We start from the raw sequence: 56,185 nt of genomic DNA, 5'->3' as shown, positions 1-56,185 counted from the left end.
ACCATCTGGCGCAGCGGCACCGACCTGTTCCACGTCCTGGAGTGCGAGGACTACGCCCGGCTCCTCGCCGAACTGGAGAAGCTCCCGGTCAACGTCGCCTGGCAGGCCCGCATGGCCGAGCTGCTGGACGTCGTGCACGACTACTCCGGCGAGGGCGCCGACGCCGGCCTGCCGGTCGTCTGGGAGCTGCCGTCATGACCGCCGTAGACGCCCACCACCATGTGTGGGACCTGTCCGTACGGGACCAGGACTGGATCACCGGCCCCGAACTCGCGCCCCTGCGCCGCGACTTCACCATGAAGGACCTCGAACCCGAGGCGAGAGCGACCGGAGTGGAGCGCACGGTCCTCGTCCAGACGATCACCGTGCCCGAGGAGACCCCGGAGTTCCTGGCCCTGGCCGAGGAGCACGACCTGATCGCGGGCGTCGTCGGCTGGACCGACCTCACCCGTCCCGACGTCGCCGACGAACTCGCCCGGCTGAGGGAACTCCCCGGCGGCAGCCACCTCAAGGGCATCCGCCACCAGGTCCAGGGCGAACCCGACCCGGAATGGCTGCTGCGCCCGGACGTACGCCGGGGACTGGCCGCAGTCGCCGACGCCGGGCTGGTCTACGACCTCGTGGTCCTGCCCCACCAGCTCCCGGCCTGCGCGCGGGCCGCCGCGGACCTGCCCGGGCTCACCTTCGTCCTCGACCACCTGGGCAAACCGCCCATCGCCTCCGGCGACCTCGAACCCTGGGCATCCGGCCTGCGCGCCCTCGCCGCCCTGCCCCACACGGTCGCCAAGCTGTCCGGCCTGGTCACCGAGGCCGACCTCGCCTCCTGGACCGTCGAGGACCTGCGCCCGTATGCCGACGTGGCCCTGGAGGCCTTCGGGCCGGACCGTCTGATGTACGGCTCGGACTGGCCGGTGTGCACGCTCGCCACCTCGTACGGCGGCACGCTCGAGCTCGTGCGCCGCCTGACCTCCGAGCACGATCACGAGCAGATCCTCGCGACCACCGCCACCCGCGTCTACGACCTCTGAGCCGCCTCCGCCAGCCGCGTCGGCGGCAGGTACTCCCGTACGTACGTCCGCTCCCAGCACGCGCCCGTCTCCCGCAGCTCGCGCCAGGTCGTGTAGCGGTAGCGGAACAGGCGGGCGCGCACGTACCGCGGGGGCTGGTCCGGCGGGAACGGCGAGCGGCGCAGCAGCTTCAGCGTGGCCCGGTCGTTCTCCAGCAGCCGCTCCACCAGCGTGCCGAACCAGGATCCGGCGTAGGCGGGGGAGAGCGCCGCGAACCACATCATCCAGTCCAGTCGCAGATGGTACGGAGCGAACTGCCGGGGCCAGCGCCGAGGATCGCCCGGCTTGCCCCTGAACTCGTACTCCCGCCAGTCCGAGTCCGGGCGCGGCACCTCGTCCGCGGTGCCCTCGACCACCACCTCGTAGCGGACCCGGCTCACACTGCCGAACGCCCCGTAGGTGTTGACCAGATGCAGCGGGTCGAAGGAGCGGTTCATCACCTGGCGGCGGGAGATCATGTTGCGGACCGGCTGGTAGCTGAGACCCACGAGCAGCGCGGCCACCGCCAGCACCACGACCACGTACCAGAGCGGGGCCTCGGGCACGTCCGGCGGATCGGCCGGGAACCGTACCGCCGACAGGGCCAGCACGATCGTGATCCAGTTCAGCCAGGAGAAGTTGCCCGACAGCACCAGCCACAGCTGGGTGACGATCATCAGCGCGGCGGCGGCCGTCGCGATGGGATGCGGGGTGAACAGCAGGAACGGCACCACGAGTTGGGTGACATGGTTCGCGGCCACCTCTACCCGGTGCAGGGGTTTGGGCAGATGGTGGAAGAACCAGCTCAGCGGGCCCGGCATCGGCTGGGTCTCGTGATGGTGGTCCAGGCACGTCAGCTTCCGCCAGCACGCGTCGCCGCGCATCTTGATGAGCCCCGCGCCGAACTCCACCCGGAACAGGATCCACCGCAGCAGGAACAGCACGACGACCGGCGGCGCCACCTCGTCGTTGCCGAGGAACACGGCGAGGAAGCCGACCTCCAGCAGCAGCGACTCCCAGCCGAACGAGTACCAGGTCTGCCCGACATTCACGATCGACAGATACAGCACCCACGGCACCAGCCACAGCAGCATGCCGCCCCACAGCGGCAGCAGCGAGTCGAGCCCGGCCAGCAGCGCCGCCGACACCGCGCAGCCCGCCCAGGCGCAGAGCGCGAAGAAGCGGTCCGAGTAGTGCAGATGGAACAGGCTCGGCGCCCGCTTGAACGGCACCCGCTCGACGAACTCCGGCACCGGCAGCATCCCGCGCCGCCCGATCAGCGCGCGGAACTGGAGCGCGGCCGTCAGGAACGCGACCAGATACACGGCGGCCAGCGCCCGCTGGAAGACCAGCCGGCTCAGCCAGTAGTCGGATGCGGTGAACCAGTCCACGGCCGTGCGCTCCTCCCGATGCCGAGCCGGACCCCAGTGTCACGCTCCGTGTGTGGCCGTTCCGGTTGCGTGACCCAAGTGAGTGAAGCAAACAATAGTGACGAATGGCCGGAAACGAGGCAGGAGGACTGGGTGCGGACACACACCGGGACCTTCGTCATGGCCTGTGTGCTCTCGACGGTGCTCCTCCTCTCGGGCTGCGGCACCGACAGCGACGGCGACGGTGGCGACGCGGACGCCGGCGAAGAGCTCTTCCTCCAGCCGGCCGCGGCTCAGGGGCCGAACCCCTTCACGGACTCGACGGCCACCACGACGGCTACCCCGTCCCTCGCCCCGCGAACGCCGGGCAGAGCCGGCCCGGACGGCCCGTCCGGGATCCCCGCCGGCCTCGGCGGACTGCGCTCGCTGTCCGGCGGGACACCCGGCCTGTACGGCGGTATCGAGCGGACCGGCAGCTGCGACATCGCGCGGCAGGTCGGCCACCTCACCCGCGACCGGGCCAGGATCCGCGCCTTCGCCCGGGTCGCGGGCGTCTCCCCGGCGGCCGTCCCGGACCACGTGCGCCGACTGACCCCCCTCCTGCTGCGCGCCGACACCCGCGTCACCAACCACGGCTTCCGGGCCGGCCGGGCGGGCGGCTACCAGTCCGTCCTCCAGACGGGCACCGCCGTCCTGGTCGATGACCGGGGTGTGCCGCGCGTCCGCTGCGCCTGCGGCAACCCGCTGCGTCCGCCGGTGGCGATGCGGGGCACACCGCGCACCCGGGGCACCCCCTGGCCCGGCTACCGGCCCGGCGAGGTGATCGTCGTGACCCCGGCCCCGCAGGTGATCACCGACTTCACGATCATCGACGTCGCCGCCCGCACCTGGATCGAACGGCCGACCGGCCACGACGTACGCCACGACCGGGCCCTGCCGCCACCGCTCTGGGCGGAGCAGCCCCCGGCGTCCCGCGCACCCTCACCCTCCTCCTTGGGTGAATCCGACGTCACCCCGCGCGAGCCCCGCGTGGCTCCGTCCGGGTCCGGCCTCTCCCCGGGCGTGGGCAGTACGGCTCCCCGGGACGTGGGCTCCCCGGACGCGGTGCCACCGCCGATCGGCACGTCCGTACCACCGCCCGACGAGGCCGCCCCGCTTCCCGACGAACCGGCTCCGGCGGACCCCGGCGGCTCCGTCGGGCAGGTCGGCCCCGACACCGTGCCGGACAGCCCCGACCTGCCCGACGGAGCCGGTCTGATCCCCGATGGCGACTGACGGCCGGTCCGGCCCGGCGGCCCGTACGCCCGGCACATCGGTCGAAGAATCGGATGATTCCTGGCAAGGTAGCCCCATGGCTGACCGGGGAGGGAGCTCCCTGTCACTCCCGGACGACTGGCCCGCCCACCCGGACGCGATCCTCGCGCTCAACCGGATGGGCAGTTTCGACTGGGATCTGGACACCGGCCTGATGCAGATGGACGCCCAGGCCCACGACGTCTTCGACGTGCGCCTCGACGAGTACGACGACCGCCCCGAGACGCTCGCCAAGCGGGTCCCGCCCGCCGAGGCCCGGCGCCTGGACACCGCGGTCTCCCAGGCACTGAAGGACGGCAGCGAGAACTACGGCGCCTACTTCCGCATGCGCCGCCGCGACGGCACCCTGCGCTGGACCCACACCCAGGGCTACATCCGGCGCGACGACACCGGACGGCCCCGCCGCATCATCGGCATCGTCCGGGACGCCACCCGGGAACTCGGCGAGAGCGAGGCCCGCCTCGACCAGGCCGCCCGGGACGAGGCCCGCCGGGAGCAGACCAGCGTCGTCGCACTCACCACGGCCGCCCTCGCCCACGCCCGCACCGTCCAGGACGTCATCGACGTCCTGAAGGACACCCACGGCCTCACCCACCTCGGCGCCACCAGCCTGGTCATGGGCCTGGTCGAGGCCGGGCGCATCCGCCTCGTCGCCGAGGGGCCCTCGGACAGCTTCGTGCCCGGCACCCGCGTCACCCGGATCGACGAGCCCTACCCGATGAGCGAGGCCGTGCGGACCCTCGGCCCCTGCTTCATCGAATCGCCGGAGGAGTTCGCCGAGCGCTACCCGATCCTGTGGCCGCACATCACCGACCTGAACATCACGTCGGCCGCCTATCTGCCGCTCATCGTCCAGGCCCAGCCCATCGGCGCGATGGGCCTGCTCTACAGCGACCGGCACGGCTTCACACCCGAGGAGCGCGACATCCTCGTCGCCCTCGGCAGCAGCATCGCGCAGAGCCTGCAGCGGGCCATGTTCTACGAGCAGGAGATGGACCTCGCGCAGGGCCTCCAGCAGGCCATGCTGCCCCGGACCATCCCGAGCGTGCCCGGGGCCGACATCGCCGTGCGCTACCGCGCCGCCAGCGCGGGCGGCTCCGTCGGCCGGGACATCGGCGGCGACTGGTACGACCTCATCCCGCTGCCCGGCGGCCGGGTCGGCGCCGTCATCGGCGACGTCCAGGGCCACGACACGCACGCGGCCGCCGTCATGGGCCAGCTGCGCATCGTGCTGCGCGCCTACGCCGCCGAGGGGCACACCCCGGCCACCGTCATGGCCCGCGCCTCCGTCTTCCTGCACGAACTCGACACCGACCGCTCCGCGACCTGCCTCTACGCCGAGGCCGACCTGTCCACGGGCGTGGTCCAGGTGGTCCGGGCCGGCCACCTCGACCCGCTCGTACGCCACACCGACGGCTCCTGCCGCCGCGTCACCGTCCCGGGCGGTCTGCCGCTCGGCCTGTCCGCCGAGTTCGGCCGCCTCGACTACCCGGTGGGCACCGTGGAGCTCGACCCCGACGACACCCTGCTGCTGTGCACCGACGGCCTGGTGGAGCAGCCCGGCACCGACCTCGACGACGGCATGCGCACCCTCATCGCGCTCGTCGCCACCGGCCCCGACGACGTACGCGACCTCGCCGACCGGCTCATCGACGTGGCCGCCGAGCGCTGCGGCGACGACGACGTGGCGCTGCTCCTGCTGCGCCGGCGCGGCCCCGACGGCCCGCGGTCCGGGCACCGGCTCCAGCGGCACGTGGCCCCCGGCGACCCGGCGGCCCTGGCCGAGGCCCGGCACATGATCCGCACCGCGGTCGGCGTCTGGGGCGCCCGGGACCGCGCCGACGAGATCGAACTGGTCGCCGACGAGCTGATCACCAACGCCCTGATGCACACCGAGGGCTCCGCGATCGTCACCCTGCGGGCCCTCACCGGCTCCGGGCCCCGGCTGCGCGTCGAGGTCGAGGACTCCTCCAGCGCTCTGCCGCGCCGCCGCGAGGCGGGCGAGTCGGGCGTCTCCGGACGGGGCCTGCTCCTGGTGGACCTGCTCACCGACGCGTGGGGCGTGGAGGCACGCGGCGGCGGCAAGGCCGTGTGGTGCGAGTTCCAGGTGCCCGACCGGGACTGACCCCGCATGGCACTCTGGACTCATGCCGGAACTCCCCGAGGTCGAGGCGCTCAAGGACTTCCTGGCCGAGTACCTCGTCGGCCACGAGATCGTCCGGGTGCTGCCCGTCGCGATCAGCGTGCTGAAGACGTACGACCCGCCCCTGTCCGCGCTGGAGGGACACGAGGTCGCCGCCGTACGCCGGTACGGCAAGTTCCTCGACGTCGCGACCGCGGACGGCCCGCACTTCGTGACGCACCTGGCCCGCGCGGGCTGGCTGCACTGGAAGGACCGCCTGCCCGACGGCCCGCCCCGCCCCGGCAAGGGACCCCTCGCGCTGCGCGTGGCCCTGGAGACCGGCTCCGGCTTCGACCTGACCGAGGCCGGTACCCAGAAGCGGCTCGCCGTGTACGTCGTGGGGGACCCGCGGGAGGTCCCGGGCGTCGCCCGGCTCGGCCCGGACCCCCTCGCCGACGACTTCGACGAGCGGCGCTTCGCGGAACTCCTGGCCGGTGAACGGCGGCAGCTCAAGGGCGCGTTGCGCGACCAGAGCCTGCTAGCGGGCGTGGGCAACGCCTACAGCGACGAGATCCTGCACGCGGCGAGGATGTCGCCCTTCAAACTGGCAGCGTCCCTGAGCGCGGAGGAGACCCATCGGCTGTACGAGGCCCTGCGCGACACGCTCACCGGGGCGGTCGAACGCTCCCGGGGCGTGGCGGCCGGGCGGCTGAAGGCCGAGAAGAAGAGCGGCCTGCGCGTCCACGGCCGTACCGGCGAGCCCTGCCCGGTGTGCGGTGACACCGTGCGGGAGGTGTCCTTCAGCGACTCCTCGCTGCAGTACTGCCCGACCTGCCAGACGGGCGGCAAACCGCTGGCGGACCGCAGGATGTCCCGGCTGCTGAAGTGAGGCACGGTCACCGGGACGGGGGCGACCACTCGAACATGAGGATGGTCGCGTCGTCCCGCAGCCGGCTGCCGGACGAGTCGAGGATGGAGTGGATGAGCCGCCGCAGCGTCTCGGGCGCCAGCTCTCCCGCGGCCGTCGCCCGGATGATGTAGTCGGCGAACTGCTCGAGACCGAACTCCGCGCCGTCGACGGCCCGGGCCTCGGTGACCCCGTCGCTGTACATCAGGACCCGGTCGCCGGGCTTCAGAGCGATCTCGTGCGTCCGCCGCCTCAGCCCGGCCAGCCGGGACGGCAGACCCATCGGCGGTTCCGGCTCGCGCCGCATGGCGTCGACGTCCGGCCGTCTGTCCCGGATGAGCAGCGGGGTGGGATGTCCGCAGTTGCACCACCGCAGCACCCCGGAGGCCAGGTCCAGCTGGGCCACGACCCCCGTGCAGAACTGGTCGGGGAGCCACTGCGCCAGCGCGTCGTCCACGCTCCGCACCAGATCGGGCAGGTCCGCCCCGGCCCGCCGGGCATTGCGGCTCGCGGCCAGGGACACGGCCGTGGTGAGCCCGGAGGCCAGATCGTGTCCCATGGCGTCGAGGACCGTGGCGTGCAGGGCCGTCTCGGTGAGGGAGTGATCGAAGGCGTCGCCGCCGAGCTCGTAGGCCGGCTCCAGCACGGCCGTGGACACGACGTGCGCGGTGCCGATCGTGCGCGGCGGCAGGAAGGCCCGCAACATCTCGGCGGGCAGACGCATCGGTTTGGTGCGCGTACGCCGGACGAAGGAGTCCTGGTACGCCCGGGCGGACGTGATCATCATGGCGAGGAGCGTGGCGAGGGCCTTGCCGCGGCGCAGCACGGCCGGGGTCAGCGCGGCGGAGTGCACGGCGAGGACGCCGAGACGTTCCGCGCCGTCCACGAGGGGGACCCAGGCCGTCATGCCGCCCGACTCGGACTCCTCCACGCGCAGGGACTGGGTGCGGTAGGTCCACCCGGCGAGCGAGTCGTCGACGGGCAGGGGCGAGGCCGCGTCGGTGAGCGGCAGGAGCCGGCGCTGCTGGATGTCGGCGAGGTACACCGCGGAGTGCTGGAGCCCCAGGGCCTCGGTGCAGCGGGCCACAGCGGTGGTCAGGTCCAGCGCCCTGTTCGCCGGATCGGCGAGGTACTCCTCCAGGCGGCCGTCGCCGTCCTCTGCCGCCGCCACCTCGTCTCCCCTCGCCGGGACCCCGGGCACCCGGCTGCCTCCCGGGTGCGCCAACCAGCAGTCTCACACCGGGCCACGCGGGATGCCCGGCGACAGAGGCGGACGGACGACAGCCGCTAGCGCGGCTGGAGCTTCACGAGGACCTCCCCGGACGCCGAGCGGACCTCGTAGCGGGCGGTCTCGTCCGGGTGCTTGGACGAGCTGGCCATCATCGTGTTGGGGTGGGTGTCGTGCCCGGGGCCGTGCCAGCTGGTCGCGGTCTCCTCGGTGCCGTCGCGGCCGACGATGACCAGGTGGCAGGAGCGGGGACCGGCCGCGTCCTTGACCTTCAGCTCGACCTGGCTGCCCGAGGCCTTGTCCTCGACCGTGACCTGCGCCCAGACGCCCGAGCGCGCGTCGGTCGCCGCGACCGTCACGGGCCCCGCCTCCTCGCCGCTGCCCTCGGCCATCATCGCGACGGCGGGTACCGACACCGCGAACACCACCGAGGCGGCCAGGGCGAACAGCAGGCGTCTGCGTCCGGCCCGGCGCTTCGTCGCCACCTCGGCCAGCAGCCGGTCCAGCATGCGCGGCCCGGGCTGCGCCATCGGGTGCACGAACCGTGGTGTCGCCCGCCGGTACAGCATCAACTGCCGTGTGGTCACGCCGAATTCCGTCACCTCTGCAGCGCACCGAGGGCACTCCATGAGGTGGTCCTCGAAGCGGAATGCTTCCGCCTCGTCCAGCACGCCGAGCGCGTAGGCGCCGACGTCGCGATGCCTTTCCAGGGACCTCATGCCGAATCCTCGTGCCGTTGGGTGCGGGTGGGGTTACTCCTTGCTCCCACCGGTACGGACCAGGCGGCGGAATCACTCAAGCCGGTGACACAATCGCAACCTACGGATTCGGAGCCCTCCGCCCGGCGGATTGGTCCGAGGACGCAGAAATCTAAAAAAGATGGATCGCGAGGTGTCCCAGCGGCAGTCCGAGCTGCCACGCGGGCGTCCAGACCTTCGGCCCCTCGTCCTCCCCGACCACCGGAGCACCGCCCGGCACCGCGTTCAGATCGGGCGCGAGCAGCTCCGTCTCCTGCAGCCAGCGCCAGGCCTCGTCCGCCAGGTCCAGGTCCGGCGCTGGCCGCCCCGACTCCGCGGCCACGACGGCCAGCTCGGCCAGCCGCCCGCGCACCCACTCCTGCCACGGCTGGTCGTACGCGGTCAGTGACAGCCACGTCTCCAGCTGGGTGACGACCCGGATGCCGGACAGCTCCCCGTCGGTGTCCGAGAGGAAGATGGTCAGCGCCAGGGCGTCCCGCCCCGCCCGGAACTCGAAGGACGTCGGCGGCATCAGGTCGCCGGTCCGCAGCAGCTCGTCGGCGATGTACTCGGCGTACAACCACGCCATGGGGACGGTCAGTTCACCGTCGGCACCGTCCGTGCTCTCTTCACCTCTGTGCAGCATCCCTTCCCGCCTTCCTCCGGTACGCGCGCGTCGCCCGACACCGGGCCCCGGGGGCGCTGTCGGCCCTCTCCGGAACACGGATGAGAACAGCCGATTACTCAACCGGGGTGTTCAGCAAGGCGCTTTACGGAGGCTTGACCCGGCCATTGGTTTCAGCGCAGGTCGGCGGCGTATCCGGGAAGCACCCGGCGCAGGGCGCGCAGCGCGTAGTACGCGCGGGACTTCACGGTACCGGGCGGGATCCCGAGGGTCGCCGCGGCTTCCGCCACACTCGCCCCCTGGAAGTACACGAGCACCAGGACTTCACGGTGCTCCGGAGTGAGTGTCTTCACAGCCTGGCGGACGTCGAGCATCGCCGCGGCCCGCTCGGCGTGGTCGGAGATGACCCGCGCGTTCTCCAGCACCGCGTCGCCGACCTCGGCCGGACGCGCCTGCCGGGCCCGCCGGGCGTCGATCGCGAGCCGTCGCCCGACGGTCATCAGCCAGGGCCGTACGGACTCGAAGTCGTCGGCACGCAGGGCCTCGGGGTGCTGCCAGGCGCGTACGAGCGTCTCCTGCACCAGGTCCTCCGCGCGCTGCCGGTCGCCGTCGCAGAGCCGGAGCAGGAGCGCGAAGAGGGGCCGGCCGTGCTCCCGCTGCAGTGCGGCGAGCTCGTGCTCGGCGGTCGTCCCGTTCGTGAGAGTGGATCCGGCCGTCATGGCCGTATGCCACAGCAGGGCGCGGCCGGGGGGACAGGGCACGTACCCGCCCGTGCGGCGGACGGTCGATCGCGTCGACGAACGGTTCGACGAACGGTCACCGCGCCCGGACCGGTGTGTTCCGGACGGGCTAATGAGCGTGTCGGAGCCGCGTGGGGCGGTATGAGCCTTCTTTCCTGATGGTGCGTAAATACGACCACAACGCCCACAGTGGGGTGAATGGCATGATCGCACGCAGTCGGCAGATGGCCCTGGCCCTGACCGTCGTCCTCGCCGCGGGAGCGGCCTGCCAGGCCCGCGGCAGCCACGAACCGCGCGGCCAGGGACGCCCGGCACAGTCCGCCGCCGTGCCCCGCGGCTTCACACTGGTCGCCTCCGGCGACGTCCTCCCGCACAGCTCGATCATCGACCGGGCCCGCTTCGACGCCGGCGGCACCGGCTACGACTTCCGGCCGATGCTCGCGGGGATCCGCTCCGTGGTCTCCCGCGCGGATGTGGCCCTGTGCCACATGGAGACCGTCTACGGCGAGAACGGCGCCTACACCGGCTACCCCACCTTCAAGTCCCCGCCCGAGGTGGCCCAGGCCCTCGCCGCCACCGGCTACGACGGCTGCTCCACCGCCTCCAACCACACCCTGGACGACGGCGCCGACGGCATCCGCCGCACCCTCGACGCCCTCGACCGCGCGGGCGTACGGCACGCCGGCTCGGCACGCGCCGAGGAGGAGGCGCGTACGGTGACCGTCCTCCAGGCGGGCTCGGCGAAGATCGCCCACCTCGCCTACACCTACGACACCAACGGCATCCCGCTGCCGGCCGGACAGCCCTGGGCCGTGAACCTCATCGACGAGGGCACGGTCCTCGCGGACGCCCGGGCCGCGCGCCGGGCGGGCGCCGACGTGGTCGTCGTCTCCCTGCACTGGGGCACCGAGTGGCAGGACGCGCCCGACGAGCAGCAGCTGACCCTGTCCCGGAACCTCACCGCCGCGCGCAGGGGCGGACGCCCCGACATCGACCTGATCCTCGGTACCCACGCGCACGTCCCGCAGGCGTACGAGAAGGTCAACGGCACCTGGGTGATCTACGGCATGGGCGACCAGATCGCCGGCGAGATGACCAACCACCAGGGCGCCAAGGACCCGCGCGGCAACCAGTCCACCCTCGGCCGCTTCACCTTCGCCCCGCCCGCACGGCCGGGCGGCCGCTGGGAGGTGACGAAGGCCGAGTTCGTCCCGCAACTGTTCGACGTCGACGCCGGCCGGGTCGTGAACCTCAACCGCGCCATCGCCCAGGGCGCCGACGGCCAGGCCGTCCGCGACCGCATCCGGAACATCGTCCTCGGCAGGGGCGCGGCGAAGGACGGACTGGAGATGGGGGAGTAGACCGCGAACACCGCGCCCCGGCAGGTCCCGCTACGGCACCACCGTCACCGGCCACCGCCCGGCCTTCACCAGCCGCACCGCCACCGAGCCGACGATCCGGTGGCCCGCCTGCTCGGACGCGCCCACGACCACGGCGTCCGCCCTCAGTTCGTCGGCCGCCTGCACCAGGCCGTTGTACGGATCGCCGGGGAACGTGTGGAACTCCCAGCGGACCTCGAATATCCCCTTGAGCCGTTCGGCCGCGTCCCGGATCTGTGCGACCAGGTCCTCGGCTATCTCGTCGGTCGTCTCTGCCACCGGCGCCCCGAGCGCCGCCCCCGCCGCCAGCACCGGCTGCACGTACACCACGGCGAGCAGCGCGTGCTGCCGCCGGGCCAGGCCAGAGGCGTAGGCCGCGGCCCGCAGGGAGGAGTCGGAGCCGTCCACTCCGACGAGGATCACCTTCGGCCCGTCCGTGCCCCGCTCGAACTGATGGGCGTGCTGTTCCGTCACGCCGCGAGGCTATCGGAGCCCCCCACGGCGGCCATCGGCCGGGAGCGCTCGACGGGCGAGAAGAGGCGGGTGTTCCTAGAGTCGGAAGCATGAGTGCCATCGCGGACGCCGGGACGGCCGAGAAGGACACCGGGGGCCCGATACGCCGGCCCCGCGGCCGGGGCCACGGCCTCCTGGGCCGGGTACCCGAGGGCTTCGCGGTCTTCTTCGGCGTCCTCGGCCTGCTCTGCGCCCTGCTGGCGCTCATCCCGCCGCTGCGCACCGGACTGCGCCCGCTCGTCCGCTTCCTGGACCTGCTGCTCGTCCCCGTCAGCGCCAACCTCGCCTACGCGGTCTTCCTGTTCCTGCTAGCCGCCGCGACCGGCGCCCGCAAGAAGATCGCCTGGTGGCTGGTAGTCGTCTACCTGGGCCTGCTGGTCCTGTCCGACATCGTCGGCATGGCCGTCGGCGAGTTCGCCGAATCCGTCCCGTCCTTCGTGGTGTGCGGCCTCGCCCTGGCCCTGCTGATCGTCGCCCGCGGGGAGTTCTACGCCGCCTCCCGCCGCGCCGCCGTACGCCGCGCTCTCGCCGTCCTGGTGGCCGGGCTGGTCGTGGCGATCCTGGCCGGCTGGGCCCTGGTGGCGGCCTTCCCCGGCACACTGCCCGGCAACCAGCGCCTGGCCTGGGCCGCGAACCGGGTCCTGGGCGGCCTGGTGCCCGCGGGCAGCTTCGACGGCCGCCCGCCGCACGCCCTGTACTTCCTGCTCGGCCTGTTCGGCGCGCTCGCCTTGCTGAACGCCGCCGCCACCCTCTTCCGCTCCCAGCGCCTGGAAGCCGCCCTGCACGACGACGAGGAGGCCCGCATCCGCGCCCTCCTCGGCCGCTACGGCGACCAGGACTCCCTCGGCTACTTCGCCACCCGCCGCGACAAGGCCGTCGTCTTCTCACCCAGCGGCAAGGCCGCCGTCACCTACCGCGTCGAGGCCGGGGTGTGCCTGGCCAGCGGCGACCCGGTCGGCGACCGGGAGGCCTGGCCGCACGCGATCGCCGTCTGGCAGGAGGTGGCCCGCCGCTACGCCTGGATTCCGGCCGTGATGGGCGCCTCCGAAGAGGGCGCCAGGGCTTTCGTGCGCGCCGGACTCGGCGCGCTCCAGCTCGGCGACGAGGCGATCCTGCACGTCCTCGACTTCGACCTTGACGGCCGCGACATGCGCGTCACCCGCCAGGCCGTGAACCGTGTCCGCCGCACCGGCGCCGGCTGCCGCGTCCGCCGCCACTCCACCCTGAGCGAGGAGGAGATGCGGCAGATCGTCGAACGGGCCGACGCCTGGCGCGACACCGAGACCGAACGCGGCTTCTCCATGGCCCTGGACCGGCTCGGCGACCCGGCCGACGGCGACTGCCTCCTCGTCGAGGCCCACGACAAGGACGGCCGGCTCCTCGCGATCCAGTCCTTCGTGCCCTGGGGCAAGGACGGCGTCTCCCTCGACCTGATGCGCCGTGACCGCACCGCCCCCAACGGCGTCATGGAGTTCATGGTCGCCGAACTGTGCCACGCCGCCCCGAAACTCGGCGTGCGCAAGGTCTCGCTGAACTTCGCCGTGTTCCGCTCCGTGTTCGAGGAGGGCGCCCGCATCGGCGCCGGACCGGTCCTCCGCCTCTGGCGCCGCCTGCTGCTGTTCTTCTCCAAGTGGTGGCAACTGGAGGCCCTGTACCGGTCCAACGCCAAGTACCGCCCCGAGTGGTACCCCCGCTTCCTCTGCTACGCCGAGGCCGCCTCCCTCGCCAAGGTCGGTCTCGCCTCCGGTATCGCCGAGGGCTTCGTCTCCGTGCCGTCGATGCGCAAGTTGTGGGGAAGAGGGCACCCGAAGGGCGGACAGCGGCCCGTCACCACGGAGGGGCTGCCGTCTTTGGCGGAGCTCGGCCTCGCCGGAGGGGACGGGACCGAGCCCGCCGACCCTCTCTCCGGCCTGTCCGACCAGGTCCGGTTCCGGCACCGCAAGCTCGACCGGCTGCGCGCCGCCGGCACCGACCCCTACCCGGTGGGTATCCCGGCCCGCACCCACACCCTCGCCGAGGTGGCGAAGGGCGAACAGGTCACCGTCGCCGGCCGGATCATGCTGGTCCGCGACTTCGGCGGCATCGTCTTCGTCGTACTGCGCGACTGGTCGGGCGACCACCAGCTCGCCCTCACCCGCGACCGCTCCGGCGACGCCCTCGACCGCTTCACCGCCGACACCGACATCGGCGACCACATCACCGCCACCGGCCGGGCGGGCGTCAGCGACCGGGGCGAGCCGACCGTGTTCGTCACCGAGTGGCAGCTCACCGGCAAGTGCCTGCGCCCCCTGCCCGACAAACGCCGGGGCCTCGCCGACCCCGAGGCCAAGGTCCGCCGCCGCTATCTCGACCTGGTCGCCAGCCCCGACGCCCGCGAGGTGATCCGCGCCCGCTCCACCGCCGTCCAGGCCCTGCGCCAGGGCCTCCTGGAACGCGGCTACCTCGAGGTCGAGACGCCGATGCTCCAGCAGATCCACGGCGGCGCCAACGCCCGCCCCTTCACCACCCACATCAACGCCTACGACCTCGACCTGTACCTGCGCATCGCCCCCGAGCTGTACCTCAAGCGGCTCTGCGTCGGCGGCTTGGAGAAGGTCTTCGAACTGGGCCGCACCTTCCGCAACGAGGGCGTCTCCTACAAGCACAACCCCGAGTTCACGATGCTGGAGGCCTACCAGGCCTTCGCCGACTACGACGTGATGCTCGACCTTGTCCGCGAACTCGTCCAGGGCGCCGCGACCGCCGCCTTCGGCGCCCCCGTGGCCCACAAGGACGGCAAGGAGTACGACATCTCCGGGCAGTGGCCCGTCAAGACCGTCCACGGCGCCATCAGCGAGGCCCTCGGAGAGGAGATCCACCCCGGTACCGACCTGCCCGAGCTGCTCCGGCTGTGCGACCGCGTGGGCGTGCCGTACACCGCCGACGACGGCCCCGGCGACGTCGTCCTGGAGATGTACGAGCGGCTCGTCGAGGAGCGGACCCAGCTGCCCACCTTCTACAAGGACTTCCCGACCGACGTCTCCCCGCTCACCCGGCAGCACCGCACCGACCCGCGCCTCGCCGAACGCTGGGACCTCGTCGCCTTCGGCACCGAACTGGGCACCGCCTACTCCGAGCTGACCGACCCCGTCGAGCAGCGCCGCCGCCTCACCGCCCAGTCCCTGCTCGCCGCCGGCGGCGACCCCGAGGCGATGGAACTCGACGAGGACTTCCTCGACGCCCTCGAATACGCCATGCCGCCCACCGGCGGCCTCGGCATCGGCGTCGACCGGCTGGTCATGTTCCTCACCGGCCTGACGATCCGGGAGACCCTGCCGTTCCCCCTGGTGCGCCGCCGCTGACCCGTCTGCGTGAGCCGTCCGGGTGAAACCGCGCCGCCGCACCGGTGTTGCTCAGGTGCGCCGGTCTCCCGCCGGGCGACTCATGAGTCATGAAGAAGGATCAGTTGCTCACCCGTCGCCGGGTGTTGCTCGCCGGCATCGGCGCCGCGGGCGCCGCCGCCACGGCAGGTGTGTTCGCGGGGATCACCGGGGGCGACCCCGCCGGGACCGTCCCGGCCGCCGGGCCCCAGGCTCGCCGCCCGCTCAGCTCCTCCGCGTACCGGCTCCAGCCCCTGACCGGATACGGCCCGCCGCACGCCGCGCCCCGCCGGACCCTGGTCCGCCGCGCACCGCTGCTGCGCTTCTCCGGACGCGGCCGCCACATGGTGCTGACCTTCGACGACGGCCCCGACCCCCGCTACACCCCGGCGGTCCTTGACACCCTCGCCAAGTACGACGTGCGCGCGATGTTCTTCGTGTGCGGCGGCATGGTCGCCGACAACAGGGAACTGCTGGCGCGAATGGCCGAAGAGGGCCATGTCGTCGGGAACCACACCTGGTCCCACCCGCTGCTCACCCGCCTCACCCGCGGGGGGATCCGCTCCGAGATGGAACGCACCTGCGACGTCATCGAGGATGCCTACGGGGAGCGCCCCGAGTGGTTCCGCGCCCCCTACGGCGCCTGGAACCGCACCACGTTCCGGCTCGGCGCCCAACTCGGCATGGAACCCCTCGCCTGGACGGTCGACACCCTCGACTGGACCACCCCCGGCACCCGGTCCATCATCCGCCGGGTGGAGAACGGCGCCGCCCCCGGCGTCGTGGTGCTCTCCCACGACGCCGGGGGCGACCGCTCGCAGAGCGTGCGGGCCCTGCGGCGCTATCTGCCCGAACTGCTGGACGCCGGCTACCAGATCTCCGTCCCCCGGCGGCATTACGCGTGAAAGGCACCGTCAGGCTTTCGCCCGCCCGGCCGGGAACGCTCAGCGCACCTCGACCGCGCGGGCGAAGGCCACGACATTGCCCGCGTAGCCGTTCTGCTGGGAGAAACCGCCGCCGCAGGTGATGACCCGCAGTTCCGCCGCGCCCTTGGACGCGTACACACGGTCGCCCGGGAAGTTGTTCTTCTCGAACACCTCGATGCCGTAGATCTCGAACACGACGGTCTTTCCGTCCTGCCGGGCGATCTCGACACGGTTTCCCTTCTTCAGGGCGCCGAGCGCGTAGAACACGGCAGGGCCCAGCTGGTTGTCGACATGGCCGACGACGACCGCTGTGCCCTTCTCGCCGGGGGTGACCGCCCCGGTGAACCAGCCCGCCAGGTTCGGGTCCTCCGGAGGGGGCGCGCCGACCCAGCCGTCCGCGTCCAGGCCCACGGGAATGATCGGTGTGTCGACCTGGATCGCCGGGATCCTGACCCGGTCCGGGAGGGAGTAGGGCAGGGGCTGCACGGTCCCGGCGAAGGTGGCGCCGGGCACCCTGCTGTCCGTCGCGGCCGCCGTGGCCGGTTGCGGCGGACCCTCGTCGAACTCCCCCGAACCATTCCGGATGAGGGCGAGGCCGGTCAGCAGAACCAGCGCTATCACGCCCCACGGGGCGCGCTTCTTCGGCCGCGCCTCCTCTTCCGCCTGGGCCAGCTCGGACGCAGACATTCGACATCCCCTCTCGACGCGGCCGTCGCCGTGTCTTTCGCGCATACCAGAACGCTAAGTGCCGCGCACGAAACCGGCGACGGGGGCGGGGGCGAACGGGTGGCCCTGGCCTGTAACGGGTGGCCCGGCCCTTTCAGGTGCGCCATCCGAGTTGCCGCCGCGAGGAAATTTCTGACGGTCCGTGACCTGCGGCGATATCCGATTGCGTGGATTTCCCGCGGTATCCGCTCTCACCAGGACGGACCATTCCCGAAATGCGACTCCGGGCAAGGCAACTGACTGTCTTTCTGGGAGGCGCTTTCTCGCCGATCGACCGGGGACGGGTCCCGGGGCGTCTTCCGCGGAGGTTCACATGCGTAACACTCGTGCCCTGGCGGTCGCCGGCGCGGCGGTCGCAGCCCTCGGGCTCTCCGCCCCCGCGGCCGTCGCGTGGGACAGACCGAGCAACATCGTCGCCCTGCCCAGCGTGATCGCCCGCGGCGGTCAGCTGACCATCACGGTCGACGGCTGCCGCAACGGCGGCATCGCGACCTCCAGCGCGTTCTCGCCGACCAGGCTCTCGCCCATCCGCGGCGCCAACGAGACGGCGAGGGGCACCGCCACGATCAACAACAACGCCCGCCCGGGTCCGTACGACATCACGGTCAGGTGCGACGGCAGGACCCTGACCAAGCCGCAGGCCTTCACCGTCATCGGCGGTGTCCGCGGCGGCATCGGCGGCAGCAGCACCACCGGTGCGACGCCGACCGACATGGCCATCGGCGGCGGCCTCGTGACGGCGGCGGCCGTCGGCGGCGGCGTGTTCTGGATGCGCCGCCGGGCCGAGCGGCGCGTCTGACCTCTTCGCCCCGGATCCCTTGAGGGCCCGGGGCGAAGTCAGGACCCGCGGGCGGCATCCGCGTCGGGCCGGTCAGCCGGTCTCCTCGTCGGTGCGGCGGCGTGCGAGGTGGTACGTCGTCCCCAGCGCGCCGGCGATCAGCGCGGCGCCGAGGCCGATCTCCTTGAGGTCGAAGCCCGCGAGGGTGCCGCCCTCTCCGGCGTGCGCGCCCTTCGACGGGTGGCGGTGGTGCTCCCCCGGGTGGTGCGGGGAGTGGTGCGTCGGCTGGTGTGTGGGGTGATGGGTCGGACGGCCGCCGGCGATGGTCAGACGCGCGGTGCCGCTCGACTCGTCACAGATGAACTCCACGTCGTACACGGCGCCGGGCTTGGCGTCCCAGTCGACCACGGCCCGCGCCGACGACTCCCTGGGCGGGATGGCCACCAGGTCGAAGACCGGTGAGGAGACCACCGCCTCTCCCCGGCACGCCGCGTTGCGGACCACCCGCAGCGTGACCCTTTCGCCCGCCGCGACGGTGGAGGGCTCGACAGCGAAGCCGAAATCGGTCCGCACCGCCGCGTAGGCGGTCGGCATGCAGGAGGCGAGGGCGCCGGCGCCCAGCAGTACGGCCGAAGCGACGCGTATCGCGCGCATGGTGACCTCCGGGTCCCCGAGGAGCAGCCGCGGACCTGTTCCGCTCACGTCAGACATGCACCTCGATGCCCGAAACGCTAGGAAGGGGTGCGCCGTAGCGCGATCGCAGTAGCGCGAATGGGGCATGCGTGTGGGCCGCCCGGGGGAACCCCGCTACGGCGGCCGGGGGACGGCGACGGCGTGTCGCGTGCCCCCCCCCGGCCCTGATCCGTGGTGCGGGCGCCGTCAGTCCCCGGCGCCCGGGAAGAGGTTGAGGAACGGGTCCGCCGACGCGGTCACACCTCTGCTGTACGGCGAGTCGAAGTCCCAGATCAGGAACAGCAGGAAGGCGATCAGCGCCGAGAACAGCCCGGCGAGGACCATTTCACGTGTCGTTCTGCGGATCTGCAGGGCGAAGATCATCCCGATGGTGACGACGGCTCCGGCGATCAGCCCGAACCACACCACGCCCGGCATGGTCTCCCCGGTCGACTCCGCCCGGGCGATCCGGGCCTGGTTGGCCGCGGTCACCTGGTCGAGGAGCGGCTGGTAGGCCTGGGCCTGGAAGTCCGTCTGCGGCTCGTAGTCGGTGACGTCCTGGCGGACGCGCTCGAAGAGCCGGTGGCCGCGCTCGGTGACACGGCCCTCGTCGGCCATGGTGTCCCACTCGGTGGTGACGACGTGTCCCACGTAGGCCTCGATGTCGTCCCGGATCCGGTCGCGTGCGTCGGGCGGGTAGACCCGGACCCGCTCCGAGATCTCGTGCAGCGCCGTGGCCTCGGCCTGGACGTGGTCCTGGGCGGCGCTGCGCCCCTCCCAGACACCGGCGATCGCCAGGCCCAGGACGATGGCGTACACCACGCCGATCCACATCGTCATGTACTCGATGACGTCCGGGGTCTCACTGGGGTCCTCGTCGTCGGACGCCGTGCGGTGGCGTACGAGGGTGATGATGACCACCACGGCGCAGGCGGCCAGCATCGCGAGGGTGAGAACAAGCCATTCCGGCAAGAGGTACCTCCAGGGCTTCAGGGATCAGCGCGCGCGCAGCGCGGCGACGGCGACCACCGCGGGCACCGTGACGAGCAGGACGAAGGTGAGCGGCGACATCGCGTTGCCCGTCCGCCGTGGCCGCGGCGGCGCGGCGCGATACCGCGGGTAGTGCACGGGGGAAGCGGACGGACGCGGTGTGGGTGTGGCCGACGGTTTCGGTGCCGGAGCCGGGGGAGGGGGCGGCGGTGGCTCGGGTCTGCGGGTCGGCTCGGGCGGGGGCGCCGCCGGGCGTGGAGCGGGCGGCGGCGCGGGCGGCGGCTCGGGTCTGGCCGTGGGCGTCGGCTTCGGCGGCGGAGGCGTCGGGTCCGGAGACGGACTCGGAGTCGGCGTCGGCGTCGGCTTCGGCGGTGGGGGTGTCGGTGTGGGTGTGGGAGTGGGCGTGGGCGTCGGTGTGGGTGTCGGGCACGGCGGCTTGGTCGGCCAGGTCTTGCTCCCGGCGTACGCCACCGCCTTCGTGCCGTCCGGCCCCGTCGAGGCGTACGCGCAGGCGGTGGCCCCGGCCACTGAACCCGGTGCACCGACGAGCGCCCAGGTCAGCGCCGCCACCGCCAAGGCCCGTACGGCGACGGCGGGTTGAATCGAGAGGGGTCCATACACGACGAAGATCATGAGCCTTGTTCCGCCGGGACGTGCCGGAGCGCAAGGGGATTGCCCCGAAAGAGGGATTTCCGGGTGCCGTCGGTTTGGATTGCGGTCGCCCGCAGGGTGCTCGACACGCACCTGCGTGCGACGGCGGGCGGCGCTCGTCGCGGGTTGCGGGACGCACTCCTCACAGGTTCCGGAAAGAAATTTGGCCGGTCGTTGAACACAAACGCCGCCCCCGTGCGTACTCATGGCCGTGCGGCGGCGCAGCAGGGCGCTGCAACACCCTTGCGATTATGGGGAGTTGACGATGAAGACCTCCTGGCGGAGCGCCTCACTCGTGGCGAGCGCCGCGGCGGTCCTGGCGCTGACGACGGCGTGCGGTCAGGACAGCCCACCGGCGGCCAGCCAGAACGTGGGTGCCACAGCGGCACCCGGGGATTACGGAAACATCGGCTCCGGGACCGCCGGTGTGGGCGGCACCGCGAGCAGCAGCCCGGCCGCGCCGAGCGCTTCCAGCCCGTCCAACCCCGCGGGCAAGCTGTCCGTCTCCACCGCCGACGAGATCGGCAAGGTGGTGACCGACAGCCTCGGTCTCACCCTCTACCGGTTCGATCAGGACACCGAGCAGCCGCCCAAGTCGAACTGCGACGGCGACTGCGCCAAGACCTGGCCGCCGGTCCCCGCGGACGACGCCGAGGCCGGCGAGGGCATCGACAAGGCGCTGCTCGGCTCGGTCACCCGGGCCGACGGCACCAAGCAGTTGACCGTGGGCGGCTGGCCGGCCTACCGCTACGCCAAGGACGTCAACGCCGGTGACGTCAAGGGCCAGGGTGTGGGCGGCAAGTGGTACGCGCTGGCCCCCGACGGCAAGAAGGCGCAGGAGGGCGGTGCGGGCGCCGCCGGCGGCGGCGGAGCCGAGGTGGAGGCCGGCCTGTCCACCCGTGAGGACCCCAAGCTCGGCGAGATCGTCGTCGACAAGAACGGCATGACCGTCTACCGGTTCAAGAAGGACAAGGCCTGGCCCAAGCCGGTCTCCAACTGCACCGGCGAGTGCCTGAAGAAGTGGCCGCTCGTGGAGCCCGTCGACTTCGCCGACACCAAGGGCATCCAGGAGAAGGGCTACATGATCTTCGACCGGACCGACGGCAAGGGCAAGCAGCAGACGATCAACTGCTCGCCGATCTACACCTTCGCGGGCGACAAGGCTCCGGGCGACACCAACGGCCAGGGTGTCGGCGGCACTTGGTACGCCGTGCGGCCCGACGGAAAGCTGGTCGGCGCGTCGGAATAGCAGAGAAGCCTCCCCAGGGTTGACCCTCGCGTCACCCGACGGAGCCGACCCGGTCCGCCCCTCCGTGACTCACGGAGGGGCGGACCGTTTTGCCGTGCTTCACCTGAAGTCATCGAATTCTCAGCACTCTTCCCCTTCCGGACCGGAACTCTCCGGAATGCCTCGAACACTGTTCGTCATATGTTCGAAGGGCATGCGGACGGGTATCAATTCGGCACGTGCCGCAGGCAGTGACCGGGAACGGATGGTCAATTTCCGTTTCGGGTCGCTCCATTGGCGGGCGATCAGTAGCCTCTGCTCGAACACCGGATCGCCTACGCCTTGGAGAGATAGATGGAGCGTCCCGCCTGGGCCCCACGGAGCATCGACATCTCGGTGCCCAGCGTTTCCCGGATGTACGACTTCTATCTGGGCGGATCGCACAACTTCGAGGTCGACCGGGAAGCGGCCCGCAGGGCCATGGAGTTCCTGCCGGGACTCCCCAAGATCATGCAGGCGAACCGCGCGTTCATGCGCCGCGCCGTGCGCTACGCGGCCGACCAGGGCATCACCCAGTTCCTGGACATCGGCTCCGGCATCCCCACCTTCGGCAATGTGCACGAGGTGGCCCAGGCCGCCCGCCCCGGCGCGCGCGTGGTGTACGTCGACCACGACCCGGTGGCCGTGGCACACAGCCAGGCGGTCCTGCGGGGCAACGACGACGCGGGCGTCGTCGCCGCGGATCTCCGCAAGCCCCAGGACATCCTGAGCAGCCCCGAGGTGGAGCGGCTGATCGACCTGAATCAGCCAGTGGCCCTGCTCCTCGTTGCCATACTTCACTTCGTGGAAGACGAGGACGAGCCGTACGGGGCGGTGGCCGAGCTGCGGGAGGCGCTCGCGCCCGGCAGCCTGCTCGTGCTCACCCACGCCTCCTACGAGGGGATCCCGCTGGCGCCGGAGCGGGCCGGGGGTGCGGTGGACGTGTACGAGGAGATCCGCAACCCGCTGATCATGCGCTCGCGCGAGGAGATCGCGCGGTTCTTCGAGGGGTACGACATGGTGGAACCCGGACTGGTGGCGATGCCACGCTGGCGGCCCGACACCGCACCGGAGGACGAGGATCCGTATGCGTTCTCCGGTTTCGCGGGCGTGGGGCGTACGGCGTGATCGCGGAACCGGACGGGCCGGAGGACAGACTGCGCAGATTCGCGACGATCTGGAGCCGGGCGGTCTTCCCGGTGACCTCGACGTCGTCGACCCGCCAGGAGTTCGAGGAGCAACTGCTGCCGCTGGCCAGACGGCTGAGCCAGGCGCTGCTGGCCCGGGCCTTCGACGCCGACGAGGGCAAGGCCGTGGGCGCCGCACTCGTGGACGCGCACTGCACCGACCCCGAGGCGCTCAGCCACACGCTGGACTGCGTGGACGCCTACCTGGTCCTGTACTGCGGGGGCGACGGCGACCAGGAGGACCTGCGGGCGCGCTGCGCGCGACTGCAGCACGCGATGTCCGCCGGCTTCGCCCGGGCGCTGCGCGAGCGGACGCTGGCCGAGCAGGAGGCCATCGCCGAGGCCGCCCTCCAGGCGCAGGGCGTGGTGGCGCAGGCCCTGCACGCGAGCGAGGCCCGGTTCCGGGCGGTCTTCGAAGGCGCGGCCATAGGCATCGGCATGGCCGACCTCGAGGGCAACATCCTGCAGGTCAACGGCGCGCTGCTGCGCATGTTCGGGATCTCCGAGCACACCTTGCGCAGCCGCAACGTCAGGGAGTGGACCCACCCCGACGACGCTCCCCAGACGTGGCGGCTCTACGACGAGCTCGTACGCGGCGAGCGTGAGCACTACCACCTGGAGAAGGCGTTCTACCGCCCCGACGGAACGGTCCTGTGGACCAATCTGACGGTCTCCCTGCTGCGCGACGCCGACGGCGAACCGCAGTACCAGCTCGCCCTCATGGAAGACACCACCGAGCGGCGGCTGCTCAACCTGAGGCTGCGCTACGAGGCCACGCACGACGCGCTGACCGGACTGCCGAACCGCACCTTCTTCTTCGAGCGCCTGGAGAAGGCACTGGGCGCCGGGGAAGGCCAGCGGTTCGGGCTCTGCTACCTCGACCTCGACGGCTTCAAGACCATCAACGACAGCCTCGGCCACGCGGCCGGCGACCGGCTGCTGGTGGAGATCGCCGACCGGCTGCAGTCCTGCGCCACCGCGCCCGGCGAGATGGTCGCGCGGCTCGGCGGCGACGAGTTCGTGGCACTGACCACCGGCGCCGACACCGAGCACGAGGTCGACGAGCTCGCCGGCCGCATCATGAACGCGCTGCTCGCGCCGGTCAGCGTCGACGGCCGGGAGCTGACCGTGCGCGGCAGCATCGGCATCGTCGAGGGCCCGGCGGGGGAGCGCAGCCCGGCGGAGGTGCTGCGCAGCGCCGACATCACCATGTACCGGGCCAAGTCGGCGGGCGGCAACCGCTACGAACTCGCCGACCCCGAGGCCGACGCCCGCGCCATCACCCGGCACGGACTGACCACGGCCCTGCCGACCGCGCTGGAGCGGGGCGAGTTCTTCATCGAGTACCAGCCGCTGGTCCACCTCGGCGACGGCAGCGTCCGGGGGGCCGAGGCCCTGGTGCGCTGGCTGCACCCGCAGCACGGCGTGCTCGGCCCGGACCGCTTCATCCCGCTCGCCGAGCACACCGGGCTGATCGTGCCGCTGGGCCGCTGGGTCCTGGAACAGTCCGTACGGCAGGCCCGCGAGTGGCGGGAACTGCAGGGCGGCGCGGAGGCCGTGGGCCCGCTGCGGATCAACGTCAACCTCTCGCCCTGCCAGCTGACCCACCCCGGCCTGGTCCAGGACACCGTCGACATCCTGGAACGCACCGGCATCGAACCGGACGCGCTCTGCCTGGAGGTCACCGAGTCGGCGCTGATCGGCGCGGACGACGACCTGCTGAAGCCGTTGCGCCGGCTGGCGGAGATGGGCGTCGACATCGCCCTGGACGACTTCGGCACGGGCTACTCCAACCTCGCCAACCTGCGCCGGCTCCCGGTCAGCATCCTGAAACTGGACCGCTCCTTCACCCAGAGCATGCAACAGTTCCCGGCCGACCCCGTCGACCTCAAGATCGTCGAGGGAATCGTCTCCCTGGCCCACAGCCTGGACCTCGCGGTCACGGTCGAGGGCGTGGAAACAGGCGCCCAGGCCGAACAGTTGCGCATGATGGGCTGCGACACGGCCCAGGGCTGGTACTACGCCAGGCCGGGCCCCCCGGAGCGCCTGCACGAACTGGCCCTGGTCGACGCAACGGGCTAGGGGGTCATGCCTTAAGGGGCGCGGGGCTGTATTCGATGTGCGGCTCCGCCGCGTGGGCACGACCAGCCACACACAACCCGCACCCTCGAACGGCGCCCCTGAACCGCCTCACCGCTCAAGCAACATCCGCTGCAACTCCCGAGCAGCCCGAGGCGGAGCCACATCACTGCGGTGTGCGAGTGCAATCGTGCGGTGGAGGCCGGGTCTGGCCAGCGGCGTAACCCGCAGACCACGACCCGACCTAGCCGCGACCATCCGCGGCACCACCGCAACACCCAACCCCGCCCGCACAAACCCCAGCACCGCGTCCATCTCCCCACCCTCCACCGCGAAGTCAGGCTCGAACCCCTCGGCACGACACGCGGCCACGGTCAGCTCCCGCAGGTCGTACCCGTGCCGGAACATCACCAGCCGCTCCCCCTCCAGGTCGGCGACCCGCACGGTACGCCGACCCCCGCCGGGTCTCGCCGCGTCGGGTGAGGAGACCACCACAAGATCCTCCCGCAGCAGCTCCACCGTGGTCAGCGCCGGCGACGGCGTCGGCAGGGGCAGCACGACCAGCGCCAGATCCAGCGCGCCACGCGCCAGCTCCCGCACCAGATCATGAGAGCCGCCCTCCTCGATCAGCAGCCGGATCCCCGGGTAGCGATCATGGAACGCGCGCAGCACATCCGGCAGCAGACCCGTGCACACACTCGGCGTCGCCCCCAGCCGCACCCGCCCCCGCCGCAGCTGCGCCAGCTCCTGCACCTCGTGCCGGGCCGTGTCCGCGTCGGCCAGGATCCGCCGGGCCAGGGGCAGCAGCGCCTCCCCGGCGTCCGTGAGCGTGATGTTGCCGCGGGCGCGCCGGAACAGATCCGCTCCCAGCTCCCGTTCCAGCGCCTTGATCTGCTGCGACAACGACGGCTGCGCGACATGGACCAGATCGGCGGCCCGGGTGAAGTGCCGGGTCTCGGCGACGGCCACGAAGTACTGAAGCTGCTGGAACTGCATACTCGTACGATAGCCCCGGCCTATGGAATCAAGCCGGACCATGTCTTGGACCGATCGGTTGCGCGTCCGTAGCGTGCTGGCTATGGCTCTGGCAACGCGGACGGACAAACGGCCGTCCATGGCACGCACCGTGTGGGACTCCACCCTCGGCAAGAAGACCGTGATGGCGGTCAGCGGGCTGATCATGCTGCTGTACCTGGTCGTCCACATGATCGGAAACCTGAAGATCTTCTTCGGGGCCGGCGAGTTCAACGAGTACGCGCACTGGCTGCGGGTCGTCGGCGAACCGTTCATGCACTACGAGTGGACGCTCTGGCTCGTCCGGATCGTGCTGGTCGTCGCCGTCGTCGCCCACGCCACCTCGGCGTACCAGCTCAGCCGCCGCGACATCAGGGCGCGCCCGAGCAAGTACGTGCACAAGAAGCCGCGGGCCTCCTACGCCACGCGCACCATGCGCTGGGGCGGCGTCATCCTCGGGCTGTTCATCGTCTGGCACATCCTGGACCTGACGACCGGCACCGTGCACCCCGGCGGCTTCCAGGAGGGCCGTCCGTACCAGAACGTCGTGGACACGTTCTCCACCTGGTACGGCAACGTCGTGTACATCGTCGCGATGCTCGCGCTCGGCCTGCACATCCGGCACGGCTTCTGGAGCGCCGCCCAGACCCTCGGCGTCGGCAGCCGCAGCCGCGACCGCGCCCTGAAGACCGTCGCCAACGTTCTCGCGCTGCTGCTCACGGCCGGTTTCATCGCCGTACCCGTGGGCGTCATGACCGGAGTGGTGAGCTGAAGATGACTTCCTACGCCGACTACGCGACCGGTGAGCCGGTCGTCGACACCAAGGCCCCGTCCGGGCCGGTCGACGAGCGCTGGGACAAGCGCCGCTTCGAGGCCAAACTCGTCAACCCCGCCAACCGGCGCAAACACACCGTCATCGTCGTCGGCACCGGCCTCGCCGGCGGCTCCGCCGGGGCCACCCTCGCCGAACAGGGCTACCACGTCGTCCAGTTCTGCTACCAGGACTCCCCGCGCCGCGCCCACTCCATCGCCGCGCAGGGCGGCATCAACGCCGCCAAGAACTACCGCAACGACGGCGACTCCATCCACCGGCTGTTCTACGACACCGTCAAGGGCGGCGACTTCCGGGCCCGCGAGTCCAACGTCCACCGGCTCGCACAGATCTCCGTCGAGATCATCGACCAGTGCGTGGCCCAGGGAGTGCCGTTCGCCCGTGAGTACGGCGGGCTGCTCGACACCCGGTCCTTCGGCGGGGTGCAGGTCTCCCGCACGTTCTACGCCCGCGGCCAGACCGGCCAGCAGCTCCTCCTCGGCGCCTACCAGGCCCTCAGCCGGCAGATCGCCGCCGGGAACATCGAGATGCATCCGCGGACCGAGATGCTCGACCTGATCGTGGTCGACGGGCGGGCGCGCGGGATCGTGGCCCGCGACCTGATCACGGGCAAGATCGACACGTACTTCGCCGATGCCGTCGTGCTCGCCTCCGGCGGTTACGGCAACGTCTTCTACCTGTCGACGAACGCCATGAACTCCAACGCCACCGCCATCTGGCGGGCCCACCGGCGCGGCGCCCTGTTCGCCAACCCCTGCTTCACCCAGATCCACCCCACCTGCATCCCGCGCACCGGCGACCACCAGTCCAAGCTGACGCTGATGAGCGAGTCGCTGCGCAACGACGGGCGCATCTGGGTGCCGAAGGCGAAGGGCGACCAGCGGCCCCCGGCCGAGATCCCCGAGGACGAGCGCGACTACTACCTGGAGCGCATCTATCCGTCCTTCGGCAACCTCGTGCCGCGTGACATCGCCTCCCGTGCCGCCAAGAACGTGTGCGACGAGGGCAGGGGAGTCGGTCCCGGCGGCCAGGGCGTCTACCTGGACTTCGCCGACGCGATCGCGCGGATGGGCCGCAAGGCCGTCGAGGCCAGGTACGGCAACCTCTTCGACATGTACCAGCGGATCACCGACGAGGATCCGTACCGGGTGCCGATGCGGATCTACCCCGCCGTGCACTACACGATGGGCGGCCTGTGGGTCGACTACGACCTCCAGACCACCGTCCCCGGGCTGTTCGCGATCGGCGAGGCCAACTTCTCCGACCACGGGGCCAACCGGCTCGGCGCCTCCGCGCTGATGCAGGGCCTGGCCGACGGCTACTTCGTCCTCCCGGCGACCATCAACGACTACCTGGCCCGCAACCCGCACCACGACGCGGTGGGCCACGAACACCCTGTCGTCCAGGAGGTGCTGGCCGAGACCCAGGACCGGCTCAACCTGCTGCTGTCCGTCGACGGCGACCGCACCCCCGACTCCTTCCACCGCGAGGTCGGCGAACTCATGTGGGAGTTCTGCGGCATGGCCCGCACCGACGCGGGACTGCGCAAGGCACTGGAGCGCATCCCGCAGATCCGCGAGGAGTTCTGGAGGCGCGTCAAGGTGCCCGGCACCGGCGAGGAGTTCAACCAGTCGCTGGAGAAGGCCAACCGCGTCGTCGACTACCTGGAGCTGGCCGAGCTGATGTGCCTCGACGCGCTGCACCGCGACGAGTCCTGCGGCGGCCACTTCCGCGAGGAGTCCCAGACGCCCGACGGCGAGGCCGCCCGCAAGGACGAGGAGTTCACCTACGCGGCCGCCTGGGAGTTCACCGGCACCGGCGAGGCTCCGACCCTGCACAGGGAAGACCTGGCCTTCGAGTACGTCCACCCCACTCAGCGGAGCTACGCATGAAGCTCACCCTGCGCGTCTGGCGGCAGCAGAACGCCGACGCCGACGGCACGATGTCCACGTACGAGGTGGACGACATCTCGCCCGACATGTCCTTCCTGGAGATGCTCGACACGCTCAACGAGGAGCTCATCCTGCGGGGTGAGGACCCCGTGGCCTTCGACCACGACTGCCGCGAGGGCATCTGCGGTGCCTGTTCGCTCGTGATCAACGGGGACGCGCACGGGCCGGAACGCACCACGACCTGCCAGTTGCACATGCGGTCCTTCGAGGACGGCGACACGATCGACATCGAGCCGTGGCGGGCCTCCGCCTTCCCGGTCATCAAGGACCTGGTCGTGGACCGGTCCGCCTTCGACCGGATCATCCAGGCCGGCGGCTACATCACCGCGCCGACGGGTGCGGCTCCGGAAGCGCATGCCACGCCGGTGCCGAAGCCGGACGCCGACCTCGCGTTCGAGCACGCGGAGTGCATCGGCTGCGGGGCATGTGTGGCGGCCTGTCCCAACGGGGCGGCGATGCTGTTCACGTCCGCCAAGGTCAACCATCTGAATGTGCTGCCGCAGGGGGCGCCCGAACGGGAGACGCGGGTGCTGGACATGGTGGAGCAGATGGACGACGAGGGCTTCGGCGGCTGCACCCTCACCGGGGAGTGCGCCACCGCCTGTCCCAAGGGAATTCCCCTCATGTCCATCACCAGCATGAACAAGGAGTGGCTGCGGGCCACGCGCAGGGTCGCCAAGCAGTAGTTCAACAGGCGCACACCCGCGCTCCTGGCACTCGTCACGCGCAGGACAGGCGGCATGGGCACAACAGTGGGCGGCGGCATCGCTCGCCGCCTCCGGCCCGTGACCAGGAGAGAGCCATGACCGGCGTACTGACCGTCGACCGCCCCGCGCAGCCCACGGCCCCCACCCGCTACACCGTCGCCCTCGCCCGGAACGAGGAGGACGTGCGTGCCGCGCAGCGGCTGCGGCACGACGTCTTCGCCGGGGAACTGGGCGCCCTGCTGGCCGGCCCGCAGCCGGGCCTCGACGTCGACCCGTTCGACGCGTACTGCGACCACCTGCTCGTCCGTGAGGAGACGTCCGGCCAGGTCGTCGGCACCTACCGGCTGCTGCCGCCGGAGCGCGCGGCGGTCGCCGGGCGGCTGTACTCCGAGAGTGAGTTCGATCTGACCTCCCTCGGCGGGATCCGGCCTGAACTCGTCGAGGTCGGCCGCTCCTGCGTGCACCCCGACCACCGCGACGGCGCGGTCATCAGCCTCATCTGGGCCGGTATCGCCGGCTACATGGTCGACCGCGGCCACGAGTGGCTCGCCGGCTGCTGCTCCATCCCGCTGGCCGACGGCGGCGCTCTCGCCTCCGCCACCTGGGACCGGGTGAGCGCCAAGCACCTGTCGCCGCGGGAGTACCGCGTCCAGCCGCTGCTGCCGTGGACCCCGGGCCCCGCACCCGCCGCCCGCCTCGAACTGCCCGCCCTGCTCCGCGGCTATCTGCGCCTCGGCGCCTGGGTGTGCGGCGAACCGGCCCACGACCCGGACTTCGGCGTCGCCGACCTGTACGTGCTGCTGCCGATGAGCCGGGTCAACTCGCGCTACCTGCGGCACTTCCTCTCCCTCGTGCCGGCGTGATGAGCGCCTGGCTGCCCCTCGCGCCCTGTACGCCCCGGACCTGTGTCGAGCCGGTGGCGAGGGCCGTGCCGTGGGCCGTGCTGCGGCTCACCGCGGTTGTCCTGCTCCTCCTCGCCGGGATCGCGCTGACGCCGTTCGGCTGGGGGTCCCCCCGCTTGCGGGGGAGGATGCCGGCGTCCCTGGTCCGGCGGTGGTGCCGGTGGATCGTGCGGGCCGCAGGGGTCCAGGTCCGCATCACCGGCGCCGCCGCCCCCACCGGCCCCCTGCTGCTGGTCGCCAACCACATCTCCTGGCTGGACATCCCGCTGCTCGCCGCCGTACGCCCCGCCCGGATGCTGGCCAAGACCGAGGTGCGGCGGTGGCCCGTCGCCGGGCCGCTGGCCGCGCGCGGCGGCGTCCTGTTCATCGACCGGGACCGGCTGCGGGCCCTGCCGGACACCGTCGCCCGGATCGCCGAGGCACTGCGCGAGGGCCGGGCCGTCGGGGTCTTCCCCGAGGGCAGCACCTGGTGCGGCCGCTCCCAGGGAGTCTTCCGCCGGGCCGTCTTCCAGGCCGCGCTGGACGCGGGGGCCGCCGTCCAGCCGGTGCACCTGCGGTACCGGGTCGCCGCAGGGACGACAAGCACCGTGCCCGCCTTCGTCGGCGATGATTCGCTGCCGGCCTCGGTCTGGCGTGTGGTGTCGGCACGCGGGCTGGTGGCCGACGTGGACGTCCAGGACGTCATACCCCCGGGCGCCCACCCCGACCGGCGCTCGCTCGCCCGGGCCGCCCAGCCGACGCGGCCCGCAGAGCCGGCCTGGACCCACGCCGCACTGGTGACCCGGCCGTACGGCGGCACGAAAAATCCCGCGACGGTCCCCGCGCCCGCTGTTACCGTCGGATCCATGGAGGTCATCAAGCGCACCGACGCCGCAGCCGCGCGAGCGACCAGCTCACCGGCTGCCGACGCCTGACCTCGTCACCTCTTCCCGGCGGCCGGAAACGGACCGCCAGGACCCCCGTACTTCCGTACTCTCCGGCTTCCCTCGCGCGGTTCGTTCCGGTCCCCCTGACCTCAAGGAGACCGCAATGGACACGGACCGGACCGTACGGACGTTCAACGACTTCTTCTGTGAGCGCGGGCACCGGCTGATCACCGGCAGCACGCTGCTGCCCCCGCCCTCGGACCCGGTGCTGTTCACCACGGCCGGCATGCAGCCCCTCACGCCGTATCTGATGGGCCGCCCGCATCCTCAGGGGCGGCGGCTGGTCAACCTCCAGCGCTGTCTGCGCACCACCGACCTGGACGAGATCGGCGACACCACGCATCTGACGGTGTTCGAGATGCTCGGCTCCTGGTCACTGGGCGACTACGACCACGCCCAGTCCCTTCGCTGGGGGTACGAACTGCTGCGCGACGGATTCGGCATCCCGCGAGAGCGCCTGCACGTCACGGTCTTCGGCGGATCCGACCAGGTCGGCCCCGACACCGAATCACTGCGCGTCTGGGAGGACTTGGGGCTGCCGGTGGAGCGGGCCGGGGACGAGAACTGGTGGTCCAACGGCCCGGCCGGCCCGTGCGGCCCCGACTCGGAGATCTTCGTCTGGACCGGCGAGCCCGGCACCCCGCCCCAGGGCAGCCCCGGCACCGACGCCCGCTGGACGGAACTCTGGAACCACGTCCACATGCGCTACGAGCGCCACGCCGACGGCACTCTCGTCCCCCTGCGGCAGCCCGGAGTCGACACGGGCATGGGACTGGAACGCCTGGTCGCCGTCCTGCAAGGGCGCCGGTCGGTCTACGACACGGACGTCTTCGAACCGTGGATGCGGACCGTGCCCTCGCTGTGGGACCTGGACGGCCCGTCGACCCGCCTGGTCAGCGACCACCTGCGCGCCGGCATCGTCGTGCTCGGCGACGGCGTACGGCCGTCGAACACCGGTCGCGGCTACGTCCTGCGCCGGCTGATCCGCCGTCTCCTCACCACGCTCGGGCGCGGCGATGCCTCCCGCACCCTCGCCGACCTGCCCCCGGAGCTGATCGAGCACACCCTCGACCACTTCCGCCAGTCCGCCGGCCCGGACCTGGTCCGGGAGGTCCTCCTCGACGAGGAACAGCGGTTCGGCAGGCTCCTCGAACGGGGAAGCCGTCTGCTGTCCCGGCCCGAGTACCGGAAACCGCTCAGCGAGGAGGACTTCGACTACCTCCACGACACCCACGGACTGCCCCGGGACCTCGTCGCCGGACTGCTCGCCGCCCGCTGACGGGCTACGGCCGCTCCCGGCCGAGCGCCCGGCCCAGATACCGTGCCGTGGCGCTCGGCTCCGCCCGGGCCACCTCCGCGGGCGGACCGGCCGCCACGATCCGGCCGCCCGCGTCGCCGCCGCCCGGGCCGAGGTCGATCACCCAGTCCGCGCGCGCGACGACGGACATGTCGTGCTCGACGACGATCACGGTGTGCCCGGCGTCGACCAGGCCGTGCAACTGGCGCATCAGGACGTCGACGTCGGCCGGGTGGAGGCCGGTCGTCGGCTCGTCGAGGAGGTAGAGCGTGTGGCCGCGCCGGCCGCGCTGCAGCTCGCTCGCCAGCTTGATGCGCTGCGCCTCGCCGCCGGACAGTTCGGTCGCGGGCTGGCCGAGACGCAGATAGCCGAGGCCCACGTCCAGCAAGGTGCCGAGGCTGCGGGCCACGGCCGGGGTGTCCGCGAAGAACTCCGCCGCGCTCTCCACCGTCAGGTCCAGCACCTGCGCTATGTCCCGCCCCCGGTACGTCACTTCCCGCGTCTCGGGGTTGTACCTGGCCCCGCCGCAGTCCGGGCAGGGCGCGTACGTGCTCGGCAGGAACAGCAGCTCCACGCTGACGAACCCCTCGCCCTGGCAGGTCTCACAGCGCCCGCCCGCCACGTTGAAGGAGAACCTGCCGACACCGAAGCCCCGTTCGCGCGCCCCGTCGGTGGCCGCGAACACCTTGCGCACCACGTCGAAGAGGCCGGTGTAGGTCGCGAGGTTCGAGCGCGGGGTGCGCCCGATCGGCTTCTGGTCGACCGAGACCAGCCGGCCCACCCCCGCTGTGCCCGCCGCGTCCTCGGTGATCTCGCCGATGAGCGTGGACTTGCCGGAGCCGGACACCCCGGTGACCGCCGTGAACACGCCGAGCGGGAAATCGGCGGTCACACCGCGCAGGTTGTGCCGGGTGACCGGGCCGGTCTTCAGCCACCCGCCCGGTTCGCGGACCTCCCGGGCCGGGGCGGGGGAGCGGTCGAACAGGTAGCGGGCCGTCGCCGACCCCTCGACGGCGGCCAGCTCCGCCACCGGGCCGCTGTGCAGCACCCGCCCGCCGTGCTCGCCCGCCTCCGGGCCCACGTCCACCAGCCAGTCGGCGCCGCGTACGACATCGAGGTGGTGCTCCACCACGAACACCGAGTTCCCGGCCGCCTTCAGCCGCTCCAGCACGGCGAGCAGCGCCTCGGTGTCCGCCGGGTGCAGCCCGGCCGACGGCTCGTCGAGGACGTAGACGACGCCGAACAGGCCGGAGCGCAGTTGGGTGGCGAGGCGCAGGCGTTGCAGTTCGCCGGCGGAGAGGGTGGGGGTGGGCCGGTCGAGGCTGAGGTAGCCGAGGCCCAGCTCGACGACCGGTGCGATCCGGGACGTCAGGTCGGCGGTGAGGACCCGGGCGGTCTCCGACGTCGCGTCGAGACCGGCGGCCAGCTCCACCAGCGGCAGCGCCGCCAGCTCGGCGATGGTCCGGCCGCCGAACGTCACGGCGAGTGCCTCGGGGCGCAGCCGGCTCCCGCCGCAGGCCGCGCAGGGCGCACTGGCCAGGAACCGTTCGGCCTTCGTCCGCAGGGTCGGGCTCTTGGAGTCCGAGAAGGTCTTCATCACGTACCGCCGGGCGCTCATGTACGTGCCCTGGTACGGCCGCTGGATGCGGTCCGCGTCCCGCACCGGGTGCACGGTGACCACCGGCTGCTCGTCCGTGAACAGGATCCACTCCCGGGCCGCGGCGGGCAGCTCCCGCCACGGTCGGTCCACGTCGTGGCCGAGCGCGTCGAGGATGTCCCGCAGGTTCTTGCCCTGCCAGGCGCCCGGCCACGCGGCGATGGCGCCCTCGCGGATCGACAGCGACGGGTCGGGGACCAGCAACTCCTCGCTCGTACGGTGCACTTGCCCGAGCCCGTGGCACTCCGGGCAGGCCCCGGCCGCCGTGTTGGGCGAGAACGCGTCAGAGTCGAGGCGCCCGGCGCCGGGCGGGTAGGTGCCGGCCCGGGAGAACAGCATGCGCAGGGAGTTCGAGAGGTTGGTGACGGTGCCGACGGAGGAGCGCGAGGTGGGGGCGGCGCGGCGCTGCTGGAGCGAGACGGCCGGCGGCAGACCGGTGATCTCCCCGACCTTCGGCGCGCCGACCTGGTGGATCAGCCGACGCGCGTACGGGGCGACCGACTCGAAGTAGCGCCGCTGGGCCTCCGCGTAGATCGTGCCGAACGCCAGGGACGACTTCCCCGAGCCGGACACGCCGGTGAACACGGCCAGCACGTCCCGGGGGATGTCGACGTCGATGCCCTGGAGGTTGTGCTCGCGGGCGCCGCGGACACGGACGTAAGGGTCGTGGGAGGTGTGGGGGTCGTGCATGGGCAGGACTCTAACCGGAGGTGATCGCGGCCAGCCGCCGGTAGGAGTCCAGCAGGGCCTCGCGGTCGTACGTGCTGGTGGTGACCAGGACCTCCTGCGCCCCGGTCTCCTTCAGTACCGTCTCCAGCTCGTCGGCGACCTGCTCCTCGGTGCCGGCGACATGGCCGGTGAGCCCGGAGGCGTAGAAGCCGCGCTCCTTGGCCGTCATGGTGAGCGCCTCGACGCGCTCGGCGGGCGGCAGGGGAGGGAAGGTGCCGTGGGTACGGGAGTACGCCATCGCCCAGGCCTCCGGGACGAGCAGCCGCCGGGCCTCCTCGGGGGTGGCGGCCACGGCGATCGTGCCCGAGATGACGACGTACGGCTCCGGCGCCCAGGCGGAGGGGCGGAAGTGGTCGCGGTAGTGGTCGATGCCGCGCCGCATCTTCTCCCGGTTCCGGAGATCGCCGATGACCATGGGCAGCCCCGTGCGGGCGGCGATGCCGGCGCCCTCGCCCATGGCCAGGACGAACGGCGGGACGGTCAGCCCCTCGGCGGGGCGGGCATGGACCCCGGTGGGGGAGGTGCCCCGGAACCAGCCGAGCAGCTCCCGCAGCTGGGCCTCGAAGTCCTCGGCGTCGTCCTTGTCACGGCCCAGGGCCCTGCGCACCCCGTCCGTGAAGCCGACGGACCGGCCCAGGCCCATGTCGATCCGCCCGGGGAACAGCGACTCCAGCACCCCGAACTGCTCGGCCACGACCAGCGGCCGGTGATTGGGCAGCATCACCCCGCCGGTGCCGACCCGGATCGTCCGGGTCGCGGCGGCGACGGCTGCGGCCAGCACGGTCGGCGCGGACCCGGCGACCCCGGGAACACCGTGATGCTCCGACACCCACACCCGGTGGTACCCGAGCCCCTCCAGCTCCCCGGCCAGCCGCACGGTGTCCCGCAGCGCCTCGGGGTGGGTGTGGCCCTCGCGGGTGCGGGAGCGGTCGAGGACGGAGAAGCGGGTGGAGGCGATCACTGAACTCACACCAGGTTCAACACCCGGGGAGCGCAGGGATTCCCCGCCGGCCTGCCGATTCCCCGGAGCAGTGCGCCCCGACGGAGACACCGACCCTGGTCGTCTCCCTGTCCACCTTCCGGCAAGGCGGGCGGCTACCTGCGCGGCGCCGCGACCGCGAAGGCCGTGCTGCCGTATCTCGAACCGCCCGTCTGAGGACCCCCGGCACCGGCCCCCCGACACCCCGGTCCTGTTGTTCAGCAGTCGCTGCCGCAGGGAGAGTTCCGTGCCCGGGGCGGGTATGCAGCAAGGCATGGTGGGGATCGGGGGGCGACGGGAACGAGAGCGGCGCCGGGTAGGGGCCGTGCTCGGTGTGGTGCTGCTCGTGGCGAGTGCCGGTTACGCGGTGTCCCAGCTGCTGCGCGGCGGGCTCGAGCCGGCCGACACCGCCGGGCTGCTCGGGCTGCCGCTCGGGGTCGCGGGGCTGGTGGCCGCGGTGGCGGCGCTGCGGCGCCCGGTGCAGGGGACGGACGCCGAGTTGGTGCGGCAGTGGGCCGCGACGCTGGCCGTTCAAGTCCAGCAGAGCGAAGGCAAGCTGCGTCACCAGCTGCTCGGCCGCGACACCCGGCGCATCGACCTGAGCTACACGCTGCGGGCGGTGCCGGGGCCCGCGGCCGACGCCCCGGGGGCGGGACGGACCTTTCGCGACTCCGACGGCGCCGGCGCGGACCCGGACATAGCGGGGTTCTTCCGGGCCACCCGGCCCCGGCGGCTCGTCATCGCCGGCGCCCCCGGCTCCGGCAAGACGGTTCTGGCCCTGGAGCTCGTCCTGGCCCTGGCCGCCGACCGCGCCGACACCGACCCGGTGCCCGTGCGCATCCCCATGGCCCAGTGGGACACCGCCCACACCCTGCCCGGACTGCTGGCCGACCACCTCACGCAGGCCCTGGACTGGCCCCGGGAGATGGCGGAGCGGCTGGTGGACCACGGCATGGTGCTGCCCGTCCTGGACGGCCTGGACGAGATGGATCCCCCACGCGACGACGGCTCGCCGGACCCGGACGCACCGCGTGCGCGGGCCGCCGTACAGCACCTGAACGCCTACCAGCGGGGCCTGGAGGCGGGCCCCCTCGTGCTCACCAGCCGGATCGCGAACTACGACGCGCTGCTGGCGCACGAACCCCTGGTCGACGCCGCGCTGGTGGTCATCGCGCCCGTGGCGTCCGAGCCCGCGCTGACCTACCTGCGCGACCGTTGCCGTGACCAGGACCGCTGGCAGTGCCTGCTGGACCACCTCGACGCACAGCCGTCCTGCGTGCACGCCCAGATCCTGTCGACCCCCTGGCGGCTCGGCCTGACCGCCACCGTCTACCGCTACCACGGGGACCCGGCGGAGCTGCTCACGCTGCGCGACACCGACGCACTCGACCGGCATCTGCTGGCCCGCTACATCCAGGCAGCCGTCGAACCCGCGGCCGGCGACCCGGCCCCCGCTCGCTACCCGCCGACGCAGGTCCACCGCTGGCTGCATCACCTGACCGGGCATCTGACCGGAACCGGCGCGACGGCCTATCCGACCACCGACATCACCGTGCACGGCCTGTGGCCGCTGGCCGGCCCCCGCAGGGTGCGGGTGGCGGACGCGCTGCTCACGTTCTGCACGATCAGCGCGGTCCTGCCCGCCGCCTGGCTGACCCCCGAGCCGGGTGAGGCCGCGGCGGGTGTGCTGGCCCTGGCCGTGGCGTGCGGACTGGCTGCCGCGCTCGCCCTCAGCCCCAGCAGGCTGGACTGGCAGAAGCGGCACATGCCCGGCCTCCGGGGGCCGTTCGTGCTGGGGCTCGTCGTCAATCCCGTCCTCGCCACCTTCGTCGGCGTCGCCGCCGGGCTCGCGGTCGGCGCGGCGATCGCGGCGGCGGGCCACCCCTCGGCCGCGCTCGCCGTCGGGACGGTCACCAGCTGGGTCTCCGGGCTGGGCGCCGGTTTCCGGTTCAGTGTGGCGGCCGGGCTGCGCGGGGCGGCGCCCACGACGGCGGTCAGCCCTCCGGTCGCGCTGCGCGACGACACCGTCTACGGACTCGTCTACGCCGTCTCCACCGGGCTGTTCGGCGGACTGGCCGTCGGCGGCACGGTGGCGCTGTCGCTGGAGCCGAGCACCGGTCTCGTCGTCGGAGCGGCGACCGCGATCGCCTCCGGCCAGGCGTCGGGTCTCAGTGCCGCGCGGCGCTACCTGGTCTTCCTGCTGTGCGCGCGCCGGCGGCTGCCCTTCCGGCTGGGCCGCTTCCTGGACTGGGCCTGCGCGGCAGGCCTCATGCGCTACTCCGGTCCGGCCTACCAGTTCCGCCACGCCGAACTGCAGCACTGGCTCGCCGCGCACCCGGACCCCGTGGTCACGCCGTGACCCCTCCTAGCTCTCGGGGCGCAGCAGCCCGCGCTCGTAGGCCTTGACCAGGTTCTGCGGTACGAGGTGGCGGACGCCGTCGACGGTGACCGGGACCAGCGTCGGGGTGGCCGCCTTCCACTGGGCGCGGCGGTGACGGGTGTTGCTGCGGGACATCTTCCGCTTCGGGACAGCCATGGGACTCCTCCTCGGTGGACGGGCACCGAGGACGCTACATGAAAATGGATCCCATTAACAATATGTGTCCGCGGTGTCCGGCCGCCGATGCCCCTGGTGCGCGTCAGTCGTCGGCGCCCACCAGCATGCGCACCTCGAACTCCTCGTGCGTGGTGCTCTCCTCGGCCGGGCCCTTGTCCAGCACCGTGCCGAGCCACCCCAGCAGGAAGCCCGCGGGGATGGAGACGATGCCCGGGTTCTGGAGCGGGAACCAGGCGAAGTCGACGTCGGGGTAGAAGGAGGCCGGGGCGGAGGAGACGACGGGGGAGAACACGGCGAGCAGGACGGAGGTGGCCAGGCCGCCGTAGAGGCTGAGCAGCGCCCCCTTCGCCGTGAAGCGCCGCCAGAAGAGGGTGTAGATGATCGTCGGCAGGATCGCGGACGCCGCGATGGCGAAGGCGAGGAAGGCGAGCGTCGCGGTGTTCGCCCCCCAGGCGACGAGGGCCAGCAGGATGCCGAGGATGCCGATGACCGCACCGGACAGCCGGGCCACGGTCAGTTCCTCCGTCTCACTGGCCTGGCCCTTGCGGATCACCTCGCTGTACAGGTCGTGCGCGAGGGACGAGGCCGCGGCCAGGGTGAGGCCCACCGCAACGGCGAGCAGAGTCAGATAGGCCAGGCAGGTCAGCAGCGCGGTGAGCACGCTGCCGCCCAGCTCGTGGGCGAGCAGCAGGACGGAGGCGTTGCCGGTGCGGTCCGTGTTCTCGATGGTGTCCCGGCCGAGGAGCGCGGTGGCGCCGAGGCCGAGGATGCCGGCCCCGAAACAGACCGCGCCGACCAGGCCGACGGCCCACAGGAGGGAGGAGCGCAGCACGCCGCTCTTGCGCGGGGCGAGCAGCCGCATCAGCACGTGCGGGAGGGCGGCGAGGCCGAGGACGATGGCCAGTTCGAGGCTGAAGAAGTCCAGCTTGTTGCTGACGCTCCCGCCGTAGCGCTGCCCGGGTTCGAGGAGCTGCAGGCCGGTGCCGCTGCGTTCGGCCGCCCTCTCGAGCAGCGCGTTGGGGTTCCAGTCGAAGTGGTACAGCACCCAGCCCGCGGTGAACAGCACGCCCACCACCAGCATCACGGCCTTGATGATCTGGATGACCGTGGCACCGGGCATGCCGCCGAGGGAGGCGTACAGGATCACGAACGTACCGATCACGGCCACGCACAGCGTACGCGTGGTGGCGCTCGGGGCTCCGGTGAACTGCGTCAACAGCGCCACGCTGCCGACGAGTTGGGCCACCAGGTAGAGCGTCGCGATGGCCAGGATGCAGACCGCGAGGGCGACCCGTACCGGCCGCTGCTGCCGGGGCAGGCGCAGCGCCACCGTGTCGCCCAGTGTGAACTTGCCCGTGCGGTGCAGGGGTTCGGCGATCAGCAACAGCACCATCATCCAGGCGACGGTGGTGCCGCCGAGGTACATCAGTCCGTCGTAGCCGGTCAGGGCGACCAGTCCGGTACTGCCCAGCAGGGTGGCGGCGGACAGGTAGTCGCCGCACATGGCCAGGCCGTTGCGCAACGGCGACATGGTGCGGTTGCCGAGGTAGAACTCGCTGATCTCGTCGCGTTGAGGGGCCGTCAGCAGTGCCGTGAACAGGGTGATCACGACCACGGTCAGGAACAGGACGAACGTCAGCTGCAGGCTGCTGTCGTCGATGGCGGCGGCGGTCGTCACCACGTGCGGAACCCCCTCGTGCCGTGCTGGAGGGGCTGCCCGGCCCCCTGCGGCGCCGAGGCCGAACGGGCGTGGCGGTTGTCGTTCTCGTACTGACGGGACCTGAGACCGCGGGCGAGCGGATCGACGCGGCTGCGCATGTGCCGGACATAGCACCAGGCGGTCACGCCCATGATGACGAACTGCCCGAGTCCGAGGGTGAGTCCGATCGTGAGGTGGCCGAACAGCGGCTGGTTCATCACCGCGGGAACAAAACTCGACAGGAGTACATACAGCAGGAATCCGCCGGCGGACAGGATCGTCGCCCGGGTGCCGAACCGGCGCTGCGCGCGACGCAGTGAGTGGAATTCGGGATGGTCGGATATGCGAGACGGCGGTGTGTGTTCGATGTGCGGAAGCGGGAATGTGGGAGTGTCTTCCCGCCGGGGTGGGAATTCGGGCACAGGCGCACCTTCTTCGCTGCTTCGTGCCCCGCACTCGACCCCTTCGGGGGCAGTGTGGCGTCCGGCTTTCGAGCAGGGTGGAGGGATGCCGGACGTGGTGAGGGGGTGCGGGCTCTGTGGGGGGCTCGTGAAATCGAAAAACTCGCTGTTCGGAATCACGCGGACGGCCTCGGGGCTCTGTGTGGAGATCCCCGACCAGCCCCGGCCACGGGTGGTGGCGAGGCTGAGTGCGGAGTATGTCAGTGCTGTGCTTGAGCCATCAACTGTGATGGTCAATTGACTTGTGGTCATGGCTCGTTCACGTACCCGGTGAAGGGTTGACGGTACTGCGACGGCCTGCGCGAAAGGAGTTTCCGGCGAATAGTCCGGACCATTTATCCGGCCAGGCTGTCTCAAATGAGCCGGATCAGAAACGGGCGCCGACGGCGGCGTTGGACCGTGGGACGAGGAACGCCGGCGCCTTCGGCAGCGAGCCGTCCGCCGCCCGGGGGCCGGTGAGCGGACCCGGGTCGGTGCTCAGCACCGAGGAGGCGTTCCATGTGCCGCCGATGTTCCAGGAGTTGCCGCTGGCGACCGTCTTCGCCCCCACGGCTGCCGCGCGCTGGTCCGCGATGGAGAGGTTGCCGGTGAGCCGGGCGGTCCCGCCCGAGACGTCGGCGTCGAAACCCGTACCGGCGTTGCCGTACGTGGAGTTGCGGCTCAGGGCGAGGGAGCCGGGGTTGCCGTTGTCGGTGAAGCCGTGTTTCGCGTTCTTGAAGGAGACGCTGTCGCGCACGGTGTGGGCCACTGCCGGGGCCGGGCTGCCGCCGCCGAGCTTGAAGCCGTTGCCGTCACCCGCGAAGTCGGGGAAGTTCCAGCGGTTGAACCCGTTGCCGTACGCCACCGTGTTCTCGATCGTCACCGGGGAGGCGAACTCCCAGGCGTCGAAGCCGTCGTCGACGTTGTTCCAGAGCCGGGCGCCGCGTACCACGTTGCCCGTGCCGCTGCCCTCCTTGATGGCCAGGCCGTCGGCGCTCTCCCCGTTCTTGCGCGGGTCGCGGTTGCCGTAACTGTCCAGGTTCAGGATCTGGTTGCCGCTGGAGGCGCCCTGGAGCTGGAAGCCGGACTCGTAGTTGTCGTGCGTGCTCAGGCGCGAGAAGACGTTGCCGTCGCAGCCGTCGCAGTAGACCCCGTACGGGCCGTTGACGATCTCCAGATCCGAGATCCGCCAGTGCGACGCCTCCATGTGGATCGCCCCGCGCTCGGCACGCGGGATGCTGCCGCCGGCCGGGGTGTGGCTCGCGGGCAGTCTCTCGCCGTCGACGACCACGCGCTCGCCCGGGTGGGCGGCGAGGGTGATGGGCTGGGACGCGGTCCCCGAGGTGGTGACCGTGATGTTGTCCGTGAGGGCGTACGTCCCGCCGCGCACGCTGACGGTGTCGCCGGGCTTCGCCAGGTCCACCGCCCGCTGGATGGTCTTCAGCGGCCGGGCGAGCGTGCCGGGGGCGGAGTCGTCCCCGTTCGGCGCCACGACCAGGGTCGTGCCCGCGGCGACCGCCGGCCCCGCCGGACCGCCCAGCGCCATGGCCAGCGCCGCCCCCGTCACCGCCGCCGACCAGATCCTTGTGTTGCGCATACGGCCTCCCGCCTCTGCCTGCTCGATGTCGCAGAACAGTGGCCGCCCGGGGGGTGAAGGTTGCCGGGCGACGACGGGAAGTGCCGGGCGGACACGGCCTGGTGCCGCGGCACTAGGGTGGGCTGTGTGAGTGATGAGCACAGCAGGACCCCGCTGGCCGTGTTCGACCTGGACAACACCCTTGCCGACACCGCGCACCGGCAGCGGTTCCTGGAGCGCAGGCCGCGTGACTGGGACGGGTTCTTCGCGGCGGCCCCGCAGGACCCGCCGCTCCCCGAGGGCATCGCGATGGTCCGGCAGAGCGCGCGGGAGTGCGAGATCGTCTACCTCACCGGCCGGCCCGAGCGCTGCCGGCGCGACACGCTCGACTGGCTGGCCGCGCAAGGGCTGCCCGAAGGGCGCGTCCACATGCGGTCTAACGCCGACCGCAGGCCCGCCCGGGTCACCAAACTGGAGATCCTGCGACGGCTCGCCCGCACGCGTGAGATCCGCGTCCTCGTGGACGACGACGAACTGGTCTGCGAGGACGCCCGGCGCGCGGGCTTCACCGTCGTCCGGGCCGACTGGGCCGCCCGGTCCGCCGAGCTGAAGGCGGCTCAGGAGCGGGAAGGCCGGACCTGAGAGCGCACGCTCTTGGCTACTCGCCCTCCTCCAGCCGGAAGCCCACCTTGAGCCCCACCTGCCAGTGCGCGATCTGCCCGTCCTCGAGCTGGCCGCGCACCTGGGTCACCTCGAACCAGTCCAGGTTGCGCAGGGTCTGCGAGGCTCGGCCGATGCCGTTGCGGATGGCCGCGTCGACGCCCTCGGGCGAGGTCCCGACGATCTCCGTGACCCGGTAGGTGTGGTTCGACATGCCGCTGCTCCTCTTCTGCTGAATTTCCGTGACGTGCAGTGACGTGCGGTGACGTCCTGGGGCGGATGTGCCACGCGTCACTCCACCGTGCCCCACACGGCGGCGAAGCGCGAGACATCGCTCGCCGGGTGTCAGCGCGCCATGCTCAGCGACAGCGCGAACCGGCCCGCATCGTCCGTCCACCAGTGCGCCAGGTCCAGCCCCGCCGCCGACAGTTCGGTCCGCACACCCTCCTGCCGGAACTTCGCCGACACCTCGGTCCGCAGCTCCTCGCCCGCCGCGAAGTCGACGGCGAGGCCGAGCGCCGGCACCTTGACCGTCTGCGCCGTACGGGAGCGCAGCCGCATCTCGATCCACTCGTGCTCGGCGTCCCACCGCGCCACGTGGTCGAACGCGGCGGGCTCGAAATCGGCGCCGAGCTCACGGTTGATCACCGTGAGCACGTTCTTGTTGAACGCGGCCGTCACCCCGGCCGCGTCGTCGTACGCCCGGACCAGCACCTCCTCGTCCTTGACCAGGTCCGTGCCCATCAGCAGGGCGTCGCCCGGGGCGAGCATGCCCCGCACGACCGCCAGGAACGCGGCACGCTCGGCGGGCAGCAGATTGCCGATCGTGCCGCCGAGGAACGCCACCAGCCGGGGCCCCGGCGTGTCCGGCAGCGTCAGTTCCGCGGTGAAGTCGGCGATCAGCGCGTGCACGTCGAGCCCCGGCCGCTCGGCGACGAGCGCCTGCCCGGCCTGGGTGAGGGCGCTCTCGCTGACGTCGACGGGGACGTAGGTGCGCAGGTCCGTGAGGGCGTCGAGCAGATGCCGCGTCTTCTCGGAGGACCCGGAGCCGAGTTCGACCAGGGTGCGGGCCCGGGTCGCCGCGGCGATGTCGCCGGAGCGCGCGAGCAGGATCTCCCGCTCGGCGCGCGTCGGGTAGTACTCGGGCAGTTCCGTGATCTTCTCGAACAGGTCGCTGCCGTGCGCGTCGTAGAACCACTTCGGCGGCAGCGTCTTGGGGGTGCCGGTGAGACCCCGGTGGACGTCGGCGCGCAGCGCGGCGTCCGTGGCGTCCTCGGGCAGGGTGCGGGTGAGGCGGAACGGGCTCACGTACGGGGCTCCTTCAACGGTTCGGGGACGAGGGCGTCGGCCGGCTCCTTCAGCGGCGTGAGCAGCACGTCCGTGCGGCTCGCCGCGAGAAGGGTGCGGTCGGGGACCTCCTGCCAGTGCGGATCGTCGTCGTAGGGCTCGGAGGCCACGACCGTGCCGCCGCCCGGCCGGGTGAGGTACCAGAGGGTGTCGCCCCAGGCGGTCGCGGTGATGGTGTCGCCGTTGGTGAGCAGGAGGTTCAGCCGGGAGCCGGGGGCCGCGGCGGCGACCTCCAGGACGGTGTCGGCCATGGCCTGGCCCTCCTCGTCACCGCCGCGCAGCCGGGCCAGCACCAGGGCCCACACGAGCGCCGAGTCGTTGCGGGCCTCCAGCGACAGCAGGTCCTCGGGCGGCAGGCTCCGGGACACCGGGGCGAGCGAGCCGGGCCAGCCCTTGACCGCGCCGTTGTGGCTGAACAGCCAGGTCCCCGCGGCGAACGGCGCCGCCGCGGCCTCCGCGTCCGCGCCCGACAGGGTCGCGTCCCGCACCGCCGCGAGCAGCGCGTTCGTCCGTACGACCCGCGCGAGATCGGCGAACGACAGGTCCGCCCAGATCGGCCCGGCCCGGCGGTAGCGCGCCGGCACCGGGTCACCCTCGGCGTACCAGCCGACGCCGAAACCGTCGGCGTTGACCGTCCCGTACCGCTGCCGCCGGGGCGCCCACGACTGCCGGTACACGCCGTGCGGGGGCTCCACCAGGAGCCGCCCGAGCGGCTCCTCCGGCCCCACGTACGCCACATGACGGCACATCAGACCTCCTCCGAGCGGGCCGTGCGGAACCCGGAGAAGATCTGCCGCCGGATGGGATGGTCCCAGTTGCGGAACGTGCCCCGGCAGGCCACCGCGTCCACGGCGAACGCACCGCCGCGCAGCACCTTGTAGTCGGGCCCGAAGAAGACTTCCGAGTACTCCTTGTACGGGAACGCCCGGAACCCGGGGTACGGCAGGAAGTCGCTCGCCGTCCACTCCCACACGTCGCCGATCAGCTGCCGTACGCCGAGCGGGGACTCGCCGGCCGGATAGCTCCCGGCCGGTGCCGGACGCAGGTGCCGCTGGCCGAGGTTGGCGTGCTCAGGCCCCGGGTCGGCGTCGCCCCACGGATAGCGCATGGAACGGTCACCGGCCGGGTCGTACCGGGCCGCCTTCTCCCACTCGGCCTCGGTGGGCAGCCGGCGTCCGGCCCAGCGGGCGTAGGCGTCGGCCTCGTACCAGCACACGTGCAGCACCGGCTCGTCGGGCGGCACGACCTCGGTGAGGCCGAAGCGCCGGCGCAGCCACTGCCTGCCGTCCCGCCGCCAGTACAGCGGGTGGGCGATGGAGTTCCGGCGGATGTGGGCCCAGCCGTCCGTGGTCCACCAGCGCGGGTCGTCGTAACCGCCGTCCTCGATGAACGCCTGGTACGCGCCGTTCGTCACCGGCGTGGTGTCGATGTGGAACGGCGCGACCTCGCGCCGGTGCGCGGGGCGCTCGTTGTCCAGGGCCCACGGCTCGCCGGAGGTGCCCATCGTGAACGGGCCGCCCGGGACCAGGACCTCGGACGGGCCGGTGAACAGCGGCGCCGGTTCCGGGTCGGGCGCGGTCAGGGCCTGCGGGCCCCTGCGCAGCTGATGCGTGATCAGCATGGTCTCGTCGTGCTGCTGTTCGTGCTGCGCGATCATCCCGAAGGCGAACCCGGCCTCCGTCAGCCGCGTCCCGTGGAACGCGGCCCGCTCCAGCACGTCCAGGGCCCGGCCGCGGACGTCGGCCGCGTAGGTGCGTGCCTCCCCGGGCGACAGCAGGGGCAGCTTCGGCCGCTCGGCCCGCGGGTGCTCGAAGGCGTCATAGAGGCTGTCGATCTCGGGCCGTATCGCCTCGTGCCCGGCGACTGCCCGCAGCAGCCACTGTTCCTCCTGGTTGCCGATGTGCGCCAGGTCCCACACCAGCGGCGACATCAGCGGCGAGTGCTGCGCGGTCAGGTCGGGCTCCTCGACACAGCTCGTCAGCAGGGTGGTGCGGTCGCGGGCGACGACCAGCGAGGCGACGGCGCGCTCGCGCAGAATCTCGGGGTCGACGGCATCAACGTCGACGGCGGGATCGGTGTCGGTCATGGGCGGATGTCCTTCCCGTGGGCGCGGCCGTCCGTGCCGCGCTGTCGGTCGAGCAGGTCGTCGGCGGGGCAGCGGCCCCGGACGACATAGCGGTCCAGATGGGCCGAGACGGCTTCCATGACCTCGGGCTCGGCGCCGAGCCGGGGCAGGGCTTCCAGCGCGGTCGTGAAGCACGTGACGGCCACCTCGCGCAGTTCGGCGTCGGCCAGCCCGCCGCGGGCCGCGTCGAGCCACAGCGGGTTGTGCGGCGCGGGCAGCCCCAGCGTCCGCTCGGCCAGCGGCTTCACGGCCCGGTAGGCGGTCTCGGCGGCCTCCGGGTCGTCGAACAGCGCCGCCGTCACGGCCAGCGGCACGATCCAGCCGTCGTCCCCGGGCTGCGCGTCGATCATGCGCAGTTCCAGGTGGCCGCGGGGCCTGACCGGCGGGAACAGCGTCGTGACGTGGTAGTCGAGGTCTTCCCTCGTGGGCGGTCTCGGCACCCCCGTCCGGATCCACTCCCGGAAGGTGAGCCCCTTGGGGACGTCCCAGGGCGCGCCGTCCCGCCGTACGCACATCACGGGGGAGTCCAGCACGTGCCGGGCCCAGGCGCCGCGCGGGTCGGTGTCCAGCGGCGGTCCGCCCGCCCGGCCGGCGCCGATCCGTGTCCACAGCAGCTGCCGGGTGGACATCCATCCGGTCGGCCGGTGCCCGGCGAGCGGGGAGCTGGCGAACGCGGCCACCAGGACCGGGCCCAGATGATGGGCCAGCCACCAGCGCCGCACCAGGCCCAGGGGCCCGGGCTCCTCGTGGCCGGCGTCCAGGCACACCTGCACGGAGGCGGAGGTGCACATCATGGCGCGGCCGGAGGGGCCTGTGCGGTCCAGGCAGCGCTCCATGGCGTCGTAGCGCGGTTCGCGCAGGAACCGGCGGGGTTCGTGCCAGGGATCGTGGCCGAGGCCGACGAGCGCGAGGTCCTTCTCGCGCAGGACCGTGCGGACGGCGTCGAGGTCGGCGGAGACGGTGGCGATGCACTCCGTCAGCGAGGCGGCGGGGGGCGAGCTCAGCTCCAGCTGGCCGCCGGGCTCCACGGTGAGCGCCGACCTCAGGGACAGGTTCCGTACTGCGGCGTAGGCCGCTTCGAGTCGTTCGGGTGTGACGGGGAGCTGCGGTGCGCGCAGCTCGTGGACGAGCCATTCCACCTCGACCCCGAGGCGGCGTGGCGGGCCGGTTTTGAAGCAGATGCCGCGGACCAGGGCCTCGACGTCTGCGGCGGACAGTGCGGTGGGTGGCTCGGTACAGCCACTAACCGAATCGGACATGTCGGGATCCTCCTGAGATTCCACCATGCCACCGGTCCGGGCTCTTGGCGGCCCGGGCCGGGATCACTCGTTCCACCCAAGACCTTCACGCCGCTCGGCACAAGGGGGCGAACCGGCGCGTTCCGGGCCGGTCATCGAGGCCGGCCGGACGTTTCCCGGGACTTTCCCCGGCGTTCCCCGACGACGGAAACTCCGTTGCGCCGCGGCTCCGGCATCACCCACGATGCCTGCGTGAGCACGACAAAGAAGACCGCGGGGCGCGCGGTCACGGCGCGTACGGGGGTGGCGCCGTGAGCGCGCGCCTGCGCGGTATCGCGCGGCAGACCGAGGAGATCGTGGCGGCGGGGGCCTACCGGGCGCCGAACGGCCGCGAGGTGTCGATCGCCGGGGAACTGCGGGCGGCGCGCGAGGGCACGCGCCTGTACGGGCCGGAACCGGTACCGGTGCGCTCCGTTCGGGTGACGCAGACGCAGACGCAGACGCAGACGCAGATCGAGGTCACGGGCGAGAGCAGCCTGGAGGCCGCCCGCCGGCTCGGCGGGGACGTGGCCGTGCTGAACTTCGCCTCGGCCCGCAATCCCGGCGGCGGCTACCTGAACGGCGCCCAGGCCCAGGAGGAGGCCCTGTGCCGGGCCTCCGCGCTGTACACCTGCCTGCTCCAGGCCCGCGCGTACTACGACCACCACCGCGCCCACCGCGACCCGTTCTACACGGACCGTGTCATCCACTCGCCCGCCGTGCCCGTCTTCCGTGACGACCGGGGCGGGCTGCTGGACGAGCCGTACACCGCAGGCTTCCTGACCTCGCCCGCGCCCAACGCGGGCGTGGTGCTGCGCACGGCACCCGAAAGGGCCTCCGAGCTGCCGCGTGCCCTGGCCGTCCGGGCCGAACGGGTCCTGGAGACGGCCGCTGCCCACGGTTACCGCCGACTTGTGCTGGGCGCTTGGGGCTGCGGGGTGTTCCGCAACGACCCGGCCCAGGTGGCGGGGGCGTTCCGGGCGCTGCTGGAGCCCGGCGGGCGGTTCGCGGAGACCTTCGAGCACGTGGTGTTCGGGATCCTGGACCGGACCCGGGAGCGCGCGGTACTGGGCGCCTTCGAGAAGACCTTTCAGGTCCAGCCGTAGCGCTCCTGCAGCCGTCGCCTGACCAGGTTGAACCGCATACGGTCCAGCGCGCAGGCCTCCCGGCGCATACCGTCCTCGTGCAGGCGCAGCACCCGGTCCGCGTCGACCCACGACTCCCGGCCGGAACGGTCCCACGGCCCGCTGCCGATCGGCACCCACTCCCGCTGGCCGTCGTGCCGCTTGCTGGACAACTGCACGGCCAGGAAGGTCCCCGAAGGCTCGCGGGCGACCACGAGCACCGGGCGGTCCTTGCCGCGCCCGTCGTTCTCCTCGAAGGGCACCCAGGTCCAGACGATCTCGCCCGGGTCGGGGTCGCCGTCGTAGGCGGGTGAGTACTCGGTGCGTACTCTGCCGACCGCGCGAGGGTCGGCTTCGGTGGTGGCGGTGGGGCCGTCGCGGCCCGGGGCGTTTCCGTCGGTAAACGTTCTCACGGGGGCACCTTAGAGGCTGCCCCCGTGACCGCGCCCGACGGGTCACTTGTCGTCCATCGCCACCTTCTGGGCCAGCCCGTTGAGCGGCGGGGTCTCCTTCGGTGCCTGCCCGTTCTGGTTCATCGACGCGAGCAGCTGGCGGGCTAGGCCCAGTCCCGTGCCGCCCATGGTGAGCGCCTTGGCGAACATGTCCGCCATGACAGACAGCGTACGGTCGCTCAGACGGCAGCGGAACGTGCCGTGACCGGCGGCGACGGCCACTTCTCGTACCAGCGCAGCTCCGCCTCCAGCTGGGCCGCCACCTGCACCAGAAGCGGCTCGCTGTCGGCCGGCCCCAGCAGCTGCGCCCCGACGGGCAGGCCGTCCGCCGTGAATCCGGCGGGCACATTGACGCCCGGCCAGCCCAGCACGTTCCACGGCCAGGCGTACGGACAGGCGGCGATCATCGCGCGGTCGGTGGCGAAACCGCTGAGTTCGAGCAGGGCGCCGATCCGGGGCGGCGGAGCGGCGGTCGTGGGCGCGAGGACGACGTCGTACGAGGTGAAGAACCCTCCGATACGGCGGTGCAGGACGGCCTCCGCCCGCCGGGCCGCCCGCAGTGGGGCCCCGCCGAGCAGCCGGCCCAGCCGGGCCGCGTCCCGGGTGCGCCGGTCCAGCAGCGCCGGGAAGGGCGCCTCGCCCACCCGCTCGGCGATCCCGGCCGTGGCCCGCGGCACGAAGGTCAGCCCGATCTGCCCGTACGGCGGATCCGCCTCCTCGACCGTGTGCCCCAACGCGGCCAGCCGCTCGGCGAGTTCGACGATCCGGGTCCGGACTTCGGGAAGCAGCCGGGCGGGCACCGCCGTGAAGGGCGGCTTGAGGGAGAGCGCGATCCGCAGCCGCCCGGGATCGCGGCCGACGGCCGCCGACGCGTCGACGGCCGGGGGCCGGTGCGGGTCCTGCGCGTGGTTGCCGCTCGCCGCGTCCAGCAGCAGGGCCGCGTCGGCGACCGTACGGGCCAGGGTGCCGTTGACGGTGATGCCCTGGAAGGACTCGCCGCGCGGCCAGGTGGAGACCCGGCCGCGCTGCGGTTTGATGCCGACCAGATGGGTCCACGCGGCCGGGATCCGCACCGAGCCGGCCCCGTCCGAGCCGAGCGCGGCGGGTACGAGCCCGGCGGCGACCGCGGCGGCCGAGCCGCCGGACGACCCGCCGGGCGTGTGCTCCGTGCTCCACGGGTTGCGGGTCGCGCCGAAGGCGGGCCCCTCGGTGAAGGGCCACTGCCCGAACTCGCACGTGTTGGTCTTGCCGATGATCACGGCCCCGGCCGCGCGCAGCCGCCGTACCGCCTCGCCGTCCTCGGCGACCGGCGGGAACTCCCCGCGGCAGCCGAAGGCGGTCGGCTCGCCGGCCACGTCCATGTCGTCCTTCACCGCCACGGGGACGCCGAGCAGCGGCTTGCGGGTGCCTATGGCCAGTTCCCGGTCAGCCGCGTCGGCCTCGGCGAGCGCCGCCTCGGCCCGGACGATCCGGAAGGCGTTGAGGCTGCCCTGCGTCGCCTCGATCCGCGCCAGCGTGAGCTCCACCAGGGCGCGGGACGTCACCTCCCCGGCGGTCAGCGCACGGGCGGTCTCCGTCAGGCCTGCGGCGCGGTCGAGCGTCATGCGGACACCTCCGGAAGCGTGTGGTCTACCGAACGGTAACGTCCGGTGGCCGGTGGCGGAACGGCGGCGACGGAGTGGATGTTCACCGATCCCTTCGGGACTCTGCGGCTCTCGTACAAAACCATTGACGCACTTCTGCCTCAGCTCTACCTTCTGACCGACTTTCCGAACCTTGTTCGGTATTTCGACACCTTGAGTCGAGAGCGAGCCGCACATGACCCCCCGACCCGCCAGCCCGTCCCGCCGTACCCTGCTGCGCGCCGTGGCCGCCCTGCCCGCCTCGGCGCTGCTGCTCGGCGAAGCCCCCGGGATGCTCGGCAGCGCCCTGGCCGCCGCGCCCCCGAACGGCTCGGCCACCCGCTACACGATCGTGCCGTTCCTCAACAGCGATGACGGCACGGTCAACGTCTACCAGTCGGACGACGCCACCGACTTCCGGCTGCTGCGCTCCTCCGCGTACACACCACCGGCGGGCCGGATCCGCGACGCGAGCGTTCTCAGACACACCGACGGTTTCTACTACGTCACCTACACCACGCACACCTGGCAGGACACCAGCACGACCATCGGCTTCGCCCGCAGCTCCGACCGCGCCAACTGGTCGTTCCTGTACGACTACACCGTCCCCATCGCGAACCTCTCCCGCGCCTGGGCGCCCGAATGGTTCGTCGACAGCGACGGCAGCGTCAACGTCATCGTGTCCTGCTCCACCACGAACGACGAGTGGATCTTCACGCCGTACCGGCTGAGGGCCACGAACTCCGCTCTCACGGCATGGAGTTCACCAGTCGCCCTCTCCGGCATCGGCGCCAACCACATCGACACGTTCATCGTGAAGGTCGGCTCGACGTACCACGCCTTCCCGAAGAACGAGACGACGAAGTACATCGAGTACGCCACCGCCTCGAACCTCACCGGCCCGTACACGATCCGCAGGACCGGCGACTGGGCGGGCTGGGGCAGCTACCGCGAGGGCCCCGCGCTGGTCCAGCTGGACAACGGCGGCTGGCGGATCTTCTTCGACGGCTACGGCGACGGCAACTACTACTACAGCGACAGCCACGACACCTTCGCCACCTGGTCGGCACCGGCCGCACTGCCCGCGATCTCCGGCACGGCACGGCACTTCACCGTGGTGAAGGAGACGGTCTCGGGCGGCCCGAGCCTGGCACGGAACACCACCCGCTCCTTCCGGTCGGCCAACTACTCCACCCGCTACTGGCAGCAGCAGTCGGCGCTCCTCAACCTGCCCGTGGTCAGCGGCTCCAGCACCACCGCCGAGAAACAGGCCGCCACCTTCACGGTCGTCGCCGGCCTCGCCGACACGAACGGCTGCTCCTTCCGCGACGCGGCCGGCAATTACCTGCGCCACTGGGACTTCCGCGCCCGCTTCGACCCCAACGACGGCACGAGCACCTTCGCCAGGGACGCCACGTTCCTCCTCCGGGCCGGCACGGCGTCGGGCTCCGTCCGCTTCGAGTCGTACAACTACCCGGGGCACTACCTGCGCCACTACGCCTACCAGCTCCGCGTGGAACGCTCGAACGGGACCGACCTCTTCCGGCAGGACAGCTCGTTCGTACCGGTCACTGCCTGGGCTTGACCTGCGCCCTCGCTCAGCCGTACGGAGAGCGGCGGACGGTCAGGACGGCGACATCGTCGTGCTGGCCGGCGCTGCCGGCGAAGGCGCGGGCGTCTTGGTACAGGGCCTGGGGCAGTTGGGTGGGGGAGAGGGCGAGGTGTTCGGTCAGCCGCTCGTCGACCGGGTAGAACGTGCCGTCGGCGGCGCGGGTCTCGGTGAGGCCGTCGGTGGTCAGCAGCAGTGTCGAACCGGCTGGGAACTCGAACCAGCCCACGGTGGTCGGTTCGGAGGCCAGGTCGGCGAGACCGAGCGGGACACCCGAATCCAGCGGCGGCGTGGTGACGATGCCGTCGTGCACCAACCGGGGTGGGATGTGCCCGCAGTTGACGACCTGAGCCTCGGTGTGGGCGTCGACGGAGACGACGAGCGCGGTGACGAACCGCTCCTCGTCGCCGTTCTGTTCGGCGTAGGAGTTGTGCCGGACGACGGAGGCGTCCATGGCGTCGACGAGCGCGGTGAGCGTGGCCTCCCGGTGGGCCGCCTCGCGGAAGGTGCCGATGACGGCGAACGCGGCCCCCACGGCGGCCAGTCCCTTGCCCTGCACGTCACCGATCAGCACCCGTGTCCCCCACGGCGAGGCCACGACCTCGTAGATGTCACCGCCGACGAGCCGGTCCTCCTGTACGGGTTCGTAGACGCCGTTGACCAGGACGTCGGCGGTGACCAGGGGCAGGGGGTGCAGGATGTGCCGCTGCATGGCGGCGGCGGTGGAGCGCAGGCGGAGCATCTCGTGCTCGCGCCTGATACGGCGGTGGCAGGCGTAGACGGAGGTCACCGCCAGGGCGAGAGTGAGCACCACCAGCAGGGCACGGTCGAGCGACCGGCCCACGTCACTGCCGCGCAGCAGCACGGTGAGGGTGACGAAGACCGTGGTCCAGGTGGACACGAACCTCGTCTGCTGCACGGTGCACAGTGCCGACGCCGTACCCGGAAGGAAGACCAGGAGACCGAGGAGCCACACCTCGGACCCGGACAGGGCACCGAGGATCTCCACCAGGGCCGTCACCGACACCACGCCGAAGGCCAGCTCGAGGTTGCCCGGAGGCTCGATCGCCTCAAGGGCGTCCGACGGCCTTCGGCGGGTACCGATCATGGGAACTCCCGGGCAGGTAGTGATCTCTGAGTACGTTATGCAGGTCCGGCCGCCCGGTGGAGGCGCCCCGCCGGGCACCTGTGAGCCTGAGCGCACTGCAGAGCACCTTGCGGTTGCCGATGCAAGGTCATGGCATGATCAATCACGGCACTGCTGGGGCATTCTGATCAGACATGGACGGAGGGGCACGCAGTGGCTCCCCAAGGCCCGGACTGCACGGTGACCACCCTGGTCGAGCTGCAAGGCGGCCGACCGCAGTGGGAGAAGGCCCGATGTCGACTCGATGAACTCCGCTGGGACCACCGTGAGTTGACACCCAAGGAACGCCGCGTCGCCCGTCGGGCGCTCGATGCCGACTTCGAGATCAGCGAGTTCCACTGGGTGGAGATACCCGTCACCGGTTCCTCCTGGCGCGCGGACCGTGAAGCAGCTTGGCACGTCGCCGAGCTGAGCAAGGCGGCACAGGTCGTCATCTACGGTCGGCTGTTCCGGCAAGCCGAGACCGACCGGTTCATCGAGCCGGAGTGGCAGGTGCACCGAGGGGAACGCCTGTCCGGGACAACGGCTGGGCATGGGTTCACTCGCCGGCTTCGTGCGGCGGCACACTGGACGGCCGCGCGGTCGGGGTTGCTCGACGTACGCGTCCGTGTGCACGGCAGCAGGGACGCTGCCCTGCACCTCGCGCAGCACATGTCCACGGACGGTCCACGTGCGGATCTGCGTATACGGCCACTTGACGGGCGCGGGCGGACGGGGACGGTGCAACACCGCGAGGACGCCCTCAACCGGGCGCTCGCGCTCTTCGTGGGGCCACTGTTCGCGATGGCCCTCTTCCTGACGTTGGCACAGCAGGCCCGGCCCACGGCGGCCGCGGTGTGCTGGCTTCTCGCACTCGCCTGCGCGATCCCGGCCTGGTGGACAGCGCTCGCGTTGCCGCTGACCCGCACCCCGCTCGGCTCCCTGGCCGCCTCCGCCGCTGTGACCTCGGCCTTCGTCTGCTACGCGCTGGGAATCCCCGGCCTCTTCGACGGGCTACATCCCAGATATGCGCTGGCGACGGCGAGCATCGCCTTCTACGCGACCGGGCTGGTCCTGCTGGGACGCCGCTGGCGTTGGCAGGTCCTTGTCGCCGGTGCGCTGCCCGTGATCGCCACCTTGCTCGTCGCCGCTCTGCCGCTCACCGGACGTATCCTGCAGGACAGTTACGCCGATGAGCTGTCCCTGACCCCGAAGGAGACGGAGACCAGCGGCGTATGGCAGATCGCGGCGGCTGTGAAACTGCTGTGGCCCACCCTTGGCGCGGTCCTCTTCGTCGTTGCGGCCTGGGGCATCCTGCGCTACTTCCACTTCATCCGCCCCAGGAGCGTCTTCGCCGCGACGTGTGCCACCCTCAGTCTTGTTCTGGCGGCTACTCTCTCCATCGAATGGACGCTTTCGTCACCGGAACGATCGGCGGACAGGCTGAAGCAGGCAGTCGCCCACCACACCCCAGCGCCACCGTATTTCGGTATCGCCGGGGAATGGACCTGCGTCCGGCCCACCGTCCCGGCCCGCGCCCTGAACGAGCTGGGCGGGACCGTGACGCCCGATACTCCCTACCTCTCGTTCGGTGTCAGCGACGGCAACGTGGTCCTGTGGAACCCGTCGACCGACAAGCCGCTGCGCGTCCCCGCCGGACAGGTGAAGCTCCTTCCGCCGGACAAGCCGGTGCGCACCTGCGCGACATGACAACTGCTTGCTTGCGGGCATCGGCGACCTCATCGGAGATCCCTCACCCGGTCAGGCAGCGGGACCGACCCGCCCGCCGACGGTGTCGCCGACGTCCTGCGGCCGCCCGTCAGGGGGTGCGGTGGCGGTTTGGCCCCCTGCGACGCGCAGAAGGTCCAGCTTGCCCGCGTCAGTGCTTCCGGTCGCCGCTGTGTAGGTGACCATGCGCAGGTCGGCGCCGGGGACGATGAGGACGTCGCAGTCGACCTGGATGTCGCCGACCTCCGGATGCCGGATCGTCTTGTGGTCAGTGGTGTGTTGGGCGGATGCCGTCCGCGTGGCCCAGTGATGAGCGAAGGCGTCGGACACGCCGCGCAGTTCCCGCACGAGTCGATCGAGCTGGGCGTCCCCGGGATAGCGGGACACCGCGTCCTTGAGGTCGGCGACGATCGACGCCTCGAAGACGTCCGGTCCGCGCTCGGACTGGACGGGCGGCATCGCGGCGTGTGCGAGTCCGTTGCCGAAGAGCGCACGAGCGAGGTTCCGTTCGGAGGGCGGGACGACGGCGGCGTCGCCGAACACGGCGCTCCACATGCTGTTCCACCACACCAGGGTCCAGTCCGCGCTGAACACGCCGATCGGGACGTCGCCCAGACGCGCGGCGAGCCGCTGGACGCCCGCGGGCACGTGGGTGCTGACCGTCCCGTCCTGCGGCGGCAGGAGCCCGGCGCTGCGGTACAGCTGGTCGCGCTCGGCGCGGGAGAGCTGCAGGGCCCGGGCGAGGGCGCCGACGACCTGGGCCGAGGGGTTCCTGGCGCGTGACTGTTCCAGGCGCAGGACGTAGTCGACGGAAAGCCCGGCCAGTTGCGCGAGCTCCTCGCGGCGCAGTCCCGGGGCACGACGGCCGTCCGTCACGGTGAAGCCGGCGTCGGCCGGAGCGAGACGGTCTCGCCAGGCGCGCACGAGGGCGCCGAAAGCGGAGCGGGAGGAAGAAGCCATGGGGCCATTCTCGCCGCGCGGCGCCGCATCAGCCTGGGTACTGCCAGTCCTGGTGACGGGGAGGGCCCTGGCCGGCGGTGGCGCGAGCGGTGAACGTGGACGTGAGCCCGAGCCGGACGGCATCGGCGCAGCAGTGAAGGAGCCTTCCGTGAAGCACACCATCGTGATGACGGGCGCGAGCCGCGGGATCGGCCGCGTCGCCGCCAGGAACATCCTGAGCCGGTCGCCGGACGTGCACCTCCTCGTCGTCGCCCGCGCGTCCTCCGGCACAC

The 56,185-nt window shown here is 71.9% G+C and carries 51 protein-coding genes and 1 pseudogene (2 of these 52 running past the window's edge); 25 read left to right on the top strand and 27 right to left on the bottom strand.

The genetic code is table 11. The annotated features are described in order from the left end of the window. A protein-coding gene (locus tag ACZ58V_RS08830; protein WP_215117085.1) for an L-rhamnose mutarotase crosses the window boundary here: on the top strand, positions 1–198 show its 3' portion. It extends 120 nt beyond the left edge of the window; only the last 198 of its 318 coding nucleotides appear in the window; its start codon lies off the left edge, out of view; its stop codon occupies positions 196–198. Continuing rightward, entirely contained in the window at positions 195–1,028 is an 834-nt protein-coding gene (locus tag ACZ58V_RS08825) for an amidohydrolase family protein (protein WP_471289105.1), read from the top strand. The genes ACZ58V_RS08830 and ACZ58V_RS08825 overlap by 4 nt, the downstream gene beginning before the upstream one ends. On the opposite strand, the gene ACZ58V_RS08820 is transcribed toward ACZ58V_RS08825, so the two are convergent. Next, positions 1,016–2,437 carry a lipase maturation factor family protein gene (locus ACZ58V_RS08820; RefSeq protein ID WP_471289102.1) on the bottom strand — a complete coding sequence of 474 codons (1,422 nt, stop codon included), beginning with the start codon at positions 2,435–2,437 and terminating at the stop codon, positions 1,016–1,018. The genes ACZ58V_RS08825 and ACZ58V_RS08820 overlap by 13 nt on opposite strands. Before the next feature lie 132 nt (positions 2,438–2,569). Here ACZ58V_RS08820 and ACZ58V_RS08815 point away from each other — a divergent pair, with 132 nt between their 5' ends. The 3 genes from ACZ58V_RS08815 (at position 2,570) to ACZ58V_RS08805 (ending at position 6,741) form a co-directional block, all read left to right on the top strand. Beyond that, complete coding sequence (locus ACZ58V_RS08815) at positions 2,570–3,691, top strand: DUF6777 domain-containing protein (protein ID WP_471289101.1); 1,122 nt, start codon at positions 2,570–2,572, stop codon at positions 3,689–3,691. Between the two features lie 76 nt (positions 3,692–3,767). Further along, positions 3,768–5,855 (top strand): SpoIIE family protein phosphatase, encoded by a 2,088-nt coding sequence (locus ACZ58V_RS08810; RefSeq protein ID WP_471289099.1) that lies wholly within the window; start codon positions 3,768–3,770, stop codon positions 5,853–5,855. A gap of 22 nt (positions 5,856–5,877) precedes the next feature. After that, the gene (locus ACZ58V_RS08805) at positions 5,878–6,741 is read left to right on the top strand and encodes an Fpg/Nei family DNA glycosylase (RefSeq protein WP_471289097.1); all 864 of its coding nucleotides are present in this window, start codon (positions 5,878–5,880) and stop codon (positions 6,739–6,741) included. A gap of 7 nt (positions 6,742–6,748) precedes the next feature. Here ACZ58V_RS08805 and ACZ58V_RS08800 read toward each other — a convergent pair whose 3' ends face one another. From ACZ58V_RS08800 to ACZ58V_RS08785, 4 genes are all read right to left on the bottom strand, one after another. Then, positions 6,749–7,930 (bottom strand): PP2C family protein-serine/threonine phosphatase, encoded by a 1,182-nt coding sequence (locus ACZ58V_RS08800; RefSeq protein ID WP_471289096.1) that lies wholly within the window; start codon positions 7,928–7,930, stop codon positions 6,749–6,751. A gap of 116 nt (positions 7,931–8,046) precedes the next feature. After that, positions 8,047–8,706: a zf-HC2 domain-containing protein gene (locus ACZ58V_RS08795; RefSeq protein WP_468184923.1), complete on the bottom strand. Its 660-nt coding sequence runs from the start codon at positions 8,704–8,706 to the stop codon at positions 8,047–8,049. Positions 8,707–8,857: 151 nt separating this feature from the next. After that, the gene (locus ACZ58V_RS08790; RefSeq protein ID WP_468184926.1) at positions 8,858–9,370 is read right to left on the bottom strand and encodes a hypothetical protein; all 513 of its coding nucleotides are present in this window, start codon (positions 9,368–9,370) and stop codon (positions 8,858–8,860) included. Positions 9,371–9,522: 152 nt separating this feature from the next. Further along, the gene (locus tag ACZ58V_RS08785) at positions 9,523–10,068 is read right to left on the bottom strand and encodes a sigma-70 family RNA polymerase sigma factor (protein WP_193477437.1); all 546 of its coding nucleotides are present in this window, start codon (positions 10,066–10,068) and stop codon (positions 9,523–9,525) included. A gap of 224 nt (positions 10,069–10,292) precedes the next feature. Between ACZ58V_RS08785 and ACZ58V_RS08780 the strand changes: the two genes are divergently transcribed. Next, positions 10,293–11,450, top strand: a complete 1,158-nt coding sequence (locus ACZ58V_RS08780) for a CapA family protein (protein ID WP_468184928.1) — start codon at positions 10,293–10,295, stop codon at positions 11,448–11,450. A gap of 30 nt (positions 11,451–11,480) precedes the next feature. Here the strand turns inward: ACZ58V_RS08780 and ACZ58V_RS08775 are convergent, their stop codons facing one another. Then, positions 11,481–11,942, bottom strand: a complete 462-nt coding sequence (locus tag ACZ58V_RS08775; RefSeq protein WP_468184930.1) for a universal stress protein — start codon at positions 11,940–11,942, stop codon at positions 11,481–11,483. An 89-nt stretch (positions 11,943–12,031) separates the two neighbouring features. Here ACZ58V_RS08775 and lysX point away from each other — a divergent pair, with 89 nt between their 5' ends. Beyond that, positions 12,032–15,322 carry a bifunctional lysylphosphatidylglycerol synthetase/lysine--tRNA ligase LysX gene (lysX, locus tag ACZ58V_RS08770; protein ID WP_471289093.1) on the top strand — a complete coding sequence of 1,097 codons (3,291 nt, stop codon included), beginning with the start codon at positions 12,032–12,034 and terminating at the stop codon, positions 15,320–15,322. Positions 15,323–15,411: 89 nt separating this feature from the next. Next, the gene (locus ACZ58V_RS08765) at positions 15,412–16,245 is read left to right on the top strand and encodes a polysaccharide deacetylase family protein (protein WP_468184935.1); all 834 of its coding nucleotides are present in this window, start codon (positions 15,412–15,414) and stop codon (positions 16,243–16,245) included. 39 nt (positions 16,246–16,284) lie between these two features. Here the strand turns inward: ACZ58V_RS08765 and ACZ58V_RS08760 are convergent, their stop codons facing one another. Further along, complete coding sequence (locus ACZ58V_RS08760) at positions 16,285–16,953, bottom strand: class F sortase (protein WP_468184938.1); 669 nt, start codon at positions 16,951–16,953, stop codon at positions 16,285–16,287. A gap of 352 nt (positions 16,954–17,305) precedes the next feature. On the opposite strand from ACZ58V_RS08760, the gene ACZ58V_RS08755 reads away from it, so the two are divergent. Beyond that, a complete protein-coding gene (locus tag ACZ58V_RS08755; protein ID WP_468184940.1) occupies positions 17,306–17,791 on the top strand; it encodes a hypothetical protein in 486 nt (161 codons plus the stop codon). A 72-nt stretch (positions 17,792–17,863) separates the two neighbouring features. Here the strand turns inward: ACZ58V_RS08755 and ACZ58V_RS08750 are convergent, their stop codons facing one another. The 3 genes from ACZ58V_RS08750 to ACZ58V_RS08740 form a co-directional block, all read right to left on the bottom strand. Then, positions 17,864–18,424 carry a hypothetical protein gene (locus tag ACZ58V_RS08750; RefSeq protein WP_468186150.1) on the bottom strand — a complete coding sequence of 187 codons (561 nt, stop codon included), beginning with the start codon at positions 18,422–18,424 and terminating at the stop codon, positions 17,864–17,866. A gap of 225 nt (positions 18,425–18,649) precedes the next feature. Further along, complete coding sequence (locus tag ACZ58V_RS08745; protein WP_468184943.1) at positions 18,650–19,414, bottom strand: bestrophin-like domain; 765 nt, start codon at positions 19,412–19,414, stop codon at positions 18,650–18,652. A gap of 24 nt (positions 19,415–19,438) precedes the next feature. Next, a complete protein-coding gene (locus tag ACZ58V_RS08740; RefSeq protein WP_267913587.1) occupies positions 19,439–19,570 on the bottom strand; it encodes a hypothetical protein in 132 nt (43 codons plus the stop codon). A 28-nt stretch (positions 19,571–19,598) separates the two neighbouring features. Between ACZ58V_RS08740 and ACZ58V_RS08735 the strand changes: the two genes are divergently transcribed. The 4 genes from ACZ58V_RS08735 to ACZ58V_RS08720 all read left to right on the top strand — a co-directional run bounded on the left by ACZ58V_RS08735 (position 19,599) and on the right by ACZ58V_RS08720 (position 24,619). Then, positions 19,599–20,033: a hypothetical protein gene (locus ACZ58V_RS08735; RefSeq protein ID WP_471289090.1), complete on the top strand. Its 435-nt coding sequence runs from the start codon at positions 19,599–19,601 to the stop codon at positions 20,031–20,033. 315 nt (positions 20,034–20,348) lie between these two features. Then, the gene (locus ACZ58V_RS08730) at positions 20,349–21,332 is read left to right on the top strand and encodes an SCO0930 family lipoprotein (RefSeq protein ID WP_468184949.1); all 984 of its coding nucleotides are present in this window, start codon (positions 20,349–20,351) and stop codon (positions 21,330–21,332) included. A gap of 333 nt (positions 21,333–21,665) precedes the next feature. Next, positions 21,666–22,478 (top strand): SAM-dependent methyltransferase, encoded by an 813-nt coding sequence (locus ACZ58V_RS08725; RefSeq protein WP_468184951.1) that lies wholly within the window; start codon positions 21,666–21,668, stop codon positions 22,476–22,478. After that, positions 22,475–24,619: a putative bifunctional diguanylate cyclase/phosphodiesterase gene (locus tag ACZ58V_RS08720; RefSeq protein WP_471289088.1), complete on the top strand. Its 2,145-nt coding sequence runs from the start codon at positions 22,475–22,477 to the stop codon at positions 24,617–24,619. Before ACZ58V_RS08725 ends, ACZ58V_RS08720 begins: the two co-directional genes overlap by 4 nt. Positions 24,620–24,727: 108 nt before the next feature. Here ACZ58V_RS08720 and ACZ58V_RS08715 read toward each other — a convergent pair whose 3' ends face one another. Then, a complete protein-coding gene (locus ACZ58V_RS08715) occupies positions 24,728–25,612 on the bottom strand; it encodes a LysR family transcriptional regulator (RefSeq protein WP_468184956.1) in 885 nt (294 codons plus the stop codon). Between the two features lie 118 nt (positions 25,613–25,730). Between ACZ58V_RS08715 and ACZ58V_RS08710 the strand changes: the two genes are divergently transcribed. The 6 genes from ACZ58V_RS08710 to ACZ58V_RS08685 all read left to right on the top strand — a co-directional run bounded on the left by ACZ58V_RS08710 (position 25,731) and on the right by ACZ58V_RS08685 (position 32,228). Further along, positions 25,731–26,402, top strand: coding sequence for a succinate dehydrogenase (locus ACZ58V_RS08710; RefSeq protein WP_468184959.1), 672 nt, complete (start codon positions 25,731–25,733; stop codon positions 26,400–26,402). Between the two features lie 2 nt (positions 26,403–26,404). Continuing rightward, positions 26,405–28,354, top strand: a complete 1,950-nt coding sequence (locus ACZ58V_RS08705; RefSeq protein ID WP_468184961.1) for a fumarate reductase/succinate dehydrogenase flavoprotein subunit — start codon at positions 26,405–26,407, stop codon at positions 28,352–28,354. Further along, on the top strand, positions 28,351–29,100 hold the full coding sequence (locus ACZ58V_RS08700; protein ID WP_468184964.1) for a succinate dehydrogenase/fumarate reductase iron-sulfur subunit: 750 nt from the start codon (positions 28,351–28,353) through the stop codon (positions 29,098–29,100). The genes ACZ58V_RS08705 and ACZ58V_RS08700 overlap by 4 nt, the downstream gene beginning before the upstream one ends. 116 nt (positions 29,101–29,216) lie before the next feature. Beyond that, a complete protein-coding gene (locus ACZ58V_RS08695; protein WP_471289084.1) occupies positions 29,217–29,984 on the top strand; it encodes a GNAT family N-acetyltransferase in 768 nt (255 codons plus the stop codon). Continuing rightward, on the top strand, positions 29,984–30,937 hold the full coding sequence (locus tag ACZ58V_RS08690; protein ID WP_471289929.1) for a lysophospholipid acyltransferase family protein: 954 nt from the start codon (positions 29,984–29,986) through the stop codon (positions 30,935–30,937). The genes ACZ58V_RS08695 and ACZ58V_RS08690 overlap by 1 nt, the downstream gene beginning before the upstream one ends. A 115-nt stretch (positions 30,938–31,052) precedes the next feature. Beyond that, positions 31,053–32,228, top strand: coding sequence for an alanine--tRNA ligase-related protein (locus tag ACZ58V_RS08685; protein ID WP_471289083.1), 1,176 nt, complete (start codon positions 31,053–31,055; stop codon positions 32,226–32,228). Between the two features lie 4 nt (positions 32,229–32,232). Here ACZ58V_RS08685 and ACZ58V_RS08680 read toward each other — a convergent pair whose 3' ends face one another. After that, the gene (locus ACZ58V_RS08680; protein WP_471289081.1) at positions 32,233–34,593 is read right to left on the bottom strand and encodes an ATP-binding cassette domain-containing protein; all 2,361 of its coding nucleotides are present in this window, start codon (positions 34,591–34,593) and stop codon (positions 32,233–32,235) included. Between the two features lie 10 nt (positions 34,594–34,603). After that, positions 34,604–35,602 carry an LLM class flavin-dependent oxidoreductase gene (locus ACZ58V_RS08675; protein ID WP_471289079.1) on the bottom strand — a complete coding sequence of 333 codons (999 nt, stop codon included), beginning with the start codon at positions 35,600–35,602 and terminating at the stop codon, positions 34,604–34,606. Between the two features lie 283 nt (positions 35,603–35,885). Between ACZ58V_RS08675 and ACZ58V_RS08670 the strand changes: the two genes are divergently transcribed. After that, positions 35,886–37,970 (top strand): NACHT domain-containing protein, encoded by a 2,085-nt coding sequence (locus tag ACZ58V_RS08670; RefSeq protein ID WP_471289077.1) that lies wholly within the window; start codon positions 35,886–35,888, stop codon positions 37,968–37,970. A 6-nt stretch (positions 37,971–37,976) separates the two neighbouring features. Here ACZ58V_RS08670 and rpmF read toward each other — a convergent pair whose 3' ends face one another. The 4 genes from rpmF to ACZ58V_RS08650 all read right to left on the bottom strand — a co-directional run bounded on the left by rpmF (position 37,977) and on the right by ACZ58V_RS08650 (position 41,904). Then, positions 37,977–38,147, bottom strand: coding sequence for a 50S ribosomal protein L32 (gene rpmF, locus ACZ58V_RS08665; protein WP_189722466.1), 171 nt, complete (start codon positions 38,145–38,147; stop codon positions 37,977–37,979). A gap of 103 nt (positions 38,148–38,250) precedes the next feature. Beyond that, positions 38,251–39,846, bottom strand: coding sequence for a sodium/solute symporter (locus ACZ58V_RS08660; RefSeq protein ID WP_471289927.1), 1,596 nt, complete (start codon positions 39,844–39,846; stop codon positions 38,251–38,253). Beyond that, positions 39,843–40,580 (bottom strand): DUF485 domain-containing protein, encoded by a 738-nt coding sequence (locus tag ACZ58V_RS08655; protein WP_468184982.1) that lies wholly within the window; start codon positions 40,578–40,580, stop codon positions 39,843–39,845. Before ACZ58V_RS08655 ends, ACZ58V_RS08660 begins: the two co-directional genes overlap by 4 nt. Before the next feature lie 115 nt (positions 40,581–40,695). Continuing rightward, entirely contained in the window at positions 40,696–41,904 is a 1,209-nt protein-coding gene (locus ACZ58V_RS08650; protein ID WP_471289073.1) for a right-handed parallel beta-helix repeat-containing protein, read from the bottom strand. A 126-nt stretch (positions 41,905–42,030) separates the two neighbouring features. On the opposite strand from ACZ58V_RS08650, the gene ACZ58V_RS08645 reads away from it, so the two are divergent. Then, positions 42,031–42,525 (top strand): phosphatase domain-containing protein, encoded by a 495-nt coding sequence (locus ACZ58V_RS08645; protein ID WP_471289072.1) that lies wholly within the window; start codon positions 42,031–42,033, stop codon positions 42,523–42,525. Positions 42,526–42,541: 16 nt separating this feature from the next. Here the strand turns inward: ACZ58V_RS08645 and ACZ58V_RS08640 are convergent, their stop codons facing one another. The 5 genes from ACZ58V_RS08640 to egtA all read right to left on the bottom strand — a co-directional run bounded on the left by ACZ58V_RS08640 (position 42,542) and on the right by egtA (position 47,274). Next, positions 42,542–42,757 (bottom strand): dodecin, encoded by a 216-nt coding sequence (locus tag ACZ58V_RS08640; RefSeq protein WP_193477460.1) that lies wholly within the window; start codon positions 42,755–42,757, stop codon positions 42,542–42,544. Between the two features lie 131 nt (positions 42,758–42,888). After that, positions 42,889–43,851: an L-histidine N(alpha)-methyltransferase gene (gene egtD / locus ACZ58V_RS08635; protein ID WP_471289070.1), complete on the bottom strand. Its 963-nt coding sequence runs from the start codon at positions 43,849–43,851 to the stop codon at positions 42,889–42,891. Then, positions 43,848–44,639 (bottom strand): ergothioneine biosynthesis protein EgtC, encoded by a 792-nt coding sequence (gene egtC / locus ACZ58V_RS08630; protein ID WP_471289069.1) that lies wholly within the window; start codon positions 44,637–44,639, stop codon positions 43,848–43,850. Before egtC ends, egtD begins: the two co-directional genes overlap by 4 nt. After that, the gene (gene egtB / locus ACZ58V_RS08625) at positions 44,639–45,976 is read right to left on the bottom strand and encodes an ergothioneine biosynthesis protein EgtB (protein ID WP_468184995.1); all 1,338 of its coding nucleotides are present in this window, start codon (positions 45,974–45,976) and stop codon (positions 44,639–44,641) included. Before egtB ends, egtC begins: the two co-directional genes overlap by 1 nt. Continuing rightward, positions 45,973–47,274: an ergothioneine biosynthesis glutamate--cysteine ligase EgtA gene (gene egtA / locus ACZ58V_RS08620; RefSeq protein WP_471289066.1), complete on the bottom strand. Its 1,302-nt coding sequence runs from the start codon at positions 47,272–47,274 to the stop codon at positions 45,973–45,975. The genes egtB and egtA overlap by 4 nt, the downstream gene beginning before the upstream one ends. A 290-nt stretch (positions 47,275–47,564) precedes the next feature. On the opposite strand from egtA, the gene ACZ58V_RS08615 reads away from it, so the two are divergent. After that, positions 47,565–48,398 (top strand): TIGR02452 family protein, encoded by an 834-nt coding sequence (locus tag ACZ58V_RS08615; protein ID WP_471289065.1) that lies wholly within the window; start codon positions 47,565–47,567, stop codon positions 48,396–48,398. Here the strand turns inward: ACZ58V_RS08615 and ACZ58V_RS08610 are convergent. From ACZ58V_RS08610 to ACZ58V_RS08600, 3 genes and pseudogenes are all read right to left on the bottom strand, one after another. Continuing rightward, the gene (locus ACZ58V_RS08610) at positions 48,383–48,829 is read right to left on the bottom strand and encodes a type II toxin-antitoxin system PemK/MazF family toxin (RefSeq protein WP_471289064.1); all 447 of its coding nucleotides are present in this window, start codon (positions 48,827–48,829) and stop codon (positions 48,383–48,385) included. The genes ACZ58V_RS08615 and ACZ58V_RS08610 overlap by 16 nt on opposite strands. A 42-nt stretch (positions 48,830–48,871) precedes the next feature. Further along, positions 48,872–49,027 (bottom strand): annotated as a pseudogene (locus ACZ58V_RS08605) (flotillin family protein); the annotation flags it as partial. Between the two features lie 20 nt (positions 49,028–49,047). After that, the gene (locus ACZ58V_RS08600; RefSeq protein ID WP_471289063.1) at positions 49,048–50,472 is read right to left on the bottom strand and encodes an amidase; all 1,425 of its coding nucleotides are present in this window, start codon (positions 50,470–50,472) and stop codon (positions 49,048–49,050) included. Between the two features lie 214 nt (positions 50,473–50,686). On the opposite strand from ACZ58V_RS08600, the gene ACZ58V_RS08595 reads away from it, so the two are divergent. Further along, complete coding sequence (locus ACZ58V_RS08595; RefSeq protein ID WP_471289060.1) at positions 50,687–52,075, top strand: glycoside hydrolase family 43 protein; 1,389 nt, start codon at positions 50,687–50,689, stop codon at positions 52,073–52,075. A 13-nt stretch (positions 52,076–52,088) separates the two neighbouring features. Here the strand turns inward: ACZ58V_RS08595 and ACZ58V_RS08590 are convergent, their stop codons facing one another. Continuing rightward, complete coding sequence (locus ACZ58V_RS08590) at positions 52,089–53,207, bottom strand: PP2C family protein-serine/threonine phosphatase (protein ID WP_471289059.1); 1,119 nt, start codon at positions 53,205–53,207, stop codon at positions 52,089–52,091. A gap of 192 nt (positions 53,208–53,399) precedes the next feature. On the opposite strand from ACZ58V_RS08590, the gene ACZ58V_RS08585 reads away from it, so the two are divergent. Next, positions 53,400–54,935: a hypothetical protein gene (locus ACZ58V_RS08585; protein WP_471289057.1), complete on the top strand. Its 1,536-nt coding sequence runs from the start codon at positions 53,400–53,402 to the stop codon at positions 54,933–54,935. 51 nt (positions 54,936–54,986) lie between these two features. Here ACZ58V_RS08585 and ACZ58V_RS08580 read toward each other — a convergent pair whose 3' ends face one another. Continuing rightward, a complete protein-coding gene (locus ACZ58V_RS08580; RefSeq protein WP_471289056.1) occupies positions 54,987–55,913 on the bottom strand; it encodes a helix-turn-helix transcriptional regulator in 927 nt (308 codons plus the stop codon). Between the two features lie 148 nt (positions 55,914–56,061). Between ACZ58V_RS08580 and ACZ58V_RS08575 the strand changes: the two genes are divergently transcribed. After that, positions 56,062–56,185 carry the beginning of an SDR family NAD(P)-dependent oxidoreductase gene (locus ACZ58V_RS08575; protein ID WP_468185026.1) on the top strand. It continues 791 nt past the right edge of the window, so only the first 124 of its 915 coding nucleotides appear in the window; the start codon lies at positions 56,062–56,064; its stop codon lies beyond the right edge, outside the window.

The sequence above is a fragment of the Streptomyces sp. NPDC040589 genome (assembly GCF_055594445.1).
The sequence above is the reverse complement of the archived record's forward strand: the minus strand, read 5'-3'. Positions and strand labels throughout refer to the sequence as shown.

What these genes read in the sequence shown, in the direction of transcription:
- ACZ58V_RS08825 (WP_471289105.1), top strand. Translation starts at nt 195, where the DNA reads ATGACCGCCGTAGACGCCCACCACCATGTGTGGGACCTGTCCGTACGG.
- ACZ58V_RS08810 (WP_471289099.1), top strand. Translation starts at nt 3,768, where the DNA reads ATGGCTGACCGGGGAGGGAGCTCCCTGTCACTCCCGGACGACTGGCCC.
- ACZ58V_RS08805 (WP_471289097.1), top strand. Translation starts at nt 5,878, where the DNA reads ATGCCGGAACTCCCCGAGGTCGAGGCGCTCAAGGACTTCCTGGCCGAG.
- ACZ58V_RS08795 (WP_468184923.1), bottom strand. Translation starts at nt 8,706, where the DNA reads ATGAGGTCCCTGGAAAGGCATCGCGACGTCGGCGCCTACGCGCTCGGC.
- ACZ58V_RS08790 (WP_468184926.1), bottom strand. Translation starts at nt 9,370, where the DNA reads ATGCTGCACAGAGGTGAAGAGAGCACGGACGGTGCCGACGGTGAACTG.
- ACZ58V_RS08785 (WP_193477437.1), bottom strand. Translation starts at nt 10,068, where the DNA reads ATGACGGCCGGATCCACTCTCACGAACGGGACGACCGCCGAGCACGAG.
- ACZ58V_RS08780 (WP_468184928.1), top strand. Translation starts at nt 10,293, where the DNA reads ATGATCGCACGCAGTCGGCAGATGGCCCTGGCCCTGACCGTCGTCCTC.
- lysX (WP_471289093.1), top strand. Translation starts at nt 12,032, where the DNA reads ATGAGTGCCATCGCGGACGCCGGGACGGCCGAGAAGGACACCGGGGGC.
- ACZ58V_RS08765 (WP_468184935.1), top strand. Translation starts at nt 15,412, where the DNA reads ATGAAGAAGGATCAGTTGCTCACCCGTCGCCGGGTGTTGCTCGCCGGC.
- ACZ58V_RS08760 (WP_468184938.1), bottom strand. Translation starts at nt 16,953, where the DNA reads ATGTCTGCGTCCGAGCTGGCCCAGGCGGAAGAGGAGGCGCGGCCGAAG.
- ACZ58V_RS08755 (WP_468184940.1), top strand. Translation starts at nt 17,306, where the DNA reads ATGCGTAACACTCGTGCCCTGGCGGTCGCCGGCGCGGCGGTCGCAGCC.
- ACZ58V_RS08750 (WP_468186150.1), bottom strand. Translation starts at nt 18,424, where the DNA reads ATGCGCGCGATACGCGTCGCTTCGGCCGTACTGCTGGGCGCCGGCGCC.
- ACZ58V_RS08730 (WP_468184949.1), top strand. Translation starts at nt 20,349, where the DNA reads ATGAAGACCTCCTGGCGGAGCGCCTCACTCGTGGCGAGCGCCGCGGCG.
- ACZ58V_RS08725 (WP_468184951.1), top strand. Translation starts at nt 21,666, where the DNA reads ATGGAGCGTCCCGCCTGGGCCCCACGGAGCATCGACATCTCGGTGCCC.
- ACZ58V_RS08715 (WP_468184956.1), bottom strand. Translation starts at nt 25,612, where the DNA reads ATGCAGTTCCAGCAGCTTCAGTACTTCGTGGCCGTCGCCGAGACCCGG.
- ACZ58V_RS08710 (WP_468184959.1), top strand. Translation starts at nt 25,731, where the DNA reads ATGGCACGCACCGTGTGGGACTCCACCCTCGGCAAGAAGACCGTGATG.
- ACZ58V_RS08705 (WP_468184961.1), top strand. Translation starts at nt 26,405, where the DNA reads ATGACTTCCTACGCCGACTACGCGACCGGTGAGCCGGTCGTCGACACC.
- ACZ58V_RS08700 (WP_468184964.1), top strand. Translation starts at nt 28,351, where the DNA reads ATGAAGCTCACCCTGCGCGTCTGGCGGCAGCAGAACGCCGACGCCGAC.
- ACZ58V_RS08695 (WP_471289084.1), top strand. Translation starts at nt 29,217, where the DNA reads ATGACCGGCGTACTGACCGTCGACCGCCCCGCGCAGCCCACGGCCCCC.
- ACZ58V_RS08690 (WP_471289929.1), top strand. Translation starts at nt 29,984, where the DNA reads ATGAGCGCCTGGCTGCCCCTCGCGCCCTGTACGCCCCGGACCTGTGTC.
- ACZ58V_RS08685 (WP_471289083.1), top strand. Translation starts at nt 31,053, where the DNA reads ATGGACACGGACCGGACCGTACGGACGTTCAACGACTTCTTCTGTGAG.
- ACZ58V_RS08680 (WP_471289081.1), bottom strand. Translation starts at nt 34,593, where the DNA reads ATGCACGACCCCCACACCTCCCACGACCCTTACGTCCGTGTCCGCGGC.
- ACZ58V_RS08670 (WP_471289077.1), top strand. Translation starts at nt 35,886, where the DNA reads ATGGTGGGGATCGGGGGGCGACGGGAACGAGAGCGGCGCCGGGTAGGG.
- rpmF (WP_189722466.1), bottom strand. Translation starts at nt 38,147, where the DNA reads ATGGCTGTCCCGAAGCGGAAGATGTCCCGCAGCAACACCCGTCACCGC.
- ACZ58V_RS08655 (WP_468184982.1), bottom strand. Translation starts at nt 40,580, where the DNA reads ATGACCACAAGTCAATTGACCATCACAGTTGATGGCTCAAGCACAGCA.
- ACZ58V_RS08650 (WP_471289073.1), bottom strand. Translation starts at nt 41,904, where the DNA reads ATGCGCAACACAAGGATCTGGTCGGCGGCGGTGACGGGGGCGGCGCTG.
- ACZ58V_RS08640 (WP_193477460.1), bottom strand. Translation starts at nt 42,757, where the DNA reads ATGTCGAACCACACCTACCGGGTCACGGAGATCGTCGGGACCTCGCCC.
- egtC (WP_471289069.1), bottom strand. Translation starts at nt 44,639, where the DNA reads ATGTGCCGTCATGTGGCGTACGTGGGGCCGGAGGAGCCGCTCGGGCGG.
- egtB (WP_468184995.1), bottom strand. Translation starts at nt 45,976, where the DNA reads ATGACCGACACCGATCCCGCCGTCGACGTTGATGCCGTCGACCCCGAG.
- egtA (WP_471289066.1), bottom strand. Translation starts at nt 47,274, where the DNA reads ATGTCCGATTCGGTTAGTGGCTGTACCGAGCCACCCACCGCACTGTCC.
- ACZ58V_RS08600 (WP_471289063.1), bottom strand. Translation starts at nt 50,472, where the DNA reads ATGACGCTCGACCGCGCCGCAGGCCTGACGGAGACCGCCCGTGCGCTG.
- ACZ58V_RS08595 (WP_471289060.1), top strand. Translation starts at nt 50,687, where the DNA reads ATGACCCCCCGACCCGCCAGCCCGTCCCGCCGTACCCTGCTGCGCGCC.
- ACZ58V_RS08590 (WP_471289059.1), bottom strand. Translation starts at nt 53,207, where the DNA reads ATGATCGGTACCCGCCGAAGGCCGTCGGACGCCCTTGAGGCGATCGAG.
- ACZ58V_RS08580 (WP_471289056.1), bottom strand. Translation starts at nt 55,913, where the DNA reads ATGGCTTCTTCCTCCCGCTCCGCTTTCGGCGCCCTCGTGCGCGCCTGG.